Genomic DNA, 54,958 nt, shown 5'->3' with positions numbered 1-54,958 from the left:
GGCGTGATCGTCCATTCCTCGTTCCAGACGCTCTTTTGCGCCGCGTCGCTGAAGCTGTCGTATTCCGGGCCACGCAGCACGCGGATCGGCGCCGCCCACGCGAGTCCCGGCGAATGGCGCCCGCGCCGCACGGGTTCGTCGACGAGCACGAACTTGCACCATGCCGGCGCCTTCACACCGAACGGGGGTTCGTCCGGCGAAAACGCGATGCCCTTGTGCGGCTGCGGCACGCCAACCGGCAAACGGTCGCCGTCGCGCAGCGCCCGCCCGCCGAGTCCGCCGAAGCACGCGCCGAGATCCGTCGAACGCGAGCCGAGCATCGGCAGGACGTCGATGCCGCCCGCGATCGACACATAACAGCGCATGCCGCGCTTCGCCGCGCGCAGCGTCAGTTCCTGGCCCGCGCGCACCGGCAGGCTCCACCACGAATAGACCGGCTCGTCGTCCAGCGTCGCGCCGAAATCGGTTCCGGTGATGGCGACGCGCGTCGCGTGCTTGAAGCGCAGCACGGTCGGACCGAAAGTCACCTCGATGCCCGCCGCATCCGGCCTGTTCCCGACGATCCGATTGCCGATTTCCAGCGAGAGCGCATCGAGCGCGCCACCGGAACTCACGCCGAGATGCCGGTAGCCGCGTCGCCCGAGGTCCTGCACGGAAGTGAGCACGCCTGCCCGAATCACGTCGATCATGCGCGCACCTCCAGTGCCGTGAAGCGCACGCGGTCGCCGGGCTGCATCAGCGTCGGCGGGTTTCTGGCGGGATCGAAGAGCTTCAGTTCGGTGCGTCCGAGCAATTGCCAGCCGCCCGGCGATGCCGCCGGATAGATGCCCGTCTGCACTCCGCCGATCCCGACCGATCCCGCCGGCACTTCGAGGCGCGGCTCGGCACGGCGCGGCATCGCGAGTGCGGGATCGAGCCCGCCGAGATAGGCGAAGCCCGGCTGGAACCCGAGAAAGAACACGATGTACTCGGCTTGCGTATGACGCTTCACCACTTCATCGACCGAGAGGCCCGTATGCTCGGCGAGCGCGGCGAGATCCGGGCCGTCGGCGCCGCCGTAGCGCACCGGAATCTCGATTTCAGCGCTGTCCATGTCGGCCGCCTCGGCGGCGTCCCAGCCACTTTCCAGTTGAGCCGCGAGCGCTTCGTAGTCCGCCTCGAGCGGGTCGAACACGATCGTCAGATTGTTCATGCCCGGCACCACTTCGACGACGTGCGGCATGAGGCGCGCGCGCTCCGCCAGCGCCCAGATGCGGCGCTGGCAGTCGAGCGTGGCGGGCGGCGCGGCTTCGCACACGAGCGCGGCGTCGCCCAGCGGGTGAATACGTGGTCTTGTCATGCCTCAAATTTGCCTTTGCGGGACGCGAAACCGGTCTGGTCGATGCGCTTCGCGTCGTCGCAGAATGTTACATTGTCAATAAATTATCAAGAAATTATCAATACAGGTTTTCGCGAAGGCGCGCGCGTCGCTCGTAAAAATGACGTTGCGCTACACTCCAACGCACTGCAAATCGGTCATCGCCATGCCGCGTCATCCCACCAAGATCGTCTCGTCCGAGCATCTCGTCTCCGAAGCCAGCGCGGAACTGTCGGAATTCGAGTACGGCCTCATCATGGCGGGCAACGCGTTCAATCGCTGGATGGTGCGCTGCATGTCCGCGGCGGGCGCGAAGGACATGACGGCCGTGGAAGTGTCGCTGCTGCATCACGTGAGCCATCGCGACCGCAAGAAGAAGCTCGCCGACATCTGCTTCGTGCTGAACATCGAGGACACGCACGTTGCCACGTATGCACTGAAGAAACTCGTCGCCCGCGGTTACGTGCAGAGCGAGAAATCCGGCAAGGAAGTGTTCTTTTCCGCGACGCCGGCGGGACGCGCGCTGTGCGGCAAGTATCGCGAAGTGCGTGAGGCGTGCCTCATCGAGACGCTGCGCGAAAGCGGCCTCACCAACGAGCAGATCGGCGAAGCCGCGCAATTGTTGCGCAATGCATCCGGCCTCTACGATACCGCCGCGCGCGCGGCGGCATCGCTCTAATAGATCGCCGATTCCGTAACGATCGCATCGAGCGGCATGTCGTGCGCCTCGCGCGGCAGCCTGCCGCACTTGCCCGATTCGTACGCGATGCCGATCATCACCGGCCGCTCTCCATTCGGCCACGCGGCGAGCGTGCGGTCGTAATAGCCGCCGCCATAACCCAGCCGGTATCGATCCTTATCGAAACCGACGCATGGAATCAGCAGCAGCTCCGGAACCACGACCTTTTCTTCAGCGGGCACCGGAATCCGGTAGCGGCCTTCCTTCATCGGCGCATGCGCGCGCCACGCGTGGAAGACCATCGGGGCGTGCGGCTTGACGACCACCGGCAGCGCGGCGCTGCGCGTCTCGTCTGCGGCGAGCCAGCGCGTGAGCGTAGCGCGTGCGTCGAACTCCCCCGCGACCGGCCAATAGAAGCCGACGCATCGCGCCGCGTGCCGCGCGAGCACGTCTTCGACGCGGCTCGCGAGCGCCTCGTTCTTCGCGGCCTGGACGGGCTGCTCGCTTTGCGCCTCGCGGGTCGCGAGAAGGGTTGCGCGCAATGCGGTTTTAGGCTCGCTCTTGGGTTGATCGCAAACGTTGCGTGCTATGCTTTCCTCCGATCTCAGGACCCGGTTCAAGACCATTCGCGCTCCAGAAATAAAGATGTCAAAACGCCTCAACCGAGTATATCTCGCGGCCGGCGCAGCCCTTGCCGCAGCGACGCTCGTCGCCTGCGGTTCGGCTCGCGCCGTCCGTCCCGATGCCGATCTTTCGCCCACGTCGGACGATCGCATCTTCCTGCAGTTGCGCGATGCCGCGCGCGCGAACGATGCCGCCAAGGCCGCCACGCTCGCCGCGCAGATTCCGGACTATCCGGCGCCGAGCTATATCGAATACTTCACGATCAAGCCGCAGCTCTTCGATTCGCAAGGCCACGCGCGCATCGATGCGCCCGACGCGCCGGTGCTCTCGTTCCTGCAGCGCTACGACGGTCAGGCGATCGCCGACCGCATGCGCAACGACTATCTCGTCGTGCTCGGCAGCCGTCACGACTGGAAAAACTTCGAGCAGCAGTATTCCCGTTTCGTTCTCAATGACGACACGCAGGTCAAGTGCTACGCGCTCGAAGCGCGCCAGTCGCGCGGCGAAAACGTCGCGGATGCGGCGCGCGCGCTGCTCGTCGAGCCGAAATGGTACGGCGACGGCTGCGTCGATCTGATCGGTGCGCTCGCGGAGTCGGGCCAGTTCACGAGCGACGACATCTGGCAGCAGATCCGTGTCGCCTACGAACAGAACTACACGTCCACCGGCTCGAGCATCGTCGAGGCGCTCGGCCAGCAGAAGCCGAAGGATTCGCTGCTCGACGACGCCGTCAACAAGCCACCGCTCTATCTCGCGCGCGGCGTGATGCCCAATTCGCCGGCGCATCAGCTGACGCTGCTCGCGATCACGCGCATGGCCCGCAACGATCCGGCCATGGCCGCGGCTACCTTCACCTCCGTCGCGCCGAGTCTCACGCCCGCTGAACGCGCGGTCGGCTGGGGCACCATCGGCTATCAGGCGGCACTCAAGCGCATGCCTGCGGCGGCCGACTGGTATCGGCTGTCGGCGAACGCGCAATTGTCGAATCCGGCGTACGAATGGCGCACGCGCAGTGCGCTGCTCGCGGGCGACTGGAACATGGTGCGCTGGTCTATCGAGCAGATGCCGCCGACCTTGCGCGCGCAGCCCGCGTGGGTCTACTGGCACGCACGCGCCGTGAAGCAGGCCGGCGACACGGCCACGGCGAATCAGGAATTCCAGACCATCGCGGATCAGTACAACTTCTACGGCCAGCTCGCGCTCGAAGAACTCGGTCAGAAGATCAACGTGCCGCCGCGGACCACGGTTTCGGACGCTGAGATTGCGCAGATGCAATCGGTGCCGGGCTTCGCGCTGTCGCAGCGTTTCTACGCGCTGAACATGCGTCTCGAAGGCAACCGCGAATGGAATTGGCCGCTGCGCACCATGACGGACCGGCAACTGATCGCGGCCGCGCAGTACGCGAAGCGCATCGAGCTGTTCGACCGGACCGTCAACACTGCGGACAAAACGAAAGCCGAACACGATTTCACGCTGCGCTATCTATCGCCGTTCCGCGACATCGTCGAACGCGACGCGCAGAACACCGGCCTCGACATCGAATGGGCGTATGGTCTCATCCGCCAGGAGTCGCGCTTCATCATCAACGCGCGCTCGGAAGTCGGCGCGGGCGGCCTCATGCAGTTGATGCCCGGCACGGCGCAACTCGTTGCGAAGAAGATCGGTCTCGGTCCGGTATCGCGCGCGCAGATGAACGACATCAACACGAACATCCTGCTCGGCACGAATTACCTGTCGATGATCTACAATCAATTCGATAACTCGGCCGTACTCGCCACGGCGGGCTACAACGCCGGGCCGGGCCGCCCGAGCCAGTGGCGTCAAGGCTTGCGCGCCCCCGTGGAGGGCGCGGTTTTTGCTGAAACGATCCCGTTCACCGAGACTCGCGATTACGTGAAGAACGTGCTGTCGAACACCGTCTACTATGCGGCACTGTTCGAAGGCCGTCCGCAGTCGTTGAAGGCGCGTCTGGGCTACATCGCACCCTGACCGTCCCGAAGCGAAATCTCACGCCCGCGCGTCGAACACAGGACGCGCGGGCGTTTTCATTTTCGGCCCGCCGTTCTGAACTGAAGCCGCATTCGTCAGGCCGCGATCCAAGAGGTGAACCATGCGACACCAACATGTAGCGCTGATCGGCGGTTCAGGTTTCATCGGCAGTCATCTCGTCAATGCGCTCGTCGATCTCGGCAAGACCGTGCGCATCGCGACGCGGCGGCGCGTCCACGCCGCGCATCTCACGCTGTTGCCCGTCGACGTCATCGAAACCGACGTGCACGATCCCGTGCAACTCGCCGCGTTCGTCGATCAGAGCGATGCGGTGATCAATCTCGTCGGCATTCTCCAGGGGCATCGCGACGACCCGTATGGGCCCGAGTTCGCGAAGGCGCACGTCGAACTGCCGCGCAAGATCGCCGCCGCGTGCGAGGCGAAGGGCGTGCGGCGTCTGCTGCACATGAGCGCGCTTGGCGCCGACTCCCAAGGCCCGAGCATGTACCTGCGCTCGAAGGGCGATGGCGAAAAGATCATTCGTGAATCGGGACTCGACTGGACCATTTTCCGCAGTTCCGTCGTGTTCGGCCCCGAAGACAATCTGCTCAATCAGTTCGCCTTCCTGGAGCGCATGTTCCCGGTGATCCCGCTCGCATGCGCCGATGCGCAGTTCCAGCCGGTATTCGTCGGCGACGTGGCGAAGGCGATGGTCAACGTGCTCGATCTCGACGCCGCCAACGGCCACGTCTACGAACTCGCGGGTCCGGCCGTCTACACGCTGGCGGAACTCGTGCGCTTCGCGGGGGCGACCATCGGCAAGCATTCGCGCATCATCAAGCTGCCGGAGAGCCTCGGCCGGCTGCAGGCGATGACCATGGAACTGGCGCCCGGCCAGCCCATCATCTCGCGTGACAATCTCGATTCCATGAAGACGCCGAACATCGCGAGCGGGCCACTCGCGCCGGAACTGGGCATCGACGAGCCGGCGAGCATCGAGACCATCGCGCCGCTGTATCTGACCGGCAACTCGTCGCGCTCGCGCTTCAACGCTTTCCGCGCGACCGCGCATCGTTAAAACTCTTTTTTTGTGATCGCATGAAACTCGTTATCGGTGACAAGTTCAACTCATCCTGGTCGATGCGGCCGTGGGTGCTGCTCAAACATTTCGGCATCCCGTTCGACGAAACGCTGATCCGTCTCGGCCGGCCCGACACGAAGGCGAAGATTCTCGAGGTCTCGCCGTCCGGCAAGGTGCCGTGCCTCGTCACCGATGCGGGCGATCCTGTGTGGGAATCGCTCGCAATCGTCGAAACGATTGCCGAGATGCACCCCGAGCACGCAATGTGGCCGCGCGACGCCGCCGCTCGCGCCCGCGCGCGCAGCATCAGCGCGGAGATGCACGCGGGTTTCGCGGACCTGCGCCAGAACATGCCGATGGAAATCACGACGCGCGCACCGGGCACGGGCGCGACGCCGGGCGCGCTCGCGAACATCGCGCGCATCGAGGCGATCTGGGCGGAGTGTCTCGCCAGGTCGGGCGGGCCGTTTCTGTTCGGCGAGTTCGGCATCGCGGACGCGATGTTCGCGCCGGTCGTCATGCGCTTCAACACCTACGCGCCTGAACTGAACGCGACATCGCTCGACTATGCGAAGCGCATTACCGCGCTGCCGGCGGTCGCGGCGTGGATCGAAGGCGCGCGCGAGGAAGCGCGATGAACATCTACGCAGTGGGCGGCGCGATCCGCGACGAACTGCTGGGCGTGCCGGTGGTGGATCGCGATTATGTCGTCGTGGGTGCGACGCCTGAGCAGATGGTGGCGCAAGGGTATCGGCCGGTCGGGAAGGACTTTCCGGTGTTTCTGCATCCCGAGACGCACGAGGAATACGCGCTCGCGCGCACCGAGCGCAAAACGGCGGCGGGCTATCACGGCTTCCAGTTTTACTATTCGCCCGATGTGACGCTCGAGGAAGACCTCGCGCGGCGCGATCTCACGATCAACGCGATGGCGCGCGAGGTGACGCCGGCGGGCGAGCTGACCGGGCCGGTCATCGATCCGTTCGGCGGCGCGGCCGATCTGCGGAGCAAGCTGTTCAGGCATGTGGGCGACGCGTTCATCGAAGATCCGGTGCGCATTCTGCGGCTTGCGCGCTTCGCGGCGCGTTTCGCGGATTTCGACGTTGCGCCCGAAACGGCCGAACTGATGAAGAAAATGGTCGCGGCGGGCGAAGTGGACGCGCTCGTGCCCGAACGCGTGTGGCAGGAAGTGTCGCGCGGGCTGATGGAAAAGAAGCCGTCGCGCATGTTCGAGGTGCTGCGCGGTTGCGGCGCGCTCGCGCGGATTCTTCCCGAAGTCGATGCCTTGTGGGGCGTGCCGCAGCGCGCGGATTATCACCCGGAAGTGGACACGGGCGTGCACGTGATGATGGTGCTCGACTACGCCGCGTCGCAGGGATTCGCATTGCCGGTGCGCTTCGCCGCGCTCACGCATGATCTCGGCAAGGCGACGACGCCGGAGCACATCTTGCCGCGTCACATCGGCCATGAAGGACGCAGCGTCGATCTGCTGCGGCCGCTTTGCGAGCGCTTGCGCGTGCCGAACGAATGCCGCGATCTGGCGGTGCTCGTCGCGCGTGAGCACGGCAATATCCATCGCGTGATGGAGATGGGCGCGGCGGCGCTCGTCAGGCTGTTCGAACGCTCGGATGCGTTGCGCAAGCCGGCGCGGTTTGCTGAAGCGTTACAGGCGTGTCTTGCCGATGCGCGTGGCAGGCTCGGGCTGGAGCAGCAGGCTTATCCGCAGGCGGAGCGGCTGCGGGAGGCGCTGGTCGCGGCGCGGGCGGTCGATGCTGGCGCAGTGGCCGAGCAGTACGCTGCTGAGCCTTCCAGGATCAAGGATGCCGTGCATGATGCGCGGGTCGCGGCCGTGAAGGGGGTTTTGGGCGGGTAGCATTTGTTTTTGCCGGATCGGGATCCGGCAAAAACCTCAAATCGCCCGCGCAATCAACGACAACAAAATCGACAACAACAAAGTCGACATAAACGGAAACGAATACTCGCGTCCGAAAATCCGCAACGTGAAATCTCCCGGCAACCTCCCGATGCCGATCTTCTTCAGCCACGGCAGCGAGCCCGAGAGAATCGCAAGCGCGATGAAAGTCGTGAGCAGCCAGCGGATCATGATCGCGCACTCATAGCGTGTGAGAACGATCGCCCGTCGCGAAGGCGTCGAGCGTGCCGGGAATCCCGCGCGAAAACGCGATCACCTTGAAAAGCTCGCCCATTTCCGCTTCCGACAGCAGCTTTTGCACCGCATTCGCAGCGGGGAGAAAGCGCTTCGCATCGGCGGGATCGAGATCCGCGAGCACATCGGTGATGCCGGCGTTCATCAGGAAACGCGCCTGCGACGTGAAGCCGAGCAGATCGGCGCCCGTCTCGACGCCGGCCTCCGCAATGCCCGTAAATTCGACGTGCGCGGTGATGTCCTGCAAACCGGGATACAGAAACGGGTCCGCGTGCGCCCGATGCCGGTAATGGCACATCAGCGTGCCCGTCGCGCGCTGCGCGTGGTAGAACTCGCGCCGCGGAAATCCATAGTCGATGAAGAACGCCGCGCCGCGCGTGAGCATCGTGCAGACGGTCTTCGTGAACGCTAGCGCGGCTTCGTGCGTTTCGGTGACGTACTCGGTGAAAGGCTCGTCGTTGGCATCGTCGATCGCGGCATCGATCAGCTCGACCTGCGCATCCGGCGTGATCGGCCTGTCGTCGAAGGCCAGGCGATCGTTCAGCACGACGACGCCGCGCTCGTGCCACGCACCGAGCTTGCGCACCACGAGGCGCACCGGCATCGCGTCGAGCACCTCATTGCCGATCACGACGCCTTCGAACCGGTCGGGCAGCGCGTCGAGCCATTTCACCTTCGCGGCGAGCGCAGGCGCCTGCTTTTCGACGGTCTCGCGCTGGCGCTCGCGCAACTCGCCCGACAGATCGACGATCGCGTAACTGTCGAACGACACGTCGAGATCGGCGAGCGCGCTCAGCAAACCCGCCGCGAGCTTGCCGGTGCCCGCGCCGAATTCCATCAATTGCCGCGTGCCGGTCTGCTGCAACGCCTGCGCGACCGGCCGCGCGAGCGTCGTCGCAAAAAGCGGGGACAGTTCCGGCGCCGTGACGAAATCGCTGCCGTCTTCCGCGCGGCGGCCGAATTTCATCGCCCCGCCGCTGTAATAGCCGAGACCGGGCGCGTACAGCGCGAGGTCCATGTATCGGTCGAAAGGCAGCCAGCCGCCCGCCGCGGCGATGCGTTCGCGCAGCAGATCTGTCAGTGCTTCGGACTGCGCGAGCGCGTCGGCGCCCGGAGCAGGTAAACTATCGGTTTGTCTGGCATTCGGATTCATCCCAGTATTGTAAATGAGCGCTTCCACGCCTTTTTCTTCCGCTAACTCACCGTCTTCCGGTCCGGTTTCACGTTGCCGCGTCGTGCTCGTAACCGGCGCGGCAAAACGCATCGGGCGCGGTGTCGCGCTGGAATTCGCGCGGCAAGGCTGGAATGTGGCCGTGCATTACGGCAGTTCGGAGCATGAAGCGCGGGAAACCGTCGCGGATATCGAGGCGCTTGGGCGGCGCGCGGTCGCGCTGAAGGCGGATCTCGGCGTCGAGGCCGAGGTCGCGCAACTCGTGCCCGCGTGCGTCGAGGCGTTCGGCGGGCTGAATTGCGTCGTGAACTGCGCGTCGCGCTTCGACGAAGATACGGCCATCGATTTCGGCTACGCGAAATTGCTCGCGATGACCGCCATCAATGTCGCCGCGCCGCTGACGCTCGCGCGCATGCTGCACGAAATAACGCCAGCCGAAGCCGCGGATGACGATGCAAGGCGCGGCGTCGTCATCAACGTGCTGGACCAGAAGCTGTACAACATGAATCCGGATTACCTGTCGTACACGCTGACGAAGGCGGCGCTCGAAAACGCCACCGTCGCGCTCGCACAGGCGCTCGGGCCGAAGCTGCGCGTCGTCGGCCTCGCGCCGGGCCTGACGCTGATTTCCACCGGGCAGACGCCCGCGTCGTTCGAGACGGCGCATCGCGTGACGCCGCTGAACCGCGCATCGACGGTCGAAGACGTGGCGCAGGCCGCGTGCTATCTCGCGAACGCGCACGGCGTGACCGGCACGACGCTCGTCGTCGATGGCGGCCAGCATCTCGTGCCGAGCCCGCGCGACGTGATGTACATGATCGGCCCGCGCACGCCTTGAAACGCGCTTATTGAATATTGGAACTCACATGCTTGCCGCACTTTCGCATCCCCGGCTGACCGATTGCCGGCGGCTTTTTCTGCGCAACTACGAAGTGCGCATCAACATCGGTGTGCATGACTTCGAGAAGCGCGGCGAGCAACGTGTCGTGATCAACGTCGAGCTGTACGTGCCGCTTACGCTGTCGACGCCCGTCGCGGACAAATTGTCCGAAGTCGTCGATTACGACTTCATGCGCTCGACCATCGCCGCGCGCGTGAAGCAGGGCCACATCCACTTGCAGGAAACACTGTGCGACGATGTCGCCGCCGCCTTGCTCGCGCATCCGCACGTGCGCGCAGTGGCCGTATCGACGGAAAAGCCCGACGTCTATCCCGACTGCGACGCGGTGGGCGTCGAAGTCTTTCGCATCAAAGAGGAACGAGCATGAACGCGCGTGACACGATCGAAGCCGCAGAGGCGCAAAAGCCCACGCGCGAGGCGCTGACCAAGCGCCAGCAGAAGGAAGCGTACGAGAACAACAAATTGTTCAAGCGCATCGCGCGTCAGGTCGGTGAGGCGATCGGCGACTTCAACATGATCGAGGAAGGCGACAAGGTGATGGTGTGCCTGTCCGGAGGCAAGGACAGTTACGCGATGCTCGACGTCCTGATGCGCCTGCGCGAGCGCGCGCCGATCAACTTCGAGATCGTCGCCGTCAATCTCGATCAGAAGCAGCCGGGCTTTCCTGAGCACGTGCTGCCGGAATATCTGAGCAAGCTCGAAATTCCGTTTCACATCGAAAATCAGGACACGTACAGCATCGTCAAGCGTCTCGTGCCGGAAGGCAAGACCACGTGCTCGCTCTGCTCACGCCTGCGTCGCGGCATTCTGTATCGCGTGGCGGGCGAGCTCGGCGCGACCAAGATCGCGCTCGGTCATCATCGCGACGACATCCTGCAGACGCTGCTGCTCAACATGTTCTACGGCGGCAAGCTGAAAGGCATGCCGCCCAAGCTGCAATCCGACGACGGCAAGAACGTCGTGATCCGTCCGCTCGCCTACGTGAAGGAAGTGGACCTCGAGAAGTACGCCGAACTGCGCGAATTCCCGATCATCCCGTGCAACCTGTGCGGCAGCCAGCCGAACCTGAAGCGCGCGGAAATGAAGGCGCTGGTGCGCGAATGGGACAAGCGCTTCCCGGGCCGCGTGGACAATATGTTCAACGCGCTGTCGAACGTGGTGCCTTCGCATCTGATGGACAGCAAATTGTTTCCGTTCGCGGGACTGCGCGCGACGGGCGAGGCCGATCCCCAAGGCGATATCGCGTTCGACGAGGAACCGTGTGCAAGCGAACCGTCAGGATCGTCCGGCACGGTTTCAATTGTGCAGTTCGACGACCTGTAACCCTTTATCCGATAAGGCGCAGCGTGGGATTCGCCGCATTGCCCCATAGAGCCGAGTGATATATTGGCGGCTCGTCATACCCAGCAAGGCTTCCTGCGATGAACATCGTGATTCTGGCTGCCGGCATGGGCAAGCGCATGCGCTCCGCCCTGCCGAAAGTACTCCATTCATTGGCGGGCAAGCCTTTGCTCGCGCACGTCATCGATACGGCCCGGACGTTGTCGCCGACACGTCTCGTCGTCGTCGTCGGGCACGGCGCCGACAAGGTTCGCGAAGCCGTCGGCGCGCCGGACGTCCAGTTTGCGCTGCAGGACCGGCAACTCGGCACGGGACACGCGGTGCAGCAGGCGCTGCCGCTGCTCGATCCATCGGTGCCGACGCTCGTGCTGTACGGCGACGTGCCCCTCACGCGCGCAAGCACGCTCAAGCGCCTGATCGATGCGGCGGGCGCCGAGCGCTACGGCGTCCTGACGGTGAGCGTGAGCGATCCGGCCGGCTACGGGCGCATCGTGCGCGACGCGGCCGGAAAAGTGAAAAAGATCGTCGAACAGAAGGATGCGAGCGAGGAAGAGCGGCGCATCGCGGAAATTAACACGGGCATCGTGATCACGCCGACGCGCACGCTCGAAACGTGGCTCGCGTCGCTGAAAAATAACAATGCGCAGGGCGAGTTCTATCTGACGGACGTGGTCGAGCGCGCCATCGACGCGGGCGTGGAAGTCGTCACCGCGCAGCCGGACGCCGAATGGGAAACGCTCGGCGTGAACAGCAAGATTCAGCTCGCGGAACTGGAGCGCATCCATCAGCGCAACGTGGCGCATGCGCTGCTCGACGCGGGCGTGACGCTGATGGACCCGGCGCGCATCGACGTGCGCGGCACGCTCGAATGCGGCGCGGATGTGTCGATCGACGTGAATTGCGTGTTCGAAGGGCGCGTGACGCTCGCCGACAACGTGACGATCGGCCCGAACTGCGTGATCCGCGATGCCGTGATCGGCGCGGGTACGCGCGTCGATGCGTACACGCATATCGAAGGCGGCACGACCGGCGCGAACGTCGTGCTCGGGCCGTATGCGCGGCTGCGTCCGGGCGCGAAGCTCGCCGATGAAGCGCATGTCGGCAACTTCGTCGAGGTGAAGAACGCGGTGCTCGGCCACGGCTCGAAGGCGAACCATCTCAGCTATATCGGCGATTCGGACATCGGGGCGCGCGTGAATATCGGCGCGGGCACGATCACGTGCAACTACGACGGTGCGAACAAGCATCGCACGGTGATCGAGGACGACGTGTTCGTCGGCTCGGATACGCAACTCGTCGCGCCGGTGCGCGTGGGCCGCGGCGTGACTATCGCGGCGGGCACGACGGTGTGGAAGGATGTCGGCGTCGATGAGCTGGTGCTCAACGAGAAGACGCAGGTCAGCAAGACGGGCTACAAGCGCCCGGTGAAGAAGAAGTCGTAAGGCTGTCGAAGACTCAGCCCAACGCGCGCGGCGCTTCGTGCACCGCGCTTTCGAATGCAAGTTTCAAAGGATGAACGTCCATGTGCGGAATTGTCGGCGCGGTAGCGCAACGTAACATTGTCTCGGTGCTGGTCGAAGGTCTGCGCCGGCTCGAGTATCGCGGCTACGACTCGTGCGGCGTGGCCGTTCTGAGCAACGGCGAGCCGCGCCGCGCGCGCAGCGTCGCGCGCGTGTCCGATCTCGATGCGCAAGTGCGCGATTCGAATCTCGGCGGCATGACCGGCATCGCCCACACGCGCTGGGCGACGCACGGCGCACCCGTCACCGACAACGCGCACCCGATCTTCTCGCGCGATACCGTCGCGCTCGTGCACAACGGCATCATCGAGAACTACGAGTCGCTGCGCGAGATGCTGAAGGGCAAGGGCTACGAGTTCGTCTCGCAGACCGATACCGAAGTCATCGCGCATCTGATCCACAGCATGTATCGCGGCGACCTGTTCCAGACCGTGCGCGAGGCGGTGAAGCAACTGCACGGCGCGTATGCGATCGCCGTGATGCACAGGAATCAGCCGCATACGGTCGTGGGCGCGCGCCAGGGTTCGCCGCTCGTCGTCGGCGTGGGCGAGGGCGAGAACTTCCTCGCGTCGGACGCGCTCGCGCTCGCCGGCAGCACCGACCGCTTCGCGTTCCTGGAAGAAGGCGATGTCGTGGAAATCGGCCTCGACGGCGTGAAGATCGTCGATCGCGAAGGGCTGCCCGCCGAGCGCGAAGTGCGTGTGGTCACGGCATACGGCGGCGCGGTGGAGCTCGGGCCGTATCGCCATTTCATGCAGAAGGAAATCTTCGAGCAGCCGCGCGCGATAACCGACACGATCCCTCAAGCCGATCAGTTCGACCCGGGCCTGTTCGGCGAAGGCGCGCGCGACGCGTTCGCGGGCGTCGACAGCCTGCTGATTCTCGCGTGCGGGACGAGCTACTACTCGGGGCTGACGGCGAAGTACTGGCTCGAATCGATCGCGAAGATTCCGACGCAGGTCGAGATCGCGAGCGAATATCGCTATCGCGAGTCGGTGCCGAATCCGAAGGCGCTGGTTGTCACGATCTCGCAATCGGGCGAAACCGCCGATACGCTCGCCGCGCTCAAGCATGCGCAGGCGCTCGGCCACAAGCACACGCTCGCGGTGTGCAACGTCGCGACGAGCGCGATGGTGCGCCAGACCGAGTTCGCGTTCCTGACGCACGCGGGCACGGAAATCGGCGTGGCATCGACGAAGGCCTTCACGACGCAGCTCGTCGGCTTGTTCGTGCTGGCGGTGACGCTCGCGAAGATGCGCGGTCACGTGAATGCGAAGCAGGAAGCCGCGTATTTCACGCAACTGCGGCATTTGCCGGCGGCGTTGAACAGCGTGCTCGCGCTGGAACCGCAGATCATCGCGTGGTCGGAAGAGTTCGCGCGCAAGGAGAACGCGCTGTTCCTCGGTCGCGGGCTGCACTATCCGATCGCGCTCGAAGGCGCGTTGAAGCTCAAGGAAATCTCGTACATCCACGCGGAAGCGTATCCGGCGGGTGAACTCAAGCACGGGCCGCTCGCGCTCGTGACCGAAGCGATGCCGGTGGTGACGGTCGCACCGAACGACGCGCTGCTCGAAAAGCTGAAGTCGAACATGCAGGAAGTACGTGCGCGTGGCGGTGAGCTCTATGTGTTCGCGGATGCGGATACGCGCATCGTCAGCGAGGACGGTATCCATGTGATCCGCATGCCGGAGCACTATGGGGCGCTGTCGCCGATTCTGCACGTCGTGCCCTTGCAGCTGCTCGCGTATCACACGGCGTGTGCGCGTGGGACGGATGTCGATAAGCCGAGAAATCTGGCTAAGTCTGTTACGGTGGAGTGATGGGGGTTTAGTCGTCGATTTGGGCTACAAGGCTCTTGTCTGCCGCTGAGCCTAACCATCTGCGAGTGCGCAAGCGCTATCGATGTCAAAGGGGCGCTGGAGTTTTTCCAGCGCCCCTTTTTTTGCGCGCGACGGGCGATCGTGTGTATCGCTCAATGGCCGCCTCTGAAGGCCACAAGAGGCGCACCGTCCTGCAATCTCGCGAAAAAGCGACCGGCTGCGGTCGAGCGTGCCCTTCTCCACCTGTGGACAACCTTGTTGGCAGTTGACCGAGTTAACTGTTGGCGATTTCTGAAGAACTCGATGCGTCTCGCAACGGCCCGAAAGTTGTTCCAGGTTCAAGCGAAAACCGGACGCGATATCCCGAAGTTGTTTACGCGGTAAGTGCCTGATGCACAACGCACACCAGACGTTATCCACTGAATTGCGCGGTGCTTGTTAACTACTACCACGTATACATACGAACTCTTCTGTTTACTTAAGCAGCCAGGATGCATCGCTTAAAACATGAGCGTTCACGGCACGCGATACGAAGCTTCAGCTCGCGCCATGCACCTGTCGCAACCGCTCCCGGCTATTGCTCAAATGCATGCGCATCGCGGCGCGCGCATCGTCGGGATCCTGACGCAGGATCGCCTGATAGATCGCTTTGTGCTCGCTGAGCACGTTGCGCAGACGCTCGATCTGATCCAGCTCCGCGATCTCCGCTTTGCCGAGTCTCGTACGCGGACTGACGGCGCGTCCCAACTGGCTCAGCACGTCATGGAAATAGCGGTTGCCGCTCGCCCGCGCGATCTGCAAATGAAACTCGACGTCGTGTTGCAGCACATCCGTACTTCCGCTCGCCAGTTCTTCCTCGAAGCGTTTGAGCGCGGCGGCAATCAACTTGAGATGCGCCTCCGTGCGACGGCCGGCGGCGAGCGCGGCGGCCGCGCCTTCCAGATCGATGCGAAATTCGATGATCGCCATGATGTCGAGGAGGCTGGACAAATCCGCATCGGCCAGACGAACCGCTTCGCGTTCCTCGGGCGCCCGAATGAACGTGCCTACGCCATGACGCGTTTCGACCACATTCGCCGCCTGCAAGCGCGATACCGCTTCACGCACGACCGATCGGCTCACCGACAGCTGTTTCATCAGCGCGACTTCGGTCGGGATTTTGTCGCCGGGACGGAGGACGCCGCGTTCGATATCCTCGAACAGGCTTGCGACGACTTTTTCGGTGAGGCTGGCCATGGTATTCGTTGCTGATTGATTGTAATTTTCTAAGGGCGATGGTGTCTCGTTGTCGGACGTCTTCGCGTCGCTTGGAAGCGGAGTGCACGAAGCGCCGCGCGGGGCGTGCGGGTGGATGTCCGACAACGCATCTTCCCGCCGCCGAGCGCTCTCGTCAATTTGGCCGTTGATGACGATTGACTCGGCTAGAAATAAGACATCGTATAAGATATCGCAGGCGAAAACGTGAGAAGAAGCCTGTAATACAAGGCGATCAGGGTTAACGCCGCTGTCGCTTAACCGCAAAATGATTGTACCCTGTGTTAAGACGTCCGATGACTAAGCGTTCCCGGACGTGCCGCTTTCCAATCCGATCGCCGTCGCCACAGGGAGGCATCATGCCGTCTTCGTCACCGTATCAACCGCTGCCCAATTCTTTCCGAACGTCGCTGCGTGAACGCAAGAAGCTGATCGGCTGCTGGATGTCGCTTGCCAGTCCGGTCGTCACGGAGCTCGTCGGCGTGGTCGGTTTCGACTGGATGCTGCTCGACGCGGAGCACGCGCCGAATGACGCGCTCACGCTCATCCCGCAATTGATGGCGCTGAAAGACAGCGCGAGCGCGCCCGTCGTGCGCCCGCAGGCGAACGATCCCGTCGCGATCAAGAAGCTGCTCGATGCGGGCTTCGTGAATTTCCTGGTCCCGTTCGTCGACAACGCCGCCGAGGCCGAGCGTGCCGTCGCCGCGACGCGTTATCCTCCTCAGGGCATCCGCGGCGTGTCGGTCGGGCATCGCGGCAATCGCTATGGCACGGTTCCGAACTACTTCCAGGTGGCGAACGACAACATCAGCGTCGCGGTGCAGATCGAAAGCCGCGCGGCGGTCGAAGCAATCGACGAAATCATCGCAGTGGAAGGCGTCGACGCGCTGTTCGTCGGCCCGTCGGATCTCGCGGCGTCGTACGGTCACATCGGCGACGCAAACCACCCGGACGTGCAGGCGGTCATCGCACATGTGTTCGAGCGCGCGCACGCGGCAGGCAAGCCGAGCGGCATTCTCGCGCCCGTGCAGGAAGACGCGGAGCGCTATATCGCGCTGGGCTGCACGCTCGTTGCCGTGTGCGCAGATCTCGGCCTGCTCAGGAACGCCGCGCAGGCCGTCAAAAAACACTTCATCCCGGCGTAAGCGCGACACGCGCTATCCTCGACCGGGCAGCCACCGAAATCGACATCAAGGAGCGATACATGCAAAAGGCAGGCTTCATCGGACTGGGCATCATGGGCAATCCCATGGCGGCCAATCTTCTCAAGAACGGCGTTCAGCTCGCGGCATTCACGCGTAGCGGCGTGCCCGCGGACCTGACCGGCGCGGGCGCCACGGCATGCGATTCGCCCGCCGCCGTCGCCGAGAAGGCGGACGTGATCTTCATCATGGTGCCGGATACGCCGGACGTCGAACGCGTGCTGTTCGGCGAGAACGGCGTCGCCAGCAAGCTGAAGAGCGGTCAGGTCGTCGTCGACATGAGCTCGATTTCGCCGATCGCCACGCGCGAGTTCGCGGCGAAAGTGCGCGAGAAGGGCGCCGATTATCTCGACGCGCCCGTGTCCGGCGGCGAAGTCGGCGCGAAGGCCGCTTCGCTCACGATCATGGTCGGCGGCGCGCAGGCCACGTTCGACAAGGTCAAGCCGCTCTTCGACATGATGGGCAAGAACATCTCGCTGATCGGCGAAGTCGGCGCGGGGCAAGTGTGCAAGGTCGCGAATCAGGTGATCGTCGCGGCGACCATCGAGGCGGTCGGCGAGGCATTGCTGCTCGCGTCGAAGGCGGGCGTCGATGCGGAGAAGGTCCGCACCGCGCTGATGGGCGGCTTCGCGTCGTCGCGCATTCTCGAAGTGCACGGCGAGCGCATGACCAAGCGCACCTTCAATCCGGGCTTTCGCATCGAGCTGCATCAGAAGGATTTGAATCTCGCGCTCGCGACGGCGCAAGCGCTCGGCGTCGCACTGCCGAACACGTCGACGTGCATGCAGCTCTTCAACGCGTGCGCCGCGCACGGCGGCAAGGCGTGGGATCACTCGGGCATGGTGCGCGCGCTCGAAATCATGGCCAATCACGAGATCGGTCAGAAAGCGAAGTAATCCGACACGGCCGGCCGCGTGCCGGCAGCATGTTTTCAGCGCCTCTTCTGCGCGCTTCTCGATTCGCGCGAAATGCTCGATCGCGAAGCGCCGCACGTTCTCCGCCGCGGGGTTCGTCTGCTCCTCACGCCACGCGAGATCGATGTCCGCGTGCGGATCCGGCGTCCACAGCGGCCGGAACACCCCGTCCCCGAAGCACAAATCCCACGCCGATCGCCACCGATACCACGCGCACGAGCGCGGCGATCGCGTGCGTCTGGTCGATGAAATGCACGCCGCTCGCCGCGAACAATTCCGCGATTCGCTGAACCGCGATGCCATGCACAAAACCGCGCCGCATGACGCCGAGCGCGATCTCGCGCAATGCCAGCGCAACGACACCATCTCCCTTAAGCACGACGCTTTCCATGCGCGGCAAAGCTCGCCGTGACTTGTCCGGTGTCGCCGCGCGCGGCGGTCCGATGACCGTCGCCAATAGTCATCGGACCTCTTAACTCGAACTGGGGCAGACCGGAGGTCGCAAGTGATACGTTGCGCAAAACGCATGTCAGACAAAGCGGCGCGGGAGAAGGGTAAACACGCGATTGGCGCAATACCACCGTCGCCGTACAATGTCATCAGACAACGTACCACGCGATCAGTAAAGGAGACACCCTTGAACACAGCCTCCGCCGACTTGCTCGAATCGGCCAGTTCCAAGGTCAAGCGCCACGTGCTGCCCTTGTTTCTCATCATGTTCATCGCGAACTACATCGACCGGGTGAACGTCGGGTTCGTGAACGCCCACATGCAGGCCGATCTCGGCATCGGCGCGGCCGCGTACGGTCTCGGCAGCGGCTTGTTCTTCGTCGGTTACGCGCTTTTCGAAGTGCCGTCGAATGTGCTGATGCAGAAGTACGGCGCGCGCACGTGGCTCACGCGGATCATGGGGACGTGGGGCATCGTCGCGGCGGCGATGGCGTTCGTCTGGAACGACACGTCGTTCTACGTGCTGCGCTTTCTGCTGGGCATCGCGGAAGCCGGCTTCTTTCCGGGCGTCGTCTACTACTTCACGCAATGGCTGCCGCAGAAGGAGCGCGGCAAGGCGGTCGCGATCTTCCTCGGCGGCTCGGCGTTCGCATCGGTGCTGTCGGGTCCGATTACCGGCAGTCTGCTGTCGATCCGCGGTTTCGGCCTGCACGGCTGGCAGTGGATGTTCCTGATCGAAGGCGGCTTCTCCGTGCTGCTGTGCGGCGCAAGCTGGATGCTGCTGAAATCGCGCATCGGCGATGCGCACTGGCTGAGCGCCGGCGAACAACGCGCGCTGCAACAGGCGATCACGACGGAACAAGCCGAGCGCGAGGCCGCGAGCGGCAGCGCGCACGTGTCCGCGATCAAACTGCTGAAGGACCCGCAGATCGTGCTGTTCTGCTTCCTGTACTTCGCGATCCAGCTCACGATCTACGCGGCCACCTTCTGGCTGCCGACGATCATCCGCAAGATGGGCGGCCTCACCGATTTTCAGGTGGGCCTGTTCAACGCGGTGCCGTGGATGATCGCGATGGTCGCGATGTACTGCTTCGCGCTGCTCTCCGCGCGCTGGCGCTTCCAGCAGGCGTGGCTCGCCGTGGCGCTCGTGATCGCGGCGTGCGGCCTGTTCGCATCGACGACCGGCAACGCGGTGCTCTCGTTCGTCGCGATCTGCTTCTCGGCGATCGGCTTCAAGGCGGCGGCATCGCTGTTCTGGCCGATTCCGCAGGGCTACCTCGATGCGCGCGTCGCGGCCGGCGTGATCGCGCTCATCAACTCGGTCGGCAATCTCGGCGGTTTCTTCGCTCCCGCGACCTTCGGCTATCTTCAACAACATACGGGTTCGGTCTCGGGCGGCCTGTACGGCCTCGGCGTCGCGTCGCTGGTCGCGGCCGCCGCAGCCTTCCTCACGCGCAATCGCCGCTCGGATCACCTGCAGGGCGGGCACGCGGTGCATCGCGGCGCGCACTGAACCATTCGCTCAATTCACAGGATTACGCTCATGTCCACGAAAGCCAGTTCCACTCCGACAGTCACCGAATTGCGCGTCGTGCCGGTTGCCGGCCGCGACAGCATGCTCATGAATCTCTCCGGCGCGCACGGCCCGTTCTTCACGCGCAATATCGTGATCCTGAAGGACAGCGCGGGTAACACGGGCGTGGGCGAAGTGCCGGGCGGCGAGGCCATCCGCAAGACGATCGACGACGCGCGCGCGTATGTCGTCGGGCAATCCATCGGCAACATGCAGGCCGTGCTGAACCGGGTGCGCACGGCGTTCGCCGATCGCGACGCGGGCGGGCGCGGATTGCAAACCTTCGACCTGCGCACGACCATCCACGCCGTCACGGCGCTCGAAGCCGCGCTGCTCGACTTGCTCGGCCAGCATCTCGGCGTGCCCGTCGCGGCGCTGCTCGGCGAAGGCCAGCAACGCGATGAAGTCGAAATGCTCGGCTATCTGTTCTACATCGGCGACCGCAACAAGACGGATCTGGCGTACGCATCCGGCGCGGACGGCAAGGACGACTGGGAGCGCCTGCGCACTGAAGTTGCGCTGACGCCCGAAGCGGTCGTGCGCCTCGCGGAAGCGGCGAAGGCACGTTACGGATTCAACGACTTCAAGCTGAAAGGCGGCGTGCTCGCCGGCGACGCGGAAATGGAAGCGGCCACCGCGCTCGCGGAGCGTTTCCCCGAAGCGCGCGTGACGCTCGATCCGAACGGCGCATGGTCGCTCGCCGAAGCGATCCGCCTGTGCCGCGACAAGCACGACGTGCTGGCTTACGCGGAAGATCCGTGCGGCGCGGAGAACGGTTATTCGGGCCGCGAAGTGATGGCCGAATTCCGCCGCGCGACCGGCCTGCCTACCGCGACCAACATGATCGCGACAGACTGGCGCCAGATGGGTCACGCGATCCAGTTGCAATCCGTCGACATTCCGCTCGCCGACCCGCACTTCTGGACGATGCAGGGCTCGGTGCGCGTCGCGCAGATGTGCAACGACTGGGGCCTTACGTGGGGCTCGCACTCGAACAATCACTTCGACGTGTCGCTGGCGATGTTCACGCACGTCGCCGCTGCCGCGCCGGGCAAGATCACGGCCATCGACACGCACTGGATCTGGCAGGACGGCCAGCGTCTCACGCGCGATCCGCTGCAGATCGTCGGCGGCAAGGTGAAGGTGCCCGAAGTGCCGGGCCTCGGCGTCGAGCTGGACATGGACGAAGTGGAGAAGGCGCACGCGCTGTATCAACAGCACGGCCTCGGCGCGCGCGATGACGGCGTCGCGATGCAGTATCTGATCCCGAACTGGAAGTTCGACAACAAGAAGCCTTGCCTCGTGCGCTGAGGCGCTTCTATTCCTTCAAACGGTCGATGAGCGCGATCGCTGCGGCGGGATTGCGCTCCTTGAACCCGCTGATGACGTAGAGAAACACGTCGCGCGACGCCGCTTTCGGCGCCGCCGCCTTGCCGAACGTCTGCAAGTCGTCCGGCGAGCCGCCCGCGGCCCACGTTTTCGCGCGCTCGGTCCATTGATCGAGCGCCGCTTTCGCATAGCCCTGTGCCTGCTTGTCCGTCGTGCCCATGATGCGCGCATAGACGAACGGTGCGGTCACATCCGCGATCTGCGGATACTTCGAGTCCCCCGCGATCACCACCGCGACGCCATACTTGCGCGCGAGCGCGACGAATGCCGGATCGCAGAAGCTCTCGTGGCGGACTTCGATCGCGTGCCGAATCGCGCGTCCTTCGACTTTCGCGGGCAGCAGTTCGAGAAAGCGCTCGAAATCCTCGGGGTCGAACTTCTTGGTCGGCGCGAATTGCCAGTTGATCGGACCGAGCCTGTCCTTCAGTTCGAGCACGCCGCTGCCGAAAAAGCGCTCGATCGTGTCGCCGGCTTCGGCGAGCACACGGCGATTCGTCGCGTAGCGCGGCGCCTTGAGCGAAAACACGAAATCATCGGGTGTTTCGTCGCGCCATTTGATGAACGTCGCGGGCTTCTGCGAACCGTAGAACGTGCCGTTCACTTCGATGCTCGTGAGCGCGCGGCTCGCGTATTCGAGCTCGCGCTTCTGCGCCAGGTCTTCGGGATAAAACGTGCCGCGCCACGGCTCGTATGTCCATCCGCCGACGCCGATGCGGATACGTGCGCTCTTGCCTTTGGAGACGGCCATCGTTACTTGCGCCCGACGAGATACGTTACGCCCTCGGGCCCGTACTGCTCCGCGTGCTCGATGTTCGTCGCGAGATGGAAGATATCGCCCGGGCGATAGGTGTTCGCGACGTCGCCGGTGCGGATCGTGACGTCGCCTTCGAGAATCAGCGCCTTGGCTTCGAACGGATGTGCGTGGACATCGAGTGAGCCGTTCGGCTCGCGCGTCACCGTGACGACTTCGTCGAAACCTTCGCTGGAAAGAAGTGCGAGAAATTCGTCGCGGTGCATGATGCCGTTCCGTGAAAAAAGGGATGGCGCGCCCGCTCGTTTCGAACGGACGCGCGTGGGTCATGCACGGATGCTAACGCAGTTGAAACGGCTTCGTTGCCCGCTCAGTTGCCGAAGAAGATGTTGCATTGCGGCCCGCGCGTGCAGGGCTTCGATGCGGCGCTGTCCATCGTGCCCATCGTGGTGGCGCCCGCCGCGCCGCGCGTCATCGGCGAGCCGCCGTAGGACGTGTCGGCCGGCTGATCCTGCATCGCGCTTTGCTGAGGCGCGCCCGGATCGGTCCAGGTATCGGCGGTGGCCTGTCCAGGCACTTGCGCGGTGCGATAGTAGGTCTGCTGGGCCGAGGCGAGGCCCGCAGTGGCGAGTAACGAGGCGGCGAGCACCGCCATGGCGACACGTGATTTCATGTTGACTCCTTGATCGGAAGGCGCGCTCGCGGCAAGCCGCGCAACGCTGTTCGCTGATTGGGATCGTTGCCCCGCACGGAGCGTGCCACGTGAGCTGCTGGTGCAAAGCGTGGCGCGCCGGCCGGACGGACATCGGCGCCGGTTCCCGGCGTGGCTGCGTTGTGCCGTGGCCGGTTTCCCGAACTTGTTGGTGTGCGATCCACGCATGGCATCTCGCCGATGCGATGCAGACGGAGCGCCGGTGCGCTTGCCGGCGAATGGGACCCGCGGGTCCGCAGAAGACGCATGCCGCGCTGCACCTTTCGTTATAGGCCGCAGATGTCTGAATGAACAGCACAATCGAGTGTGCATCCCGGATACAGGCGCACGCGTGACGCGAGGCTGTCCGTCGCGTCATCGCGGCTTCGGTTTTAGAATGCGAGGCGTGCCATCACGCTCACTCACGAACGCAGGGACATCGCGACAATGACCGTCACCATCTATCACAACCCGAAGTGCGGAACCTCCCGCAACACGCTTGCACTGATCCGCAACGCGGGCATCGAGCCGACTGTGATCGAGTACCTGACGCATCCGCCGAGCCGCGACGCGCTCGTCGCGCTGATCGCGCGCGCGGGTCTTTCGGTGCGCGACGCCCTGCGCGAAAAAGGCACGCCGTATGCCGAGCTCGGCCTCGACGATCCTAGCCTCACCGACGATCAACTCCTCGACGCGATGCTCGCGCATCCGATCCTCATCAACCGGCCATTCGTCGAAACGCCGAAGGGTGCGCGCTTGTGCCGTCCGTCGGAACTGGTGCTCGACATCCTGCCCGAGGCGCAGAAGGGGCCGTTCACGAAGGAGGACGGCGAAGTCGTCATCGACGCTTCCGGCAAGCGCGTGCGCTAGACCACATTCGCAATTGCTGACCGTTACCTGACGTTACCTTTCTGGCAAACCCGTTGCACCTGTATCCGGCATCGCTTCCTAGACTGCACTCACTCACAGAGCACTCGGTGCAAGGAGAAAGCGACATGAAGAAGAAACTTCTCGGAACGGCTATCGGGCTGGCGGGGATCGTGGCCCTTGCAATGTCGGCATCGGCGAATGCGCACGTCGATGTGGCGGTGGGCGTGGGCGTGCCGGTGTACGCGCAGCCCGCGGTGCCGGTCGGCTACTACGGATACGGCTATGGAGACGGCTACCGTCGCGATGACTGGCGCGAGCGCGAATGGCGCCGTCACGAATGGCGCGAGCGCCGCTGGCATCACGAGATGCGTCGCGAGGAGCGCTGGCGCGAGCGTCATGGTTGGTAAGGCGCGGGGAATCGCGTGATCGAACGCGGCGGGCCGCAAGGCTGCGCCGCGTTTTTGCTTTCTAGGTGCGACGGCGCGCCGCACGTCCGGCCTTCAAGGTGCGCCCGTTCGTGCCGTAAACGCGTGGGCAATGTCGGATACTCGTGCTTCTTTTCGCCGCGCATCCTCTCACCGAAAACACCGCCTTCCTTCAGCACGAGCGATATCCCCGCCCACTTTTTCAGCGATGTTCAGTCCCGTCAGCATTCTCGTCGTCACCGCGCTATCGAGCATTCTCTCGATACTGGTGCTGATTTCGCTGCTCTCGCATGCGATCGCGGGCGTGCGGCGCTGGCTTCTGGCGAACGTCATCGCAATCGTCTCGCTCGTGCTCTTCGCCATGCAGAACGTCGCGCCTGCGTGGCTCGGCATCGTCGCGGCGAACCAGTTGCTCGCCGCGACGATCCTGCTCATCTACGAAGGCTGCAACGATTTCTTCGATGTGCGCATGCGTCCCGCGCAGCGCTGGACGGGCTGGATCATGTGGCTCGGCGTGATGGCGGGCATCGCGTACTTCACCTATGTCGTGCCCGATGTGCACGTGCGCGTGGTGATCGTGTCGGCGTTTCATGCCGCCTGCGATCTCGCGATTGCCGGCCGCGTGCTGCTGGAGCGTCCGAAAGAGCGGCCGCGCTACAACTATCTGTTCGTCGCGGGCGCCGCCGCGCTCGGCGCGCTCGGCCATACGGTGCGCGGCGCGATCTACGCCGTGAAGCCGCCCGCGCAGACCGCGCTGCTGCAGCCCGGGCCGATGCAGATCACGTTCCTCGCGCTCGGCATTCTCGTGCTGCCGTCGCTGTGCATCGGCCTCGTGATGATGGCGCACGACCGGCTCGCGCAACGGCTCGAACGCCTCGCGCGCATCGACGACCTCACCGGCGCGCTGTCGAGAAAAGCCTTCCTGGCCTCGGCGGCAGAGAGTCTCGCGCGTGCCGGGCAGGGCGGACATGACGGCTGTTGCGAGTACGTCGCGGTCGTCGACATCGATCACTTCAAGAGCGTCAACGACCGCTACGGTCACGCGGCGGGTGACGAAGTGCTGCGTCATTTTTCGTCGATCGTGCGGGCGCGCATGCGCAATGGCGATTCATTCGGGCGCATCGGCGGCGAGGAGTTTTGTCTTTTTTGCACGGCCGAGCATATCGAGGATGTCACCGCGCTCGTCGAGCGTCTGCGCAGAACGGTCGAAGCGACGCCGTGCGAGGTGCCAGGCGGCGTGCTGCATTACACCTTCAGCGCGGGCATCGCGATGTGGGACGGCCGCGAGCCGCTCGCGTCGATGATGGCGCGCGCCGACGGCCTGCTCTATGCCGCGAAGATGGCGGGCCGCAATCGCGTGAAGGCGCCCGTCGCCGGGGCGCTCGTTTAAATTTCTTCGACTTCGCCGTACTTTTCGCGCTCGTCTTCCGGCTTGTTCATCCAGCGCCGCAGAAGCCGCTTCTCGACGACGCGCCCGATCGTCATGAGCGCGATCATCAGAATCATCGCGATGAACGCGACGCTCCACACGCCCAGCCCGCAGACGATGCCGACGGCCGCCGTCACCCAGATCGACGCCGCCGTGGTCAGCCCGCGCACGCGGTTCTCGCGCGGATTCTGCAGGATCACGCCCGCGCCGAGAAAGCCGACGCCGGTCACGATGCCCTGCACGGCGCGGGAGACGCCGGCATCGTCGGAGGGCGTCATCGAGAAACCTTGCGCGCACATTGTCGCGATGCACGCGCCGAGCGACACGAGCCCGAGCGTCTTCATGCCGGTCGGTTTGCCGTGCAGATCGCGGTCGATGCCGATGATGCAGCCGATCAGCATCGCGGCCAGCATGCGCAAGACAGCGTCGGCGAGAACGGGGTAGGGAAGCATCGGGTGTGAGAAGGTAACCGTAAGCCGCATCATCTTCGCACGGGCCGAAACACGCGCGCAATTTTGGCGCGCTAACGTGCCGGTTTCGGACGATACGAAATCAAAACGAGGAGAGGATGTGAGCCAGTTGCCCAAATTCACGATGGTCGATGCCGCGCCGACGCCCGTCGGCCCTTTCTCGCACGCGGCGGAAGCTGACGGCTGGGTGTTCCTCACCGGTCAGATGCCGACCGATCCGAGCGACGACGGCGCGCCGCTGCCCGAAGGCGTCGCCGCGCAGACGCGCCGCGTGATGGATAACCTGATTCTCGTGCTGAACGGCGTGGGGCTGACGCTCGACAACGTGGTCAGCGTGCGGATCTTCCTGACCGAGTTCAAGCGCGACTACGACGCGATGAACGCCGTGTATCGGTCGTACTTCCTGCCGAAGCCGCTGCCGGCGCGCACGTGCATCGGCGTGACGGGCCTTGCGCGCGATGCGCTCGTCGAGATCGATTTCGTCGCCAAACGTCCGTAGGCGATTTCATTTGCGCTTCGACGCATCGACCCAGCGGAAGGTGAGATTGATGCGCTCGCCGCGCGCGCCCGGCTCCTTCGGCACGCGATGCACCCATTCCTGCTGCGTGCGTCCGCGCATCACGAGCAGGCTGCCGTGCGTGAGCGCGAGCGTGTGCGTGGTGTGCGTGCGCGCGTGACGGAACTCGAACGTGCGCGTCGCGCCCAGACTCACCGATGCGATCACCGGCTCGGGGCCGAGTTCGCGTTCCTTGTCGGCATGCCAGCCCATGCTGTCGAGCCCGCCGCGATAGCGATTCAGCAGCACGCTGTTGAAGCGCGCACCGCACGCGGTTTCGGCGCGCTCGCGCAGGTTCGCGACCGCGGGCGTCCACGGCTGCGGCAGGTTGCGGATGCCCGAATAGACATACACCGCGTCCGGCTCGCCTTGCCACGCGGTCAGACGCGGCAGCGGCACTCGGCCGCCGGGCGTCGTCATCGTGTCCTGCTGCCAGCCGACTTCCGCGATGAGCGCGCCCATCAGATCGGAGGCTTCGTCGGCGTCGATCCAATCCGGATGCCACACGATGTCGGGCTTGGGAATGTCGTCGAAAAGATCGAACATGGCGGCGGTGCGGGAACGGCGGCGGATGAAGTATTCACGATAGCAGAGCCTTCGCGCGCCGTATTGCGGGTTCATTATCTTGAACGCGGACACGCTGTGCTACATTTCCCGAATCATCTCAATAAAGTCGGGCGCGGGTCGGAAATACCGGTTTCGCGCGGCGACGACTCACGGGGAAATGCATGAACACCACCGCCGAAGCAAGCGGCGGCGCGGCGCAAGGCCGCCGCGTTCTGCTCGTCGACGACAGCGACGATGCGGCGCTTGCCATGTCGATGCTGCTCGAAGCGCTCGGCCACGAAGTGCGTACGGAGCATGACGGCCCGCGCGCGCTCGCATCGATCGATGATTTCAAACCCGATGTGGTCGTGCTCGATATCGGCTTGCCGGGCATGAGCGGATTCGACGTCGCGCGCGAAATGAGAAAGCGCGACGCGACCAAAAGTGTGTTGCTGCTCGCGCTGACGGGCTGGGGCAGCGAGGCCGACCGTCAGAGCGCGCTCGACGCGGGCTTCGATCATCATCTGACGAAGCCCGTCGCCATCGACGCGCTGGAAGCGCTGCTCGCCGGACCGCGAGCGTAAGTCCCTTATTCCACGCGCAGCCGCGCCATGTACGGCAGGTGATCCGAGAGCCACGCCGTGTCCTGCGTCGGCACAAGCCATTCGACCGGTTTCAGTCCGCGCACGAACATTTTGTCGAGCGCGAGCGCAGGCGAAAACGCCGGGAACGTGCGGCCGGATTCGCCGAGCATCGTCGCCACTTCGTGCATGCCGAGTTCACCGAAAAGCGGCACGGAGTCGTTGCGCCAGTCGTTGAAATCGCCCGCGAGCATGAGCGGACCTTCGGGCGCTTCCTTCGCGATCCAGTGGGCGATCCAGTTCATCTGACGCAGCCGCGCCTGACGCGTCAGCGCGAGATGCGCGCACAGCAGCGTGATCGCCTGACCGGCGAACGTCGCGCGCGCGACCAGTAGCCCACGCTTTTCGAAACGATGCGCGGAGATGTCCCAGCGCCCGGAGAGATCGAGCGGATGCGGCGAAAGAATCGCGTTGCCGTGCCGCCACGATGGCTTGAACACGTTCGGCCCGAGCGCGATCTGCAACTCGAGCGCAGTCGCGATCTCGGTCGCCTGGCAATGCCAGACATCGTCGAGCGGCGCATTGAGCGGATTGCCGAAGCCGCTGGCGAGCACGGGCTGCGGCATGCGCCGCGCCATCGCTTCCTGGAGAAAATAGACGTCGGCGTTGGTGGTCTGAACCCACCGCTGCATCGCTGTCCAGGCGCGCAAGCCGAGGGGCGAACGGCCCTTGTGCAGATTCCAGCTCACCGCCGTGAAATCCGGCGTGGCCGAATGAGCGGACGGACCTGGCGGAAGATGTTCTGGGTTTCGCATGCGTTCTTTGATCTTGAGCGGCGGCTTTCTGGAGTCTATGTCACCGAGATTGTCATTGCGCCGCCGTCGATGAACCCAGGCTCGCGCGCACCCGATAAGCGAGCGACGGGTTGCTGTCGATGAGCTGCCATTGCCCCCATTCGCCCGGCTTGAGCACGAGGCCCGGATGCGACCCGCTCACCTGGCGCGGCACCGGCGGCAGCTTGCAGCCGGACGGCGACACGCGCGTGCTGTCGTCCTGCAAGGTTTCCTGCGCATCGATAGCGAGCGTGACGTCGTCGGCGCTCGCGTGGGTCGGTGAGACGGTGATCGTGCGTTGCAGGTCGATATCGCCCGCAGGCTGATCCGCGCAGCCTACGTTGTTTCGCACCTTGTTGTGATGCGTATCCGTGCGCGCCTGGCCGACGTTCGTCGTGCCAGAAAACGAATCGATCTGTTGACCGTCGCGCACGACCTGCAATTCCCACGTCACCGGCTGCGTCGCCGTGGTTTGCGCGTGCGCGCCGAGCGCGGCGAGACAGGCGCCCGTCACGAGCGCGGTCTTCAGAAAGGCGGTGCGTAGCGTTTTATGCATTGAAAGCGACTCCTGCGCGTGGACGGTTCGGATGGCGGCGCGCTTTGGCGAGCGGCCGCTGGATCGGCGATCCTCGGCGACTTCCTTGTGACATGGCGGCGCGGGCCGGGTTCAGCCTGCCCGCTGAAATACACGAATGCACGATGGAGGGCAGAGCAGATTTCGAACCCGCCCGGCAGTTCGATCCCGACGATGATACTAGCGCGCGCCGATCGCGGCTTTATCGAGCAAAACGGGCGTCCTGATTAGCAGCACACGTGTGCGACTGCTCGCTTGCGCGGGGTTTTGGCGCCGATACACTGGACTCGTCGACCATAAAAAATGACGGGGTGTGACATGACGACAGCCGTGGTCAAACAGGAACTGGCGGTGGCATCGTTCAGCAAGGTCTACAGTCTCGACGACGTGGAATCCGCGCTCAACGACCTGTCCGAAGGCGCGAGCGACGCGTTGCGCGCCATCTACGAAAAAATGCTGAAGGTGGGCAATCTGCGCTTCTGCGTGAAGCCGAACCGCATGCCGTCGGTCGACGATCTCGCCGCCGATCTGCCGAACTTCGAGGAGCCGCTCGCCGATATCCGCAAGCAGATCGCGCTGTGCCTCGAAACCGACGATCGCCTCGAACTCATGCCCATGCTGCTGCTCGGCGAGCCGGGCATCGGCAAGACGCATTTCGCGAAGCAACTCGCGCGGCTGCTCGGCACGTCCTCTCATTACGTGGCGATGAGCTCGCTCACGGCGGGCTGGATTCTGTCGGGCGCGTCGTCGCAGTGGCGCAACGCGAAGCCCGGCAAGGTTTTCGACGCGCTCGTCAACGGCAGCTACGCGAACCCCGTGATCACCGTCGATGAAATCGACAAGGCCACCGGCGACGCGCAATACGATCCGCTCGGCTCGCTCTACGCGCTGCTCGAGCACGACACGGCGCAGACGTTCATCGACGAATTCGCGGAAGTGCCGATCAACGCGGGCAATGTCGTGTGGATCGCCACGGCCAACGACGCGCGCTCGATTCCCGAGCCGCTTTTGAACCGCATGAACGTCTACGAGATTGCGCCGCCGGATCGCGACGGCGCGCGACGCATCGCGCAGTCGATTTACGCCGAAATCCGCAATGCCCACGCGTGGGGCGCGCGCTTCCCGGAAACCCTCGGCGACGCGCCGCTCGAAGCGCTCACGCAGGCGTCGCCGCGCGGCATGCGGCGCGCGATGCTCAACGCGTTCGGCAACGCGCGCATCGATCAAAGGCATCACGTCGAGGCGCGTGACATCCAGCTCGACCGCAATTCGCGCAAGAAAGCGATCGGTTTCTGAAAGGCCTTCATTTATGGAATTGCCAAAAAGGCCGCCAAAACCTGTCATTTTTGACATGTGGCGGCCAGATTCTTGCCTTTTTCTGAATTGCACCGGAAAACGATGCAGTCCATGTGCGTTTGTTGTGTATCGCGCAATAGTCCCGAACGTAAAATAGTTGGGATAAATCTGCGACGGAAAGAAGACATGGATCGGATCGAATGCGTGGTAATCGGAGCGGGCGTCGTCGGACTGGCGATCGCTCGCGCCCTGGCGATGCGCGGACGCGAGGTCATCGTGCTGGAATCGGGCGAGGGCATCGGCATCGGCACGAGTTCGCGCAACAGCGAGGTGATTCACGCCGGCATTTACTATCCGCGCGGGTCGCTGAAGGCCGAGTTGTGCGTGCGCGGGCGCGACATGCTCTACGAGTTCTGCCGTGCGCATGGCGTGCCGCATCGGCAATGCGGCAAGCTGCTCGTCGCCACCGCGCGCAATCAGGTGCCGCAACTGGCGGCGCTGCAGCAGAAGGGCATCGAGAACCGCGTCAAGGAACTCGAGCGCATCAGCGGCGCGCAGGCGGCGGAGATGGAGCCGCAACTGCAATGCGTCGAGGCGGTGTGGTCGCCGCTGACGGGTATCGTCGACAGTCATCAGTACATGCTCGCGCTGCAGGGGCAGGCGGAGAACCACGGCGCGAACATCGTGTTTCATACGCCGGTCGCTTCCATCGATGCACGCGAGGGCTGTTTCATCGTCCAGACGGGCGGCGAGTCGCCTGCGCGGTTCCGGGCGTCGTATCTGATCAACAGCGCGGGACTGCATGCGAACGCGATCGCGCAGAGCATTCGCGGCCTCGACGACCGCCACGTGCCGCCGCTCTACTTCGCCAAGGGCAATTACTTCAGCGTGAGCGGACGCGCGCCGTTCGAGCGGCTGATCTACCCGATGCCCAACGAAGCGGGGCTGGGCGTGCATCTGACGATCGATCTCGGCGGGCAGGCGAAGTTCGGCCCGGACGTCGAGTGGGTGCAGGCGCTCAACTATGATGTCGATCCGCGCCGCGCCGATTCCTTCTACGCCGCGATTCGCGCGTACTGGCCGGGTTTGCCCGACGACGCCTTGCAGCCCGCCTACGCGGGCATCCGGCCGAAACTGTCCGGCCCGGGTCAGGCCGCGGCGGATTTCGTGATTCAGGGCAAGTCGGCGCACGGCGTACCGGGACTCGTGAACCTGTTCGGCATCGAATCGCCGGGATTGACGGCCTCGCTTGCGATCGCCCAGCGCGTGGCGGATATGGCGCGCTAGAGCGACATGCGACTTTCCGCCGTCCCTTATCTCTAACATTTGGCGTCGTCGACTCGCTTCCAGATTGTTATGCTCGGATATCGCCGTCGCCAAGAACGGCGCTATCCCCCAATACAACATGGAGCGAGTCACCATGAAGACATCACGTCGCGCGTTTCTCATCACCAGCGCGGGCGTCGCCTCGACGTTCGCGCTCGGCTCCCGAGCCACCTTCGCCGCCGATGCGCCGAAAGTCGCCGAAAGCGATCCCACCGCGCAGGCACTCGGCTACAAGGAAGACGCGAGCAAGGTCGACAAGGCCAAGTACCCGAAATACGCCGCCGGCCAGGACTGCGGCAACTGTCAGTTCTATCAGGGCAAGCCGACGGACGCCTATGCGCCGTGCCCGATGTTCAGCAACAAGCAGGTCGCATCCAAGGGCTGGTGCAGCGCGTATGTGAAGAAGGCATAAGTGCGATCGACGTCACACGAAAAGCGCGCCCGGCCGGAAGGCCCGGCGCGCTTTCTTTCGTTCGCAATTAGCTTGATCGGGAGAAAAACCGTCTTTACACTCGCCAAGGCAAAAAGAGCCGCGCGTGTGCATATTTCGAACAAAGCGCGGTCAACGAGTCCGGCGGGCAGCGCGCGTGACGGCGTCCGCCCAGCACGACACCCAATGACCTTAGGGGATCGCATGCCAGGAAGACCATTGAACGCGCGCGCCGTGGCGGCCGCGGTCATCGGCAACGCGCTTGAGTGGTACGACTTCACCGTGTTCGGTTTCATGACGGTCGTCATCGCCCGCCTGTTCTTTCCGAGCGACAGCGATTACTCGTCGATTCTTCTGACCACCGCGACCTTCGGCGTGGCGTTCGTGATGCGGCCGGTCGGCGGCATCGTCCTCGGTCTCTATGCAGATCGCGCGGGGCGCAAGGCGGCGCTGACGCTCGTCATCGGGCTCATGACGCTCGGCATCTTCCTGCTCGCGATCGCGCCGCCGTACTCGGCGATCGGCATCGGCGCGCCGCTCGTCATCGTGTTCGCGCGGCTGTTGCAGGGATTTTCCGCAGGCGGCGAGTTCGGCAGCTCGACGGCACTTCTGATCGAAGCGGCGCCGTTCTCGAAGCGCGGCTTCTACGGCAGCTTCCAGATGGCGAGCCAGGCCGCTTCGCTGCTGCTCGGCGCGATCGTCGGCTCGGCGATTTCGCGCGGCCTTTCACCCGAGGCGCTGGATTCATGGGGATGGCGCGTGCCGTTCATCCTCGGCCTCGTGATCGGGCCGGTCGGCTTGTATATCCGCCGCAACATGGCCGACACCGAAGCGTTCCTGCACGCGAAGAAGACCGCGCGCCGCGCCACGCTCGGGGAAGTGTTCAGCACGCATAGCCGCGAAGTGCTGTGCGGGCTCGGCTCGGTGATCGCGCTGACGGTCAGCGTGTATGTGCTGATCGCCTATCTGCCGACTTTCGCCGTCAAGCAACTGAAACTGCCGTTCGGGCAGTCGTTCACGGCGTTGATCGTCGGCAATCTGCTGTTGACGGTGCTGTCGCCGGTCGCGGGCGCGTGGTCCGACCGCATCGGCCGCAAGGGTCTTTCGCTGTGGTCGCTCGCGATCACGCTCGTCGTGATCTATCCGCTTTTCGCGTGGCTCGCGGCAGAGCCGAGCCTGATGCGGCTCGTCATCGTGCAGGCGCTGCTGTCGATCTCGCTCTCGGGCTACTATGGGCCGTTCGGCGCGCTCATCGCCGAGCTGTTTCCTGCGCACGTGCGCTCCACGGGGCTTTCTCTCGCGTACAACATCGCGGTCATGATCTTCGGCGGCTTCGGCCAGTTCATCGTGACGTGGCTCATCCGCGTCACCGGTTCGCAACTCGCGCCCACCTTCTATGTGATGGGCGGGCTCGTGCTCTCGTTGATCGCGGTGGCGTGCATTCCGGCGACGCGTCACGCGGATGTCGATGAAGCGCGCGATTTCATCCGCTAGGCGGCAATCAAATGAAAGTAATCGAAAGTGGCAAGTTCACGGCCGACCGCGCATGGGGCGCGCTCGATATCTGCGTGATGAACGGCACGTCGTGCCGCCTGCACTGGACGGACACGCCATACAAATGGCACGTGAACGACGGTGAGGAAGTGTTCGCCGTCATGCAGGGCGAAGTGCGGATGCATGTGCGTGGCGGCGAAGGCGAGCGCGTTCTGACGCTGCGCGCCGGCGACATCTTTCATGCCCAGGCCGGCGATGAGCATTTCGCCGAACCCGTCGGCGAGGCGCGCATTCTGGTGATCGAGAAGGAAGGGAGCGTGTGAGGGACACGCGTGGCGATCGTGCGCTTCAGGAGCCGCGAAGCGCACGGAGCGGACAAGGAACTTAACGCTCCAGACCGGCCTTCACCAGCAATTCGGCCAGCACTTCCGTCATCCCGCCATCATGCGCTTCGGCGCGCGACTTCAGTTGCGTCACGAGCTTTTCATCGAGCTTGCACGCGAATGGCACGAGACCCTTCGCCTGATCGAGCTTGCGCTGCTCGCGGCGATCGGTCTTTTGCGCATCCGCGCTGCCCACGCGTGCGCGGCCGCCTTGCTTCAGGTCGTTGGCCAGTTTGAATGCTTTGGTCTGTTCCAGTTGAAATTTGTTCACGCGATGCTCCAGGGCGAAGATTGAGGTCAGGGGCCGTATTGTACGGAACGCGACGACCGTCTCAGCGGCCCGCTTCCGCCAGCGCGTCGATCCGCGCGCGCATGCGCCGCCAGTGCGAGCCTTCCCAGAACACGCGACGACACACGTCGCAGGTGACGAAGCGCGTATGCCGCTCGCGCACGCCTTCGGGCACGCGGCCGTCGATTTCGCCGGGCACGGCCGGACGCAATGGCGCGTTGCACATCAGGCAGAGTCGAAACGCCCGCACATGCTGCGCGAGGTCGAGGCGCTCCGAGACTTCGCGGAACTGTTCGTCGGGTTGAAGCGCGCGGACATAGCAGCCGCGCAAGACGGTGCGGCGCTTGAGCAGTTCGCGATCGCGCGTGAGCACGATGCGCGATTCGTCCTGCGCGAGCTGCTCGATTTCATCGTCGGGGAAGTTGTTGTCGTAGCGGGTATCGAAGCCCGCGAGCCGCAGCAGTTGCGCGAGCCCGCCGAGATGCGCATCGGCGATGAAGCGCAGGTCCGCCGCGCGCAACGATGGCCGCAGCAGCGCAGCGCCGTTCGCCATGCCTCCGGGCGCATGATGCGCGGGATAGACCTCGATGACGTCGTCGGCTTCGATCTGCGCGTCGAACCCGACCGGGCGGCCGTTCCTCACGATCAGATCGACTTCCGTGTGCGGCACGCCGAGCGCCTCGATCATGTGCTTGGTCGATGAAGACTTCGCGCACGCGCACACGAACACGTGCCCGCGCAAGGGTCGAGCGAGGAAATCGTTCAGTTCGCGATGGAAGTGAAAGCGCGCCTTGACCATGCAGTGAGTATCGCATTGCGCGCTTCTGCGCGCTTTGCGTCGATATGCTTTACTGGCGCTCGGGCCGCGCGGCTTCCAGCGCGCGGCGAGCAAACAAGGTCAAGGAGCACGCGAGTATGGACATCGGATTCATTGGACTGGGCGAAATGGGCGGCGCGATGGCGAGCAACGCGCTCAAGGCGGGACATACGGTGCGCGTCTGGAACCGCTCGCGCGACAAGACGCGCGCGCTCGCGGACCAGGGCGCGTCGGTGGTCGATACGCCCGAGCAGGCGTTCGCCGGCGATGCCGCGTTCTCCATGCTCGCCGACGACAACGCGCTGCGCTCGGTGCTCGTCGACGGCGGTCTGCTCAAGCACGCGCCGAAGGGCCTCGTGCACGTCAATATGGCGACGATCTCGGCGGCGCTGGCCGTCGAACTGGCCGAGCTGCATGCGCAGCACGGCGTCGCGTATGTCGCCGCACCAGTGCTCGGGCGGCCGGACGTCGCGGCGGCGGGCAAGCTCAACATTCTCGCGGCGGGCGCAAGCGATGCCATCGACCGCGTGCAGCCCGTGCTCGATGCGCTCGGCCAGAAAACCTGGCGCGTCGGCAGCGAGCCGCAGCACGCGAACGTGCTCAAGCTCGCGGCGAATTTCATGCTGGCATCGGCGATCGAAAGCTTCGGCGAGGCGGCGGCGCTCGTGAGCGGCCACGGCATCGAAGCGCAGACGCTGCTCGACGTCATCACGAACTCGCTGTTCCCGGGGCCGGTGTATCAGGGCTACGGCAAGATGATCGCAGAGCGCCGCTACGAGCCTGCGCTCTTCAAGGCGCGGCTCGGGCTGAAGGACGTGCGTCTCGCGATCGCCGCCGGCGATGCCGTGAACGTGCCGCTGCCCGTGGCGAGCGTCGTGCGCGACAACCTCGTCGACGCACTCGCGCACGGCGACGGCGATAAGGACTTCGCCGTGCTCGGTCAGGTGGCGGCCCGGCGCGCCGGCCGCTGATTCCATTTTCGCGGTGTGGCAGGCGGCCTCGTGCCGGAATCAGCGGGGCGGACGGCATAATGCGAGTCCCGTTCCTTTCTCCGCCACGCCGCAATGAGCCTGCATCTCTGGTGGCTGTTCGTCGCCACGGTCTTCGTCGTTTCCGCGATTCCCGGACCCAACATGCTGCTCGTCATGACGCACGGCGCGCGTCATGGCCTCAAACGCTCGACGGCGACCATGGCCGGCTGTCTCACGGCGCTCGTCATCATGCTGTCGGTATCGGCGGCAGGGCTGGGCGTGCTTCTCGAAGCGTGGCCGCGTCTGTTCGATACGCTGCGCCTCGTCGGCGCGGCGTATCTCGTCTGGCTCGGCGTGAAGAGCTGGCGCGCGAAAACGAGCGCGGTCGACGTGCGCGATGACAGCGGCGCCGCGCATTCCTCCCGACGCTTCACGCTCTTTCGCAACGGCTTTCTCGTCGCGAGCAGCAATCCGAAGGCGATTCTCTTCGCGGCGGCGTTGCTGCCGCAGTTCATCGACGCGAATCTGCCGGTCTTGCCGCAATTCGCGGTTCTCGTATCGACGTTCGCCGTGATCGAGGTGAGTTGGTACACGGTGTATGCGGGCCTGGGCGCGCGCATCGGCGAAAAGCTGAAGAGCGCGAGCGTCGCGCGGGCGTTCAACCGCCTGACGGGCGGTGTGTTCGTCGGCTTCGGCGCGATGATGGCGCTCGTGCGCCACTGACGCGCCAAACGTCTGCATGAACGGGTGCACGGCTTGCTTGAGCTTGTAGTACTTGATTCGCTTTCGAACATACATACGCGGCCGGCGGGTGCATAGTCGCGCTCGTCGGGAAAAACAGATCGAAAGGAGGCGCCCCGTGCATCTGATTGGCCGACGCTCCGCCTGGGCCGCCGCCTTGCTGTGTTTCGGTGTATTAGCAACGACATCCGCGCGCGCCGACGACACCCCGAGCCCTTGCGATGCGCTCAAACGCATCGTGGCTGCTGCGCCGAATTTTTCATCTCTTTCGGCGAACGATGGCCGCGCGGTAGCGCTGCCCTATGGCGACGACGCGACATGCGCCGCATCGCCGACGAACTATCGATGCACGTGGACCTTGCATGGCGGTTCAAGCGCCGACGCGTTGCAAAGTGTGGCGGCGGACATCGCATCGTGTCTGCCCGACGCGACGCACGACCAGAACGCGCCCGCGCGCCAGCATTTCTACCTGGGCGCACGCACCGCGCGCACCGAGATCACGGCGGCGCAGGCGGGTTCGAACAGATTGAAACTCGAAATCAACGGTTTCCGGTGAGGCCATCGTGAGCAAGCGCATTCTCATAGCCGACGACGACGACGATGCGCTTTCCGGCCTCGCGAACCTGCTGACCGGCATGGGCCACGAAGTGGCGCTCGCGGCAAACGGCGCGCAAGCCGTCGAGGTCGCGGTGCAGTTCGATCCCGAAGTCGTGATTCTCGATCTCGGCATGCCGCTCGTCGACGGACTCGCGGCGGCGCGCGCCTTGCGCCGATTGCCGAACGGCCACGCAATCATGCTGGTCGCGCTGACAGGCTGGGGACAGCCGCAGCATAGGGAAATGACGAACGACGCCGGGTTCGATGTGCATCTCGTCAAACCGATTTCCGGCGATCAACTCCAGTTCATCCTGTCGATGATGCAGCCCTGATTCGCTGTGCGTTCGCGCGTCGGTGTGCCGCAACACGCAATGTTGCGACGCACCAATATTCTTGGTATATTTACTCCTGTCTCCTCCATGTCTCCACTGATATGGATTCAGCCCGCCAGCTTGGCGGGCTTTTTTTCGTCTGTACGTTTCGATGCTGCGTCGCGTCGGCGGGCGAAAAAAAGGCCGATGCGCATTGGAGCGAATCGGCCTTCGGGTTTTGCTGCGACAGCGGGATCAGCGGGCGAGACCGGTCTCCTCGTTTGCGCCGATCGCCAGATTCATGCACTGGATCGCCGCGCCCGACGCACCCTTTCCGAGATTATCCAGCCGCGCGACCGTCACGAAGCGCTCGTCGTTGCCGAACACGAAAATGTCGACGCGGTTGGTGTCGTTGCAGGCTTGCACGTCGAAGAAGCCGGCGTCGAGATTGCTTTCGGCGTCGAACGGCATGACGCGCACGAACGGCTCGTTGTTGTAGTACTCGGCCAGCATGTCGCGCACGTCCTGCGGCTTGGCGGGGCGCGAGAGCTGGTCCGGCGAGAAATACGTCGTCACCGCGAGACCCTTCAGGAATGCGCCGACGATCGGCGTGAAGACGGGCGCGCGCGCGAGACCCGTGCGCACGGACATTTCCGGCAGATGCTTGTGCGTCAGGCTCAGTGCGTAAGGGCGCGGGCTCATGAGTCGCTCGTTGCCGCCCGCTTCGTACTCCGCGATCATTTTCTTGCCGCCGCCGCTGTAGCCGGTGATCGAATAGGCATGCGCGTCGAAATCGGCGGGGACGAGACCGCCCGCCACGAGGGGCTGCACCGACAGCACGAACGCCGACGCGTGGCAGCCCGGCACCGCGATGCGCTTCGACGTGCGCAGACGCTCGCGCTGCGCACGCGCGAGCTCGGGCAGGCCGTACGCCCAGTCGTCCTGCGTGCGGAAGGCCGTGCTGGCGTCGATCATCACGGTGCGCGTGTTGTCCTTGTCGACGAGCGAAACCGATTCGCGCGACGCAACATCCGGCAGGCACAGGAACGTTACGTCCGACGCGTTGATGAGCCAGCGGCGCTCCTCGATGTCCTTGCGCTTCGCTTCCTCGATACGCAACACCTCGATGTCACGGCGCTGCGACAGATATTCGAAAATCTTCAGGCCGGTGGTGCCTTCCTGTCCGTCGACAAATACTTTCGTGGTCATCTCGATCTCGCTGGTTCGTGCGGACGCTCGCCGCAAAACCGACATTTTAGTGCGATTCCGCGGCGGGTTGATGTCCGCGGTTTTCGTCGCCGGCCCGGTTGCCGACCCAGCGCGCCGTCACCGCGGCGATGCGTGCCCCGTAGACTTTCGCGGTTTCGAGATCGCCGGGCGGCGGGGCTTCATCCGGCGAGGCATCCGCGGGCGATTGCGTGAGGAGGCCCGTGAACCCGCCGACGAAATTCAGATCGTTACGCGTGGCCGCCTTGGTGTTCGACGGCATCATGCCCGTGCCGATCCAGATCATCCCGTGCTGCATCGCTAGCGTAACGAAATAGGAGATGGTCAGGAATTTGTCGCCGTTCATGTGCGCCGAGTTGGTGAATCCGGCCGCGATCTTGTCCTTCCATTTCTGCGAGAACCAGGGCTTCGAACTCGCGTCGGCGAACTTTTTGAAATCGGCGGACGGCCCGCCCATGTATGTCGGCGCGCCGAAGACGATGGCGTCGGCGGCGTCGAGTTCGGCCCATGCAGCGTCGTCGAGGTCACCGACGGCGATCAGTTTCACGTTCGCGCCGGCGTCGGCTGCGCCGCTGAGCACCGCTTCCGCGACTTTCTTCGTGTGGCCGTAGCCGCTGTGATAAACGATGATGATGTTCGGCATGGTTTCCCCGAGTCACTTCCTGCGCCGCCGCCTGTACGGACGCGTGCCTTGCGGACGGTCCAGGCCAGTCTAGCAAAGACAATTTTTAACCGAGCGGCGTAAGCGCGCGGTTCTCTACTTCAGGCTAACGGCCGTATGTAAAGGTGAGCTGTGCGCTGGCGATCGTCATCGTGCGGATTTCGTGCTCGAACATGAGGGCGGGCGTGCCTTGGCGCAGGCGCAGGTCGGCGCTGCCTAGCGCGTAGACAGTCACGATATAACGATGCGGCTTGCCGGGCGGCGGGCACGGGCCGCCGTAGCCTTCCGTGTCCCAGTCGTTGCGCGCCTCGACGGCCCCCATCTTGCGTAGCGCGCCCGACGCGCTCGCGTTGCCCGCCAGGTGATCCGTGCCAACCGGAATGCCCGCGACCGCCCAGTGCCACCAGCCGCGCCCCGGCGCGTCGGGATCGAAGACCGTCACGGCGAAGCTGCGCGTGTTGGCGGGTGCGCCGTGCCAGGAAATCTGCGGCGAGCGGTTGCCGCCCTTGCATTCGGACTGATCGAAAAGGAGTGTCGGCCCGATGGTCTTGCCGGGCGCGAGGTCTGTGCTGGAGACGGTGAACGCGGGGTCGGCCGCGGCCTCGTGCGAATGGGCGAAAACCGCCGCCGCGAAGGCGATGAAGAGTACTGATGCGACATGGCCAGTCGAACTCACGCGTCGGCCGGTGAGGCGCATGGGCTGAACTCCTGTCAGTATCGTCGCGCGTTATAGCAGCGTTTCGCTGGCTGCAACGATGTTTTTTGTCTCAGTGATGCGCTTCGTACTAGCTTGCAGTTTAACATTGCAACAAAGCATAAAAGTCTTAAATCCTTGGGACTTAACCGATGGCGCACGGAGCGCCACCGGTTTCGACGTAGTGCGCAGCGCCTTGACGGCGATGATTTCAAACTCTAATGAACGCAGACATGAGTAATTCGACGCAGATTCGCGCGGCAACTAATCGACTGAAATACAGGAGAAGTTAAATGAGCCAGCGAATAAAAGTCATCATCGCAGACGATCATCCGGTCATTCTGTTTGGCACGACACAGGCCCTCAACAAGTTTCCGGAGGTGGACGTCATCGGTCAGGCCCGTCAGTCGACCGAACTCGTCCAGTTGCTCCAAAAGGAGCCATGCGATGTCCTCGTCACCGATCTCGCCATGCCCGGCGGCTCTTATGGCGACGGCATGCCTTTGCTCGGCTATATCGGCCGGCAGTTTCCACGCGTGAAACTCGTCGTGCTGACCATGCTCGAAAATCCGGCCTTGCTCAAACGTTTGCGCGAAGTGGGCGTGATGTCGATCATCAACAAGGCCGACGACATGAACCACATCGGCTGGGCGATCCAGCACGTCATGCGCGGGCAGGAGTACCTCGGCCCGTCCGTCAAGGCGGCGCTCGACAGCATGGGGCTCGGCGCGAACGGACAGCAGCGTAGCGTGATCCTGTCCAAGCGCGAGCTGGAAGTGGTGCGCCTGTTCGTTTCGGGCATGACGATTACGGAAATTGCCGGACAATTGCGGCGCAGTATCAAGACAATCAGCACGCAAAAGAACACCGCAATGCGAAAACTCGGCATCGAGCGCGATTCCGAATTGTTTCAGTATGCGCAAAGCAACGGCTTAATGAATCTCTCCGCCTATTCCGGCGACGGTTCGCTCGACGATTCATCGCTTCCCAATCCCAATTCGCTGTAAGCGATTTTTGAATGCCGAATAAAAAAAGCCGCCGACTTCCGTCAGCGGCTTTTTTATTTTAATTGCTTCGTGCGGGTCAATGCTTATTGCGGGGCAGCGGTCGCGCCGCCGTGCGCAGCCGACCATTCCGCCGGTGCGTGCAGGAATTTTTCGACTTCATCGAGCGTCTTCGACTCGAAGTAGCCTTGCTCCTTCGCGACGCGCAACACGTCCCACCAGGTGGCGAGCGCGTGCAGATCGACGTCGATGTCTTTCAGCACCGACACGCTCTCCTTGAAGATGTTGTAGTGGAAGAGCACGAAGCAGTGGTTCACCGTCGCGCCCGCCGTGCGCAGCGCGTTGATGAAGTTGATCTTGCTGCGGCTGTCGGTGGTCAGGTCTTCGACCAGCAGCACGCGCTGGCCCTCAGTCAGCAAACCTTCGATCTGCGCGTTGCGCCCGAAACCCTTCGGCTTCTTGCGGACGTATTGCATCGGCACCATCAGGCGGTCGGCGATCCACGCGGCGAACGGGATACCCGCGGTCTCGCCGCCGGCGACGGCGTCGATCTGCTCGTAGCCGACATCGCGAAGAATGGTCGCTTCGGCCATCTCCATCAGGCCGCGGCGCACGCGCGGATAGGAGATCAGCTTGCGGCAGTCGATATACACCGGGCTCGCCCAGCCGGACGTGAAGATGTACGGTTTTTCCGCGTTGAAGTGCACCGCCTGCACTTCGAGCAGCATCTTGGCGGTGGTGTCGGAGATCGTCTGGCGATCGAAGCCTGTCATGGGCGAATCCTTGGACTTGTGTGGCGCTTGAAGAAGCGGGAGGCGGCCGCGAGGGCCTTGGCGCATGGGTTCGGTGCGAAGCGAGCATTCCTTCCGGAGGGCTTCTTCGCATGCCCTGCGCGCGTGTCGGCGGGACTCGGCGCTTCAGCGCCTGGTGCCGCCCCAGGCACAGCTAGCCCGGCATTTTACCTGAGCCGGCGTGCCTGGGCGAATTGTTTGCAGGTTGTGAAAGCGCGGTGCTCACGCGTAAACTCGCGGCGCTGCGCATACCCTTCTTTACCTCGATGACATCTGTTTCCTCCACGAACGATTCCGCCGCCGCGCCAACCCGCCACGCGCTGCAGGCGCTCGTCGCGTCCATGCTCGGCTATGCGATGGACGGCTTCGATCTGCTGATCCTAGGCTTCATGCTGCCCGCGATCGCCGCCGACCTGCATCTCACGCCCGCACAATCCGGCGCGCTCGTCACCTGGACGCTCGCCGGGGCCGTCGCGGGCGGCGTCGTGTTCGGCATGCTGTCCGACTACTTTGGCCGCGTGCGCATGCTGACCTGGACGATTCTCGTGTTCGCCGTCTTCACCGGCATGTGCGCGCTCGCGCAGGGTTACGGCGACTTGCTGATCTATCGCACCATCGCCGGGATCGGCCTGGGCGGCGAGTTCGGGATCGGCATGGCGCTCGTTGCCGAGGCGTGGCCCGCGCGGCTGCGCGCCCGCGTGTCGTCGTATGTGGGGATCGGCTGGCAACTGGGCGTGCTCGCCGCCGCGCTCATCACGCCGATGCTGCTGCCCGTGATCGGCTGGCGCGGCATGTTCGCGGTCGGGCTGCTGCCGGCGGTCGTCTCGTTTTTCGTGCGGCGACGCGTGGACGAACCCGCGTTGTTCACCGAACGCCGCGCGGCTGCGAAAACCGCCGCCGCCCGCAAGTTGCCGCTCAGGCGTCTTTTCGACGACGCCCGTACGGCGCGCGCGAGCCTCGGCGTGATCGTCCTGTGCTCGGTGCAGAACTTCGGTTATTACGGGCTGATGATCTGGCTGCCGAGCTATCTGTCGAAGACGTTCGGCTACTCGTTGACGAAATCCGGCCTCTGGACCGCGTCCACCGTGCTCGGCATGGCGTTCGGCATCTGGCTGTTCGGTCTGGCGGCGGACCGCTTCGGGCGCAAACCGGCGTTTCTCGTCTACCAGTTTGGCGCGGTCGCGATGGTGTTCGTCTATTCCAGTTTGACGAGCCCGGCGGCGCTCCTGATCGGCGGCGCGGTGATGGGCGTGTTCGTCAACGGCATGCTCGGCGGCTACGGCGCGCTGATCTCCGAGATCTATCCGACCGATGCGCGCGCGACCGCGCAGAACGTGCTGTTCAATATCGGGCGCGCGGTGGGTGGACTCGGTCCGGTCGCGGTCGGCGCGCTGGCCGCGCGTTATTCGTTCGCGGTGGCGCTCGCATTCCTCGCGTCGATCTATCTGCTCGACGTCGTTGCGACGCTCTTTCTCATTCCCGAAAAACGCGGCGCGGCCCTCGACTGAGCGCATCGTCGCCGGATGAAACTGCGCTGAAACGTTGCATCGCGTCATTTCAAGTGCGCGGTGTACACTGAATGTCCCAAAAAAAACCAAAGGCTCCGTCTGCTCGTTCGATCCCGACGAGCGGCACGTTGCGTCTATCCGACGCCCCGAGCACATGAATCTTGGTCCATCGATTCACATTCCCGCATTCATTGCAACACGGTCGACGGCGGTGTGAACCCTGTTCAAATAATTCTCAAACGTCTCAGGTCAAATCATGGACGAACAACTGAAGCAAAGTGCCCTCGCGTATCACCAGAATCCTCGCCCCGGCAAGATTTCGGTTACACCGACCAAGCCGCTTTCCAACCAGCTCGACCTGTCGCTCGCGTATTCGCCGGGCGTCGCGGCCGCGTGCATGGCGATCTACGATGAGCCGCTCGACGCGCAGAAGTACACGTCGCGTGCGAACCTCGTCGGCGTCGTGACGAACGGCACGGCCGTTTTGGGTCTCGGCAACATCGGCCCGCTCGCGGCCAAGCCGGTGATGGAAGGCAAGGGGTGTCTCTTCAAGAAGTTCGCGGGCATCGACGTATTCGATATCGAGTTGGCGGAAACCGATCCGGACAAGCTCGTCGATGCGATCGCGATGCTCGAGCCCACGCTGGGCGGCATCAATCTCGAGGACATCAAGGCGCCCGAATGCTTCTACATCGAGAAGAAGCTGCGCGAGCGCATGAAGATTCCCGTTTTCCATGACGATCAGCACGGTACGGCGATCATCGCATCGGCGGCGATTCTCAACGGCCTGAAAGTGGTCGGCAAGAAGCTGGACGAAGTGAAGCTCGTGTGCTCGGGCGCGGGCGCGGCGGCGATCGCGTGTCTTGACCTGCTCGTCCACCTCGGCCTGAAGAAGTCGAACACGCTCGTGGTCGATTCGAAGGGCGTGATTTACGAAGGCCGCGGCAATCTGGATGCATCGAAGGAGCGCTATCAGGCTACGACCGACGCGCGCACGCTCGCCGATGCGATGCACGGTTGCGACGTCTTCCTAGGCTGCTCGAGCGCGGGCGTGCTGAAGGCGGAAATGGTCGAGACGATGGCCGGCAAGCCGCTGATTCTCGCGCTGGCGAATCCCGAGCCGGAAATTCGTCCGGAAGAAGCGAAGCGGGTGCGTCCGGACTGTATCGTCGCGACAGGCCGTTCGGACTATCCGAATCAGGTCAACAACGTGCTGTGCTTCCCGTTCATCTTCCGCGGCGCGCTGGACGTCGGCGCGACGACGATCACCGAAGAGATGAAGCTCGCGTGCGTGCGCGCGATCGCCGAACTCGCGGAAGAAACCGATCAGGGCGATGAAGTCGCGAAGGCCTACGAAGGCCATTCGCTGGAATTCGGCCCGGAATATCTGATTCCGAAGCCCTTCGATCCGCGCCTGATCATCAAGATCGCGCCGGCCGTGGCGCAAGCCGCGATGGATTCCGGCGTCGCGACTCGCCCGATCAACGACATGGACGCGTATCGCGAGACGCTCGGCGCGACGGTGTATCGCACGGGCATGGTGATGCGTCCGGTATTCGCGGCGGCGAAGGCTGCGCCGGCGCGCATCGCGTTCGCGGAAGGCGAGGACGAGCGGGTGCTGCGCGCCGCGCAGTTCGTGCTGCTCGAGAAGATTGCGAAGCCGATCATCATCGGGCGGCCGGCTGTCGTCGAAATGCGTCTGCAGAAGATGGGCTCGAAGCTGAAGCCGGGCGTCGATTTCGAGATCGTGAATCCGGAAGACGATCCGCGTTATCAGAAGAGCTGGCAGGCGTATCACGAGATCGCCGCGCGTCAGGGCGTGACGCCCGAAAGCGCGAAGGCCGCGCTGCGCAAGTTCAACACGCTGATCGGCGCGATCCTGGTTCACACCGGCGACGCGGACGGGATGATCTGCGGTCTCATCGACACGTATCAGGATCACCTGAAGTTCATCGATCAGGTGCTCGGCAAGGCGGAAGGCGCGAACAACTTCGCGGCGATGAATCTGCTGATGCTGCAAGGGCGCAATCTGTTCATCAGCGACACGTACGTCAACGAAATGCCGACGCCCGAGCAGCTCGCCGACATGACGATTCTGGCGGCGCGCGAAATCGAACGGTTCGGGATTCAGCCGAAGGTCGCGCTGGTGTCGAATTCGAACTTCGGCAGCGTGCAGAGCGCGTCGAGCAAGCGGATGGCGGACGCGCGCAAGCTGATCGCCGAGCGTGCGCCGGAACTCGAAATCGACGGCGAAATGCACGGCGATGCGGCGCTTTCCGAAGCTGTGCGCAAGGCTTCGTTCCCGGGGACCACACTGCATGGCGAGGCGAATCTGCTGATCATGCCGAACGTCGAAGCGGCGAACATCACCTACAACCTGCTCAAGATGGTGAGCGGCGAGGGCGTGACCGTCGGGCCGTTCCTGCTCGGCGCTTCGAAGCCGGTGCATATCCTGACGCCGGCGGCGACCGTGCGCCGGATCATCAATATGACGGCGGTGGCGAGCGCGAATGCGCGCGTAGCGAAGTAACGCGACATCGCGTTGGGAAGAGGAACGGCGATCCGGGTGACCGGATCGCCGTTTTTTTATTGACGCGGTTCGCTCGATGGTCGACCTCGCGAACCGCCTTCGAGCGTGACCCAACCAGAATCAGGCCACCTGCCGCTTTTCCCCGCCTTCGTTATTCCGCCAGCGCGCAAGCAACGCATTCCATTTGATCTTCGCGGCCTTCACGTTGTTGTCCTTGATGTGCCCATAACCGCGCATGGAATCGGGAAGATTCGCGAGTTCGACGGCGAGTTGCAGGTTCTGCGCCGTCAGTCCGCCGATCAACTCGCGCACCAGAGCCTCGTACTCGCCGATCAACGCCCGTTCCATCTTCCGTTCTTCCGTGCGTCCGAACGGATCGAGCGCCGTACCGCGCAGGAACTTCAGCTTGGCGAGCACGCGCATCGCCGACATCATCCACGGACCGTACTGCTTCTTCACCAGATGCCCGTGCGCGTCCTTCTTCGAAAAACTCGGCGGCGCGAGATGCATCTTGATCTTCCAGTCGCCTTCGAAGCTGTTCTTCACCTTGTCGAGGAACACCGGATCGGCATAAAGACGCGCGACTTCGTATTCGTCCTTGTACGCCATCAGCTTGTGCAGGTTCTTCGCGACGGCCTCGGTCAGCGGATACTGCCCGTCGCCCGAACCCAGCGCCGCTTCCTTCGCGCGCACTTCGGCAACCAGCCGTCCGTACCGCGCTGCGTAAGCCGTGTTCTGATACTTCGCGAGATAGTCGAGACGCTTGTCGATGAGCGCGTCGAGCGCCTTCGGCGTATGCAGCGCGATGACCTTGCCCGGCGCTTCCTGTACGCCGTGCTGCGCATCGGCCAGACGGCGCACGGCTTCGAGATCGTGCGCCGCGCGACGGCCCCATTCGAATGCCGCGAGATTCTTCTCGATCTGCACCGCATTCAGCTCGATGGCGCGCGCCAGCGACTCATGCCGCAACGGCACCCAACCCTTCTGCCAGGCGAACCCGAGCACGAACGGATTCGTATAGATCGCATCGCCCATCAGCGCGACGGCGAAGCGGTTCGCATCGACGAGCGCGACATGCTGGCCCGCCGCCGCGCGAATATCCGCCTCCGCGCTCGCGCCCGGAAAACTCCAGTTCGGGTTCTTGATGAACTCGGCGGTTGGCGTCTGCGCGCTGTTCACGACGACACGCGTGTGATCGGGCTGCATCCGCGAGCCGCATTCGTTGCTCGCGGTGACGATCGCATCGCAACCGATGACGAGATCCGCCTCGCCCATCGCGATACGCGTCGCGTGGATATCGGTCGGACGGTTGGCGATCTGCACATGGCTCATCACGGCGCCGCCTTTCTGCGCGAGGCCGGTGACGTCGAGCACGGTGACGCCCTTCTGCTCCAGATGCGCCGCCATGCCGAGCAGCGCGCCGATCGTCACGACGCCCGTCCCGCCGACGCCCGTGACCAGCACGCCATACGGCCGCGCGATCTCCGGAAGCTCGGGCGTCGGCACGGGCGACATCGCATCGCTCGCGATGCTCGTCGCCTTCGGCTTTTTCAACTGGCCGCCTTCCACCGTCACGAAACTCGGGCAGAAGCCGTTCAGACACGAGTAGTCCTTGTTGCACGTCGACTGATTGATCTGGCGCTTCGTGCCGTACTCGGTATCGAGCGGCTCGACCGACAGGCAGTTCGACTTCACCGAGCAATCGCCGCAGCCTTCGCACACCGCTTCGTTGATGACGACGCGCTTCGCCGGATCGGGGAACGCGCCGCGCTTGCGGCGGCGGCGCTTCTCGGTCGCGCAGGTCTGGTCGTAGATCAGGATCGACGTGCCCGCCACCTCGCGCAGTTGCCGCTGAATATCGTCCAGCTTGTCGCGATGATGCACGTCGATGCCCGGCGCCAGCCCGACGCTCGCCGTGTACTTTTCCGGCTCATCCGTGACGATGACGATCTTCGCCGCGCCTTCCGCCGCGAGCTGATGCGTGATCTGCGGAACGGTCAGCACGCCGTCGACGGGCTGGCCGCCGGTCATCGCGACGGCATCGTTATAGAGAATCTTGTAGGTGATGTTCACCTTCGCTGCGATCGCCGCGCGGATCGCGAGCAGGCCCGAATGGAAATACGTGCCGTCGCCGAGATTGGCGAAAACGTGCTTGTCGTTCGAGAACGGCGACTGGCCGACCCACGCGACGCCTTCGCCGCCCATCTGGCTGAAGGTGCTCGTGTTGCGGTCCATCCAGACCGTCATGTAGTGGCAGCCGATGCCCGCCATCGCGCGCGAGCCTTCCGGCACGTTCGTCGAGGTATTGTGCGGGCAGCCCGAGCAGAACCACGGTTTGCGTTCCGCCTCGACGCGCGGCCGCGCGAGCGACCTCTCCTTCGCTTCGATCACGGCGATACGCGTCGCAATGCGCGCGCGCACGTCGGCGGGCAAATCGAATTTTTCGAGGCGCGTCGCGATGGCCTTCGCAATGATCGCGGGCGACAGCTCGTAGTGCGCGGGCAAGAGCCAGTTGCCCATCGGCACGGACCATTCGCCGCCTGCGCCGTCTTTTTCATCGAACTTGCCGTACACGCGCGGACGTTGCGCATCCGGCCAGTTATAGAGTTCTTCCTTGATCGCGTATTCGAGAATCTGGCGCTTTTCCTCGACGACCAGAATCTCTTCCAGCCCACGCGCGAATTCCTGCGCGCCTTGCGCTTCGAGCGGCCATACGCAGCCGACCTTGTAGAGACGGATGCCGATTTGCGCGCACGTCGCGTCATCGAGGCCGAGATCGGTCAGCGCCTGACGGACATCGAGATAGGCTTTGCCGCCGGTCATGATGCCAAAGCGCGCATGCGGCGAATCGATTTCCACGCGGTCCAGCTTGTTCGCGCGCACGTAGGCGAGCGCGGCGTACCACTTGTAGTCGAGCAGACGCGCTTCCTGCACGAGCGGCGGATCCGGCCAGCGGATGTTCAGGCCGCCATCGGGCATCGCGAAATCGGTCGGGAGCACGATCTTCGTGCGATGCGGATCGATATCCACCGATGCCGACGACTCCACGACATCCGTCACGCATTTCATCGCGACCCAGAGGCCGGAGTAGCGGGACATCGCCCAGCCGTGCAGACCGAAGTCGAGATATTCCTGCACGTTGGACGGAAACAGCACCGGCAGGCCGCACGCCTTGAAAATGTGCTCCGACTGATGCGCGAGCGTCGATGATTTCGCGGCGTGATCGTCGCCGGCGAGCACGAGAACGCCGCCGTACTTCGCCGATCCGGCGGAATTTCCGTGCTTGAAGACATCGCCGGAACGGTCGACGCCCGGGCCTTTGCCGTACCACATCGAGAAGACGCCGTCGTATTTGGCGCTCGGGTACAGGTTCACTTGCTGCGAGCCCCACACGGCGGTGGCGGCGAGATCTTCGTTCACGCCCGGCTGAAACACGATTTGATGGCCGGCGAGATGCTTCTTCGCCTTCCAGAGCGACTGGTCGAGACCGCCGAGGGGAGAACCGCGGTAACCGGAGATGAATCCGGCGGTGTTGAGACCGGCGGCCTTGTCGCGCTCTTGTTGCAGCATCGGCAGGCGCACCAGGGCCTGGATGCCGCTCATGTAGGCGCGGCCGCGTTCGAGCGTGTATTTGTCGTCTAGCGTGACGGACTTCAATGCGGCTTCTAGCGAAGCTCTTTGTTCTGCATCTAGCGGGGCGTTCATTATGTGTCTTCCTCCACCCGAGGTTTGGGATCACCAAAGCATGTTTCGGGCCGTTTCATCTTGTGAATGCGTAGGCCGGGACTTCAAGTTTGCCGGTGCGGTGATCTTTCAGGCACTGGTACAAACCCGTTAAAAATTCCTCACTTACCGAGGCTTTGCGTCAGATCCTTGACGATTTGACCGCCATCGGGAGCGTTTTGTTACAGCGTGTAAATTCGACCGAGCGGCGGAACCCTGTCGCGCATCGCTGTCTAAAAGGTCGCTTCCGGAGTTCCCGTGCAATTTTTCTGTGCACATTTTGGCATCCGAAAGCGAGCCGTACACATGCAGTTAGAAGGAGATAACGATGAAACAACGCCACATCCAGAATGTCTTGATGGTTTCGGCGGCCTTTTTCGCCATCAGCGCGCCGATTGGCGGCGCACGCGCGAATAGTGCCTCGCCGTTCGGGGCGTCGTCGGTTGCACAGGTCGCGCAAATGCGCGTTCAGTCGGTTCAGGCCGGTGCTCAAAAGCGCCGTGAATCGGAAAGCAGCGACGACGAGACGGCGGGCTGACCCGCTCTTCGCGGTCCGTGTTGACTGGGGCGGGCCGCCTGAATGAACAAAGGGACATGGACCTTCGCGGTCCATGTCCCTTTTTAATGCCCGCGTTGCGGTGCGTTCAACCTGCGGTCGTGTCCTTCAGCACGCCGCGGCGCATCTGATCCAGTTCGATCGATTCAAAGAGCGCCTTGAAGTTGCCTTCGCCGAAGCCCTGATTGCCCTTGCGCTGGATGATCTCGAAAAAGATCGGCCCGATCTGGTTTTCCGTGAAAATCTGCAGCAGGATTTCGTCCTTGGTGCCGTCGATCAGAATCTTGCGCTTCTTCAACTCCGCGACCGATTCGACGTGACCCGGCACCCGGCGATCGACGAGCTCGTAATATGTATCGATAGTGTCGAGCAGCGCGATGTTCGCGCCGCGCAGGCCGTCGACGGTGCTGTAGATGTCACCGGTGCCGAGCGCGATGTGCTGAATGCCTTCACCGCGATACGCGTCGAGATATTCCTGAATTTGTCCCGCGTTCTCCGAGCCTTCCTCATTGATCGGAATGCGGATCTTGCCGCACGGTGACGTCATCGCCTTCGATTTCACCGCCGTCACCTTGCCTTCGATATCGAAATAGCGGACTTCGCGGAAGTTGAAGAGCCGCTCGTAGAACTCCGCCCACTCGACCATGCGGCCGCGGTGCACGTTGTGCGTCAGGTGATCGATATAGGTCAGTCCGTGGCCCACCGGATTCTGCTCCGCGCCCGAAATCGGCTCGAAATCGACGTCGTAAATGCTGATATCGCCGATGCTGCCCGGCTGCGCGCCGTTCTTGCCGCGCCAGCGGTCGACGAAGTAGATCAGCGAATCGCCGATGCCTTTGATCGCCGGAATGTTCAGCTCCATCGGGCCGGTTTTATTGTCGAAGCCCCATGCGCCGAGGTCGAGCGCGCGCTTGTACGCCTTGGCGGCATCGGCGACGCGGAACGCGATCGCGCAGATCGACGGACCGTGCAGGCGCGCGAAGCGCTGCGCGAACGAATCCGGCTCGGCGTTGACGATGAAGTTGATTTCACCCTGGCGATAGAGCGTCACGTCCTTGTGACGATGCTTCGCGATCGCAGTGAAGCCCATCTGCTCGAACAGCTTGCCGAGCGCGACCGGGTCCGGTGCGGTGTATTCGATGAACTCGAAGCCGTCGGTGCCGACGGGATTCTCCCAGGTCGTTGCGGTCATGCATGTCTCCTGATCTTAGATGCGGCGCGATGTGCGCGACGTGGAGACAGTTTAGTCAGGCGGCACTGGCAAAAACTTGCGAAACAAACCGGCGATTCATAAGATTGCGCACGATGCTGCCAATTTACAGCGGCGAGGAGCTACGAAATGGCTGAGCTTGAATTGGACACGATTGACCGCCGAATTCTGGCCATTCTTCAGGAAAATGGACGGCTGTCGAATCAGGAAATCGCGGATCGCGTGAATTTGTCGCCGAGCCCGTGTTTGCGGCGCATTCGGCGGCTGGAGGAAATCGGCGTGATCCGCGGTTATGTCGCCTTGCTCGACGCGAAGAAACTCGGGCTTGGCCTGCTCGCGTACATCAACGTGCGCCTGGAAAAGCGCGGCGGCACGCAGGCCGCCGCAGGCACGCCGAAAGCGCCGACGCACGGCGATCTCTTTCGCGAAGCGGTGCGTTCATGGCCGGAGGTCGTCGCCTGCGACGCGATGACCGGCGAGATGGACTTTCTATTGCGCGTGCAAGTGCGCGACATGGATGACTTTTCGCGCTTCGTGCAGGATGAGTTGCTGCACCATCCGTCCGTCATCGATGTGCGCTCGAGCTTCTCGCTGGAGCGCATCAAGGAAACGACGGTTCTGCCGCTGCGTTAAAAGACGAAGGGCGGTCAGTGCCGCCCTTGTTGGTCCCGCGCGCAGCGCATCCCCGCGCTGTTCTCGAAGCTGATTACGCGGCGTCTTTTGCCGGAATGAACGCCTGGAAAACCTGCGACGCGCGATGCGCCTGGCGCTTGATCGCGTAGTCGAACACGGCGGCCTGCTCCTGAAGCATTTCGGCCACGATGCTGGTTTGGTCCGCCGGCGCGAGCGAGAGATAAGCATCCGCTTCGCCGTAAGCGTATTCGATCTTCATGCCCGACTTTTTCGCGATGTGCATCATGGTCGAATTACGCGACAGGCAGTGCATATAGAGCACCGACACGTGCGTGTTGCGGCTGCGCATGGCGGCACGCTCGAAAAGCTTCGAACCGATGCCACGGCCGCGTGCGCTTTCGAGCACCGACACGCCGAACTCGGCTGTACGCTTGTCGCCCTCGGCGGGCAGGTACGCCAGATGGCCAACGCCGATCAATTCGAGCGCGCCACCGAACACGCCGAACACCGTGTCGTTCGTGAAGTTGATATTGCGGACATAGTTCTCGATGACGTGATCCGGCACGAGCTGGCCGAAGCGCAGGAGACGGTCGTCTTCATCGAGAGCGAGAAAGTGAGTGAGGAGACGCTCGCGATCTGCCGAGGACAACTCGCGGACGAGAACCGGCATGCGCGCGTCTTTGAGCGGCTGATCGTGCGCGACGATTTGCTCGGCAGTGCGGTTGATGGTCAGTTCCATGGTCGTTTCTCCGTCATTCGTGATGCAGCATGCTGCAAAGCAAAACGAATTTTAGCCGATTCCGGAGAAACGCATACGGGAAAACCCTTAAAACTTCCTAGACCACACCTTCTAAACACGTACTGAAAAGAACTTAAATCATGAAAAATCAGTCACTTAAATACATTGCGCAGAAGCGACAATTCGCCGTCCGGAGGGTTTGCTGTGTTGCAACATCAGATTAGTCGCCGTTGAGTCCGTTTTCGATCATATCGACCACCTGTTCCGCGAACTCGCGGTAGCCGAGCTTGCCGCCGGGTTTGAGCCACGTGAACGTCCAGTTGATCATGCCGAACACCATCATGGTCAGCGCGGTCTGGTCGTCCTTCGTCGCGCGTTTCGGATAAGCTCGCGCAAGCTGTCGCGCGAAGGCCGCCACGATGTCGCGCTGCCGGTCGAGGACGATTTCGCGCTGCGCCTGTTCCAGGTACTTCACATCGTTCAGAAGCGCGACGTGCCGGCTGTGCGACGTCTCGTATTCGGCGAGAAACGCGCGTACGAGATCGGCGAAAGCCTCGCGCTCACTCAGTCCGCGCCGCTGACTGGCGCCTTCCACTTCCGCGATGATCAGCATCAGGCGCTTGGTGTAGCGGTCGAGCAGATCGAAGAGGATCGCTTCCTTGCTCACGTAATAGTGATAGAGGCGGGCCTTCGACGTGCCGCTCGCGGCGGCGAGATCGGCCATCGAGGTGCTGGGATAGCTCGTCTGGGCAAATTTCGCGGCGGCGAGTTCGAGGATCTGTTCGCGTTGCGTCTCGTGATCGGGCGCTTTGGTACGGGCCATGTGTTCGAAAAGTGCGTTCTTTTAGGTATAGGTTCAGCGGCGCAGTTCGGCCTGACTCATCTCGGACGGCGTGCCGCGGATTTTAAGCCGTCCCGCCGTAACGAGTTCGCGGCAGCGCCAGAATGCGACGGAATCGGAGAGCATGAAATCGAAGCGCTGTCCCATCGCCGCGCCGGCGATCTCGCGCGCCGGTTTCCATTCGGGACCGGCGAGGTCGAGCAAGGCTTCGTCGATGTCGATCCACGTTCCCGAAATCAGCATGTTGTCGCGCAGGCGGCGCGTGTCGGCGTTGGCATGTTTCGCTTCCTGCCATTCGAGCGCGAGCCGGCTGATGCGCAGCACGGAAATCGGCGCGGCGCTCGGCAGCTTCGCGAGCAGTTGCTTCGGCGAAAACATCCCGACGGCCGTCGCGCGGTCGGCGCGGCCTACGCGTTCGGGATCGCTCGCGTCGGTCGCAATCGTCAGATCATCGTGAGTGAGCTTTGCTTCGTTCAGACGTTGCGGCGCGTTGCGCAGGTGATAGGCGACCCGTCGCAAGGTGAGCTGATCGGCCGCGCTCTGGCCATGCCACACGACGACCTGTTCATCGCCGCGCGCAAGGCGGCCGAATAGTGCCTGCTGTGCTCGGAGTTCGCCCTCGAAGTCGATGCCGCTGTTCAGAACCTGACGCCAGAACGTCGCGCGCATGAGCGGCGATTCGTCGATGTCCCTGATCGGACCGACGGCGAGATCGTCGCGCAGCGCGATGACGCGCTCCGCGCGTTCGGCGCGCCGCAAGGCTTCCGTGAGGGCTTGGGCCGCGCAATCGCCATTCGTGACGTGAATCATGTTCATCGGTGTCGGGATGCCGGAAGGACGAAGGGACCGCTTGGGTGAACGGTCCTAGTTTACGCGAATCGAATGGCGTCCGGCTGGATCTAGCGCTCGTCGAAACTCACGACCACCCGCTCGCTCACCGGATGACATTGGCAAGTCAGCACGAAGCCGTCATCGATTTCATGTTGTTCGAGCGTGTAGTTCTTTTCCATCTTCACTTCGCCTTCGAGCAC

At 63.7% G+C, this 54,958-nt stretch carries 58 protein-coding genes and 1 pseudogene (1 of these 59 cut by a window edge); 33 read left to right on the top strand and 26 right to left on the bottom strand.

Going from position 1 to position 54,958, the window contains the following annotated elements; all coding sequences use genetic code 11:
* Positions 1–689, bottom strand: partial view of a biotin-dependent carboxyltransferase family protein gene (locus NCS58_RS13885; protein WP_061120274.1) — the 5' portion only. Its footprint begins 352 nt before the window's first position; 689 of the gene's 1,041 nt are visible here — the first part of the coding sequence; its start codon is at positions 687–689; its stop codon lies off the left edge, out of view.
* Positions 686–1,339 (bottom strand): 5-oxoprolinase subunit PxpB, encoded by a 654-nt coding sequence (gene pxpB, locus NCS58_RS13880; RefSeq protein ID WP_250538590.1) that lies wholly within the window; start codon positions 1,337–1,339, stop codon positions 686–688. Before pxpB ends, NCS58_RS13885 begins: the two co-directional genes overlap by 4 nt.
* A 184-nt stretch (positions 1,340–1,523) precedes the next feature.
* Between pxpB and NCS58_RS13875 the strand changes: the two genes are divergently transcribed.
* The gene (locus tag NCS58_RS13875) at positions 1,524–2,036 is read left to right on the top strand and encodes a winged helix DNA-binding protein (RefSeq protein ID WP_061120328.1); all 513 of its coding nucleotides are present in this window, start codon (positions 1,524–1,526) and stop codon (positions 2,034–2,036) included.
* On the opposite strand, the gene NCS58_RS13870 is transcribed toward NCS58_RS13875, so the two are convergent.
* Positions 2,033–2,662, bottom strand: a complete 630-nt coding sequence (locus NCS58_RS13870) for a 5-formyltetrahydrofolate cyclo-ligase (RefSeq protein WP_250538589.1) — start codon at positions 2,660–2,662, stop codon at positions 2,033–2,035. The genes NCS58_RS13875 and NCS58_RS13870 overlap by 4 nt on opposite strands.
* A 19-nt stretch (positions 2,663–2,681) precedes the next feature.
* On the opposite strand from NCS58_RS13870, the gene NCS58_RS13865 reads away from it, so the two are divergent.
* The 4 genes from NCS58_RS13865 to NCS58_RS13850 all read left to right on the top strand — a co-directional run bounded on the left by NCS58_RS13865 (position 2,682) and on the right by NCS58_RS13850 (position 7,600).
* On the top strand, positions 2,682–4,649 hold the full coding sequence (locus tag NCS58_RS13865; protein WP_061120277.1) for a lytic transglycosylase domain-containing protein: 1,968 nt from the start codon (positions 2,682–2,684) through the stop codon (positions 4,647–4,649).
* A 121-nt stretch (positions 4,650–4,770) separates the two neighbouring features.
* The gene (locus NCS58_RS13860) at positions 4,771–5,727 is read left to right on the top strand and encodes a complex I NDUFA9 subunit family protein (RefSeq protein WP_250538588.1); all 957 of its coding nucleotides are present in this window, start codon (positions 4,771–4,773) and stop codon (positions 5,725–5,727) included.
* A 20-nt stretch (positions 5,728–5,747) separates the two neighbouring features.
* Entirely contained in the window at positions 5,748–6,368 is a 621-nt protein-coding gene (locus NCS58_RS13855; protein ID WP_061120279.1) for a glutathione S-transferase family protein, read from the top strand.
* The gene (locus NCS58_RS13850) at positions 6,365–7,600 is read left to right on the top strand and encodes a multifunctional CCA addition/repair protein (protein ID WP_061120280.1); all 1,236 of its coding nucleotides are present in this window, start codon (positions 6,365–6,367) and stop codon (positions 7,598–7,600) included. The genes NCS58_RS13855 and NCS58_RS13850 overlap by 4 nt, the downstream gene beginning before the upstream one ends.
* Before the next feature lie 36 nt (positions 7,601–7,636).
* On the opposite strand, the gene NCS58_RS13845 is transcribed toward NCS58_RS13850, so the two are convergent.
* A complete protein-coding gene (locus NCS58_RS13845; RefSeq protein WP_061120281.1) occupies positions 7,637–7,831 on the bottom strand; it encodes a DUF2905 domain-containing protein in 195 nt (64 codons plus the stop codon).
* A gap of 10 nt (positions 7,832–7,841) precedes the next feature.
* On the bottom strand, positions 7,842–9,047 hold the full coding sequence (locus NCS58_RS13840) for a class I SAM-dependent methyltransferase (RefSeq protein ID WP_250477187.1): 1,206 nt from the start codon (positions 9,045–9,047) through the stop codon (positions 7,842–7,844).
* A gap of 13 nt (positions 9,048–9,060) precedes the next feature.
* Between NCS58_RS13840 and NCS58_RS13835 the strand changes: the two genes are divergently transcribed.
* The 5 genes from NCS58_RS13835 (at position 9,061) to glmS (ending at position 14,647) form a co-directional block, all read left to right on the top strand.
* The gene (locus NCS58_RS13835; protein WP_250538587.1) at positions 9,061–9,903 is read left to right on the top strand and encodes an SDR family oxidoreductase; all 843 of its coding nucleotides are present in this window, start codon (positions 9,061–9,063) and stop codon (positions 9,901–9,903) included.
* 28 nt (positions 9,904–9,931) lie between these two features.
* Complete coding sequence (locus NCS58_RS13830; protein ID WP_061120284.1) at positions 9,932–10,333, top strand: dihydroneopterin aldolase; 402 nt, start codon at positions 9,932–9,934, stop codon at positions 10,331–10,333.
* A complete protein-coding gene (gene ttcA, locus NCS58_RS13825; protein ID WP_061120285.1) occupies positions 10,330–11,289 on the top strand; it encodes a tRNA 2-thiocytidine(32) synthetase TtcA in 960 nt (319 codons plus the stop codon). Before NCS58_RS13830 ends, ttcA begins: the two co-directional genes overlap by 4 nt.
* A gap of 98 nt (positions 11,290–11,387) precedes the next feature.
* Complete coding sequence (glmU, locus tag NCS58_RS13820; protein WP_061120286.1) at positions 11,388–12,749, top strand: bifunctional UDP-N-acetylglucosamine diphosphorylase/glucosamine-1-phosphate N-acetyltransferase GlmU; 1,362 nt, start codon at positions 11,388–11,390, stop codon at positions 12,747–12,749.
* An 80-nt stretch (positions 12,750–12,829) separates the two neighbouring features.
* Positions 12,830–14,647 (top strand): glutamine--fructose-6-phosphate transaminase (isomerizing), encoded by a 1,818-nt coding sequence (glmS, locus tag NCS58_RS13815; protein WP_061120287.1) that lies wholly within the window; start codon positions 12,830–12,832, stop codon positions 14,645–14,647.
* A gap of 537 nt (positions 14,648–15,184) precedes the next feature.
* Here the strand turns inward: glmS and NCS58_RS13810 are convergent.
* Positions 15,185–15,883: a FadR/GntR family transcriptional regulator gene (locus NCS58_RS13810; protein ID WP_250538604.1), complete on the bottom strand. Its 699-nt coding sequence runs from the start codon at positions 15,881–15,883 to the stop codon at positions 15,185–15,187.
* A 377-nt stretch (positions 15,884–16,260) separates the two neighbouring features.
* Here NCS58_RS13810 and garL point away from each other — a divergent pair, with 377 nt between their 5' ends.
* Together garL and NCS58_RS13800 are read left to right on the top strand one after the other, a co-directional pair.
* A complete protein-coding gene (gene garL / locus NCS58_RS13805) occupies positions 16,261–17,046 on the top strand; it encodes a 2-dehydro-3-deoxyglucarate aldolase (protein WP_250538586.1) in 786 nt (261 codons plus the stop codon).
* 44 nt (positions 17,047–17,090) lie between these two features.
* Positions 17,091–17,999 carry a 2-hydroxy-3-oxopropionate reductase gene (locus NCS58_RS13800; RefSeq protein WP_409219281.1) on the top strand — a complete coding sequence of 303 codons (909 nt, stop codon included), beginning with the start codon at positions 17,091–17,093 and terminating at the stop codon, positions 17,997–17,999.
* 124 nt (positions 18,000–18,123) lie between these two features.
* Here the strand turns inward: NCS58_RS13800 and NCS58_RS13795 are convergent, their stop codons facing one another.
* Positions 18,124–18,396, bottom strand: coding sequence for a hypothetical protein (locus tag NCS58_RS13795; RefSeq protein ID WP_250538584.1), 273 nt, complete (start codon positions 18,394–18,396; stop codon positions 18,124–18,126).
* A 336-nt stretch (positions 18,397–18,732) separates the two neighbouring features.
* Here NCS58_RS13795 and NCS58_RS13790 point away from each other — a divergent pair, with 336 nt between their 5' ends.
* Entirely contained in the window at positions 18,733–19,980 is a 1,248-nt protein-coding gene (locus NCS58_RS13790) for an MFS transporter (protein WP_250538603.1), read from the top strand.
* 30 nt (positions 19,981–20,010) lie between these two features.
* Positions 20,011–21,351: a glucarate dehydratase gene (gene gudD / locus NCS58_RS13785; RefSeq protein WP_250477184.1), complete on the top strand. Its 1,341-nt coding sequence runs from the start codon at positions 20,011–20,013 to the stop codon at positions 21,349–21,351.
* A gap of 7 nt (positions 21,352–21,358) precedes the next feature.
* Here gudD and NCS58_RS13780 read toward each other — a convergent pair whose 3' ends face one another.
* From NCS58_RS13780 to NCS58_RS13770, 3 genes are all read right to left on the bottom strand, one after another.
* The gene (locus NCS58_RS13780) at positions 21,359–22,177 is read right to left on the bottom strand and encodes a DUF72 domain-containing protein (RefSeq protein WP_250538583.1); all 819 of its coding nucleotides are present in this window, start codon (positions 22,175–22,177) and stop codon (positions 21,359–21,361) included.
* 2 nt (positions 22,178–22,179) lie between these two features.
* On the bottom strand, positions 22,180–22,446 hold the full coding sequence (locus tag NCS58_RS13775) for a cupin domain-containing protein (protein ID WP_061120295.1): 267 nt from the start codon (positions 22,444–22,446) through the stop codon (positions 22,180–22,182).
* Between the two features lie 104 nt (positions 22,447–22,550).
* Positions 22,551–22,853, bottom strand: a complete 303-nt coding sequence (locus NCS58_RS13770; RefSeq protein ID WP_143756388.1) for a hypothetical protein — start codon at positions 22,851–22,853, stop codon at positions 22,551–22,553.
* Between the two features lie 465 nt (positions 22,854–23,318).
* On the opposite strand from NCS58_RS13770, the gene arsC reads away from it, so the two are divergent.
* From arsC to NCS58_RS13755, 3 genes are all read left to right on the top strand, one after another.
* On the top strand, positions 23,319–23,741 hold the full coding sequence (gene arsC / locus NCS58_RS13765) for an arsenate reductase (glutaredoxin) (protein WP_061120297.1): 423 nt from the start codon (positions 23,319–23,321) through the stop codon (positions 23,739–23,741).
* Between the two features lie 125 nt (positions 23,742–23,866).
* Positions 23,867–24,148 carry a hypothetical protein gene (locus tag NCS58_RS13760; protein WP_061120329.1) on the top strand — a complete coding sequence of 94 codons (282 nt, stop codon included), beginning with the start codon at positions 23,867–23,869 and terminating at the stop codon, positions 24,146–24,148.
* Positions 24,149–24,374: 226 nt separating this feature from the next.
* A complete protein-coding gene (locus tag NCS58_RS13755) occupies positions 24,375–25,556 on the top strand; it encodes a GGDEF domain-containing protein (protein WP_250477182.1) in 1,182 nt (393 codons plus the stop codon).
* On the opposite strand, the gene NCS58_RS13750 is transcribed toward NCS58_RS13755, so the two are convergent.
* On the bottom strand, positions 25,553–26,047 hold the full coding sequence (locus tag NCS58_RS13750) for an MgtC/SapB family protein (RefSeq protein ID WP_061120299.1): 495 nt from the start codon (positions 26,045–26,047) through the stop codon (positions 25,553–25,555). The genes NCS58_RS13755 and NCS58_RS13750 overlap by 4 nt on opposite strands.
* Before the next feature lie 118 nt (positions 26,048–26,165).
* On the opposite strand from NCS58_RS13750, the gene NCS58_RS13745 reads away from it, so the two are divergent.
* A complete protein-coding gene (locus NCS58_RS13745) occupies positions 26,166–26,564 on the top strand; it encodes a RidA family protein (protein WP_061120300.1) in 399 nt (132 codons plus the stop codon).
* A gap of 6 nt (positions 26,565–26,570) precedes the next feature.
* Here NCS58_RS13745 and NCS58_RS13740 read toward each other — a convergent pair whose 3' ends face one another.
* A complete protein-coding gene (locus tag NCS58_RS13740; protein ID WP_061120330.1) occupies positions 26,571–27,167 on the bottom strand; it encodes an alpha-ketoglutarate-dependent dioxygenase AlkB in 597 nt (198 codons plus the stop codon).
* Positions 27,168–27,349: 182 nt separating this feature from the next.
* Here NCS58_RS13740 and NCS58_RS13735 point away from each other — a divergent pair, with 182 nt between their 5' ends.
* Positions 27,350–27,751 carry a response regulator gene (locus NCS58_RS13735; protein ID WP_061120301.1) on the top strand — a complete coding sequence of 134 codons (402 nt, stop codon included), beginning with the start codon at positions 27,350–27,352 and terminating at the stop codon, positions 27,749–27,751.
* Positions 27,752–27,756: 5 nt separating this feature from the next.
* On the opposite strand, the gene NCS58_RS13730 is transcribed toward NCS58_RS13735, so the two are convergent.
* Positions 27,757–28,563, bottom strand: a complete 807-nt coding sequence (locus NCS58_RS13730; RefSeq protein ID WP_061120302.1) for an endonuclease/exonuclease/phosphatase family protein — start codon at positions 28,561–28,563, stop codon at positions 27,757–27,759.
* 52 nt (positions 28,564–28,615) lie between these two features.
* A complete protein-coding gene (locus tag NCS58_RS13725; RefSeq protein ID WP_061120303.1) occupies positions 28,616–29,137 on the bottom strand; it encodes a hypothetical protein in 522 nt (173 codons plus the stop codon).
* A gap of 336 nt (positions 29,138–29,473) precedes the next feature.
* Here NCS58_RS13725 and NCS58_RS13720 point away from each other — a divergent pair, with 336 nt between their 5' ends.
* From NCS58_RS13720 to NCS58_RS13700, 5 genes are all read left to right on the top strand, one after another.
* A complete protein-coding gene (locus NCS58_RS13720) occupies positions 29,474–30,451 on the top strand; it encodes an AAA family ATPase (RefSeq protein ID WP_061120304.1) in 978 nt (325 codons plus the stop codon).
* 186 nt (positions 30,452–30,637) lie between these two features.
* A complete protein-coding gene (locus NCS58_RS13715) occupies positions 30,638–31,738 on the top strand; it encodes an NAD(P)/FAD-dependent oxidoreductase (RefSeq protein ID WP_250538582.1) in 1,101 nt (366 codons plus the stop codon).
* A gap of 133 nt (positions 31,739–31,871) precedes the next feature.
* A complete protein-coding gene (locus NCS58_RS13710) occupies positions 31,872–32,189 on the top strand; it encodes a high-potential iron-sulfur protein (RefSeq protein ID WP_061120331.1) in 318 nt (105 codons plus the stop codon).
* A 222-nt stretch (positions 32,190–32,411) separates the two neighbouring features.
* Positions 32,412–33,701 (top strand): MFS transporter, encoded by a 1,290-nt coding sequence (locus tag NCS58_RS13705; protein ID WP_061120306.1) that lies wholly within the window; start codon positions 32,412–32,414, stop codon positions 33,699–33,701.
* Positions 33,702–33,712: 11 nt separating this feature from the next.
* Positions 33,713–34,024 carry a cupin domain-containing protein gene (locus tag NCS58_RS13700; protein ID WP_061120307.1) on the top strand — a complete coding sequence of 104 codons (312 nt, stop codon included), beginning with the start codon at positions 33,713–33,715 and terminating at the stop codon, positions 34,022–34,024.
* A gap of 61 nt (positions 34,025–34,085) precedes the next feature.
* On the opposite strand, the gene NCS58_RS13695 is transcribed toward NCS58_RS13700, so the two are convergent.
* Positions 34,086–34,355, bottom strand: a complete 270-nt coding sequence (locus NCS58_RS13695) for a hypothetical protein (protein ID WP_061120308.1) — start codon at positions 34,353–34,355, stop codon at positions 34,086–34,088.
* A 61-nt stretch (positions 34,356–34,416) separates the two neighbouring features.
* Positions 34,417–35,172: a Mut7-C RNAse domain-containing protein gene (locus NCS58_RS13690; protein ID WP_061120309.1), complete on the bottom strand. Its 756-nt coding sequence runs from the start codon at positions 35,170–35,172 to the stop codon at positions 34,417–34,419.
* Positions 35,173–35,216: 44 nt separating this feature from the next.
* Here NCS58_RS13690 and NCS58_RS13685 point away from each other — a divergent pair, with 44 nt between their 5' ends.
* The 4 genes from NCS58_RS13685 to NCS58_RS13670 all read left to right on the top strand — a co-directional run bounded on the left by NCS58_RS13685 (position 35,217) and on the right by NCS58_RS13670 (position 37,831).
* Positions 35,217–36,161, top strand: coding sequence for an NAD(P)-dependent oxidoreductase (locus NCS58_RS13685; RefSeq protein ID WP_284502261.1), 945 nt, complete (start codon positions 35,217–35,219; stop codon positions 36,159–36,161).
* A gap of 93 nt (positions 36,162–36,254) precedes the next feature.
* Positions 36,255–36,884 carry a LysE family translocator gene (locus tag NCS58_RS13680; protein WP_250538580.1) on the top strand — a complete coding sequence of 210 codons (630 nt, stop codon included), beginning with the start codon at positions 36,255–36,257 and terminating at the stop codon, positions 36,882–36,884.
* 142 nt (positions 36,885–37,026) lie between these two features.
* A complete protein-coding gene (locus NCS58_RS13675; RefSeq protein ID WP_096031961.1) occupies positions 37,027–37,458 on the top strand; it encodes a hypothetical protein in 432 nt (143 codons plus the stop codon).
* Positions 37,459–37,465: 7 nt separating this feature from the next.
* A complete protein-coding gene (locus tag NCS58_RS13670; protein ID WP_061120312.1) occupies positions 37,466–37,831 on the top strand; it encodes a response regulator in 366 nt (121 codons plus the stop codon).
* 234 nt (positions 37,832–38,065) lie between these two features.
* Here the strand turns inward: NCS58_RS13670 and argC are convergent, their stop codons facing one another.
* The 3 genes from argC to NCS58_RS13655 all read right to left on the bottom strand — a co-directional run bounded on the left by argC (position 38,066) and on the right by NCS58_RS13655 (position 40,395).
* On the bottom strand, positions 38,066–39,019 hold the full coding sequence (gene argC / locus NCS58_RS13665) for an N-acetyl-gamma-glutamyl-phosphate reductase (RefSeq protein WP_250538579.1): 954 nt from the start codon (positions 39,017–39,019) through the stop codon (positions 38,066–38,068).
* 46 nt (positions 39,020–39,065) lie between these two features.
* Entirely contained in the window at positions 39,066–39,680 is a 615-nt protein-coding gene (locus NCS58_RS13660) for a flavodoxin family protein (RefSeq protein WP_061120313.1), read from the bottom strand.
* A 124-nt stretch (positions 39,681–39,804) separates the two neighbouring features.
* Positions 39,805–40,395: a YbhB/YbcL family Raf kinase inhibitor-like protein gene (locus NCS58_RS13655; RefSeq protein ID WP_061120314.1), complete on the bottom strand. Its 591-nt coding sequence runs from the start codon at positions 40,393–40,395 to the stop codon at positions 39,805–39,807.
* A 290-nt stretch (positions 40,396–40,685) separates the two neighbouring features.
* Between NCS58_RS13655 and NCS58_RS13650 the strand changes: the two genes are divergently transcribed.
* The gene (locus tag NCS58_RS13650) at positions 40,686–41,399 is read left to right on the top strand and encodes a response regulator (RefSeq protein WP_250538578.1); all 714 of its coding nucleotides are present in this window, start codon (positions 40,686–40,688) and stop codon (positions 41,397–41,399) included.
* Between the two features lie 83 nt (positions 41,400–41,482).
* Here NCS58_RS13650 and NCS58_RS13645 read toward each other — a convergent pair whose 3' ends face one another.
* Positions 41,483–42,169: an orotate phosphoribosyltransferase gene (locus NCS58_RS13645; protein ID WP_061120316.1), complete on the bottom strand. Its 687-nt coding sequence runs from the start codon at positions 42,167–42,169 to the stop codon at positions 41,483–41,485.
* Positions 42,170–42,453: 284 nt separating this feature from the next.
* On the opposite strand from NCS58_RS13645, the gene NCS58_RS13640 reads away from it, so the two are divergent.
* Together NCS58_RS13640 and NCS58_RS13635 are read left to right on the top strand one after the other, a co-directional pair.
* Positions 42,454–43,695: an MFS transporter gene (locus NCS58_RS13640; protein WP_250538602.1), complete on the top strand. Its 1,242-nt coding sequence runs from the start codon at positions 42,454–42,456 to the stop codon at positions 43,693–43,695.
* Between the two features lie 256 nt (positions 43,696–43,951).
* Positions 43,952–46,225 carry an NADP-dependent malic enzyme gene (locus NCS58_RS13635; RefSeq protein ID WP_250477176.1) on the top strand — a complete coding sequence of 758 codons (2,274 nt, stop codon included), beginning with the start codon at positions 43,952–43,954 and terminating at the stop codon, positions 46,223–46,225.
* A 120-nt stretch (positions 46,226–46,345) separates the two neighbouring features.
* Here NCS58_RS13635 and NCS58_RS13630 read toward each other — a convergent pair whose 3' ends face one another.
* Positions 46,346–49,930, bottom strand: a complete 3,585-nt coding sequence (locus NCS58_RS13630; protein ID WP_250538577.1) for an indolepyruvate ferredoxin oxidoreductase family protein — start codon at positions 49,928–49,930, stop codon at positions 46,346–46,348.
* A gap of 346 nt (positions 49,931–50,276) precedes the next feature.
* Between NCS58_RS13630 and NCS58_RS13625 the strand changes: the two genes are divergently transcribed.
* Positions 50,277–50,486: a hypothetical protein gene (locus NCS58_RS13625; protein WP_061120319.1), complete on the top strand. Its 210-nt coding sequence runs from the start codon at positions 50,277–50,279 to the stop codon at positions 50,484–50,486.
* 106 nt (positions 50,487–50,592) lie between these two features.
* Here the strand turns inward: NCS58_RS13625 and hppD are convergent, their stop codons facing one another.
* Positions 50,593–51,696, bottom strand: a complete 1,104-nt coding sequence (gene hppD / locus NCS58_RS13620; RefSeq protein ID WP_061120320.1) for a 4-hydroxyphenylpyruvate dioxygenase — start codon at positions 51,694–51,696, stop codon at positions 50,593–50,595.
* A gap of 147 nt (positions 51,697–51,843) precedes the next feature.
* Here hppD and NCS58_RS13615 point away from each other — a divergent pair, with 147 nt between their 5' ends.
* The gene (locus NCS58_RS13615) at positions 51,844–52,347 is read left to right on the top strand and encodes an Lrp/AsnC family transcriptional regulator (RefSeq protein ID WP_061120321.1); all 504 of its coding nucleotides are present in this window, start codon (positions 51,844–51,846) and stop codon (positions 52,345–52,347) included.
* Between the two features lie 73 nt (positions 52,348–52,420).
* Here the strand turns inward: NCS58_RS13615 and NCS58_RS13610 are convergent, their stop codons facing one another.
* From NCS58_RS13610 to NCS58_RS13595, 4 genes and pseudogenes are all read right to left on the bottom strand, one after another.
* Positions 52,421–53,017: a GNAT family N-acetyltransferase gene (locus tag NCS58_RS13610; RefSeq protein ID WP_250477206.1), complete on the bottom strand. Its 597-nt coding sequence runs from the start codon at positions 53,015–53,017 to the stop codon at positions 52,421–52,423.
* 289 nt (positions 53,018–53,306) lie between these two features.
* Positions 53,307–53,909: a TetR/AcrR family transcriptional regulator gene (locus NCS58_RS13605; protein ID WP_061120323.1), complete on the bottom strand. Its 603-nt coding sequence runs from the start codon at positions 53,907–53,909 to the stop codon at positions 53,307–53,309.
* Positions 53,910–53,942: 33 nt separating this feature from the next.
* Positions 53,943–54,743, bottom strand: coding sequence for a DUF1835 domain-containing protein (locus NCS58_RS13600; RefSeq protein ID WP_250538576.1), 801 nt, complete (start codon positions 54,741–54,743; stop codon positions 53,943–53,945).
* 83 nt (positions 54,744–54,826) lie between these two features.
* Positions 54,827–54,958, bottom strand: a pseudogene (locus NCS58_RS13595) (phenylacetic acid degradation protein); the annotation flags it as partial.

It is taken from the genome of Caballeronia sp. INML3B, assembly GCF_023631305.1.
GTDB classification, from domain to species: domain Bacteria; phylum Pseudomonadota; class Gammaproteobacteria; order Burkholderiales; family Burkholderiaceae; genus Caballeronia; species Caballeronia turbans.
This window is presented reverse-complemented; position numbering and strand designations above follow the sequence as displayed.

Bases quoted from the DNA above. Each gene is read 5' to 3' on its own strand.
- pxpB (WP_250538590.1), bottom strand. From the start codon at position 1,339: ATGACAAGACCACGTATTCACCCGCTGGGCGACGCCGCGCTCGTGTGC.
- NCS58_RS13875 (WP_061120328.1), top strand. From the start codon at position 1,524: ATGCCGCGTCATCCCACCAAGATCGTCTCGTCCGAGCATCTCGTCTCC.
- NCS58_RS13870 (WP_250538589.1), bottom strand. From the start codon at position 2,662: ATGGTCTTGAACCGGGTCCTGAGATCGGAGGAAAGCATAGCACGCAAC.
- NCS58_RS13865 (WP_061120277.1), top strand. From the start codon at position 2,682: ATGTCAAAACGCCTCAACCGAGTATATCTCGCGGCCGGCGCAGCCCTT.
- NCS58_RS13860 (WP_250538588.1), top strand. From the start codon at position 4,771: ATGCGACACCAACATGTAGCGCTGATCGGCGGTTCAGGTTTCATCGGC.
- NCS58_RS13855 (WP_061120279.1), top strand. From the start codon at position 5,748: ATGAAACTCGTTATCGGTGACAAGTTCAACTCATCCTGGTCGATGCGG.
- NCS58_RS13850 (WP_061120280.1), top strand. From the start codon at position 6,365: ATGAACATCTACGCAGTGGGCGGCGCGATCCGCGACGAACTGCTGGGC.
- NCS58_RS13845 (WP_061120281.1), bottom strand. From the start codon at position 7,831: ATGATCCGCTGGCTGCTCACGACTTTCATCGCGCTTGCGATTCTCTCG.
- NCS58_RS13840 (WP_250477187.1), bottom strand. From the start codon at position 9,047: ATGAATCCGAATGCCAGACAAACCGATAGTTTACCTGCTCCGGGCGCC.
- NCS58_RS13835 (WP_250538587.1), top strand. From the start codon at position 9,061: ATGAGCGCTTCCACGCCTTTTTCTTCCGCTAACTCACCGTCTTCCGGT.
- NCS58_RS13830 (WP_061120284.1), top strand. From the start codon at position 9,932: ATGCTTGCCGCACTTTCGCATCCCCGGCTGACCGATTGCCGGCGGCTT.
- ttcA (WP_061120285.1), top strand. From the start codon at position 10,330: ATGAACGCGCGTGACACGATCGAAGCCGCAGAGGCGCAAAAGCCCACG.
- glmU (WP_061120286.1), top strand. From the start codon at position 11,388: ATGAACATCGTGATTCTGGCTGCCGGCATGGGCAAGCGCATGCGCTCC.
- glmS (WP_061120287.1), top strand. From the start codon at position 12,830: ATGTGCGGAATTGTCGGCGCGGTAGCGCAACGTAACATTGTCTCGGTG.
- NCS58_RS13810 (WP_250538604.1), bottom strand. From the start codon at position 15,883: ATGGCCAGCCTCACCGAAAAAGTCGTCGCAAGCCTGTTCGAGGATATC.
- garL (WP_250538586.1), top strand. From the start codon at position 16,261: ATGCCGTCTTCGTCACCGTATCAACCGCTGCCCAATTCTTTCCGAACG.
- NCS58_RS13790 (WP_250538603.1), top strand. From the start codon at position 18,733: ATGTTCATCGCGAACTACATCGACCGGGTGAACGTCGGGTTCGTGAAC.
- gudD (WP_250477184.1), top strand. From the start codon at position 20,011: ATGTCCACGAAAGCCAGTTCCACTCCGACAGTCACCGAATTGCGCGTC.
- NCS58_RS13780 (WP_250538583.1), bottom strand. From the start codon at position 22,177: ATGGCCGTCTCCAAAGGCAAGAGCGCACGTATCCGCATCGGCGTCGGC.
- NCS58_RS13775 (WP_061120295.1), bottom strand. From the start codon at position 22,446: ATGCACCGCGACGAATTTCTCGCACTTCTTTCCAGCGAAGGTTTCGAC.
- NCS58_RS13770 (WP_143756388.1), bottom strand. From the start codon at position 22,853: ATGAAATCACGTGTCGCCATGGCGGTGCTCGCCGCCTCGTTACTCGCC.
- arsC (WP_061120297.1), top strand. From the start codon at position 23,319: ATGACCGTCACCATCTATCACAACCCGAAGTGCGGAACCTCCCGCAAC.
- NCS58_RS13760 (WP_061120329.1), top strand. From the start codon at position 23,867: ATGAAGAAGAAACTTCTCGGAACGGCTATCGGGCTGGCGGGGATCGTG.
- NCS58_RS13755 (WP_250477182.1), top strand. From the start codon at position 24,375: ATGTTCAGTCCCGTCAGCATTCTCGTCGTCACCGCGCTATCGAGCATT.
- NCS58_RS13750 (WP_061120299.1), bottom strand. From the start codon at position 26,047: ATGCTTCCCTACCCCGTTCTCGCCGACGCTGTCTTGCGCATGCTGGCC.
- NCS58_RS13740 (WP_061120330.1), bottom strand. From the start codon at position 27,167: ATGTTCGATCTTTTCGACGACATTCCCAAGCCCGACATCGTGTGGCAT.
- NCS58_RS13735 (WP_061120301.1), top strand. From the start codon at position 27,350: ATGAACACCACCGCCGAAGCAAGCGGCGGCGCGGCGCAAGGCCGCCGC.
- NCS58_RS13730 (WP_061120302.1), bottom strand. From the start codon at position 28,563: ATGCGAAACCCAGAACATCTTCCGCCAGGTCCGTCCGCTCATTCGGCC.
- NCS58_RS13725 (WP_061120303.1), bottom strand. From the start codon at position 29,137: ATGCATAAAACGCTACGCACCGCCTTTCTGAAGACCGCGCTCGTGACG.
- NCS58_RS13720 (WP_061120304.1), top strand. From the start codon at position 29,474: ATGACGACAGCCGTGGTCAAACAGGAACTGGCGGTGGCATCGTTCAGC.
- NCS58_RS13715 (WP_250538582.1), top strand. From the start codon at position 30,638: ATGGATCGGATCGAATGCGTGGTAATCGGAGCGGGCGTCGTCGGACTG.
- NCS58_RS13710 (WP_061120331.1), top strand. From the start codon at position 31,872: ATGAAGACATCACGTCGCGCGTTTCTCATCACCAGCGCGGGCGTCGCC.
- NCS58_RS13705 (WP_061120306.1), top strand. From the start codon at position 32,412: ATGCCAGGAAGACCATTGAACGCGCGCGCCGTGGCGGCCGCGGTCATC.
- NCS58_RS13700 (WP_061120307.1), top strand. From the start codon at position 33,713: ATGAAAGTAATCGAAAGTGGCAAGTTCACGGCCGACCGCGCATGGGGC.
- NCS58_RS13690 (WP_061120309.1), bottom strand. From the start codon at position 35,172: ATGGTCAAGGCGCGCTTTCACTTCCATCGCGAACTGAACGATTTCCTC.
- NCS58_RS13685 (WP_284502261.1), top strand. From the start codon at position 35,217: ATGCTTTACTGGCGCTCGGGCCGCGCGGCTTCCAGCGCGCGGCGAGCA.
- NCS58_RS13680 (WP_250538580.1), top strand. From the start codon at position 36,255: ATGAGCCTGCATCTCTGGTGGCTGTTCGTCGCCACGGTCTTCGTCGTT.
- argC (WP_250538579.1), bottom strand. From the start codon at position 39,019: ATGACCACGAAAGTATTTGTCGACGGACAGGAAGGCACCACCGGCCTG.
- NCS58_RS13660 (WP_061120313.1), bottom strand. From the start codon at position 39,680: ATGCCGAACATCATCATCGTTTATCACAGCGGCTACGGCCACACGAAG.
- NCS58_RS13655 (WP_061120314.1), bottom strand. From the start codon at position 40,395: ATGCGCCTCACCGGCCGACGCGTGAGTTCGACTGGCCATGTCGCATCA.
- NCS58_RS13650 (WP_250538578.1), top strand. From the start codon at position 40,686: ATGAGCCAGCGAATAAAAGTCATCATCGCAGACGATCATCCGGTCATT.
- NCS58_RS13645 (WP_061120316.1), bottom strand. From the start codon at position 42,169: ATGACAGGCTTCGATCGCCAGACGATCTCCGACACCACCGCCAAGATG.
- NCS58_RS13640 (WP_250538602.1), top strand. From the start codon at position 42,454: ATGACATCTGTTTCCTCCACGAACGATTCCGCCGCCGCGCCAACCCGC.
- NCS58_RS13635 (WP_250477176.1), top strand. From the start codon at position 43,952: ATGGACGAACAACTGAAGCAAAGTGCCCTCGCGTATCACCAGAATCCT.
- NCS58_RS13630 (WP_250538577.1), bottom strand. From the start codon at position 49,930: ATGAACGCCCCGCTAGATGCAGAACAAAGAGCTTCGCTAGAAGCCGCA.
- NCS58_RS13625 (WP_061120319.1), top strand. From the start codon at position 50,277: ATGAAACAACGCCACATCCAGAATGTCTTGATGGTTTCGGCGGCCTTT.
- hppD (WP_061120320.1), bottom strand. From the start codon at position 51,696: ATGACCGCAACGACCTGGGAGAATCCCGTCGGCACCGACGGCTTCGAG.
- NCS58_RS13615 (WP_061120321.1), top strand. From the start codon at position 51,844: ATGGCTGAGCTTGAATTGGACACGATTGACCGCCGAATTCTGGCCATT.
- NCS58_RS13610 (WP_250477206.1), bottom strand. From the start codon at position 53,017: ATGCCGGTTCTCGTCCGCGAGTTGTCCTCGGCAGATCGCGAGCGTCTC.
- NCS58_RS13605 (WP_061120323.1), bottom strand. From the start codon at position 53,909: ATGGCCCGTACCAAAGCGCCCGATCACGAGACGCAACGCGAACAGATC.
- NCS58_RS13600 (WP_250538576.1), bottom strand. From the start codon at position 54,743: ATGAACATGATTCACGTCACGAATGGCGATTGCGCGGCCCAAGCCCTC.